This window comes from Paenibacillus puldeungensis (assembly GCF_042678945.1).
Taxonomy (GTDB): domain Bacteria; phylum Bacillota; class Bacilli; order Paenibacillales; family Paenibacillaceae; genus Fontibacillus; species Fontibacillus puldeungensis.
The window spans coordinates 57,672-115,342 of sequence record NZ_JBHTLM010000009.1 but is presented as its reverse complement, the minus strand read 5'-3'; the positions used below and the strand labels follow the sequence as shown (position 1 = coordinate 115,342).

General features: G+C 49.0%; 50 protein-coding genes, 1 pseudogene and 1 riboswitch (2 of these 52 cut by a window edge). Of the genes and pseudogenes, 8 read left to right on the top strand and 43 right to left on the bottom strand.

Annotated elements, in window-relative coordinates:
- From ACFQ3W_RS14035 to ACFQ3W_RS13975, 13 genes are all read right to left on the bottom strand, one after another.
- A protein-coding gene (locus ACFQ3W_RS14035; RefSeq protein ID WP_379319859.1) for an ABC transporter permease crosses the window boundary here: on the bottom strand, positions 1-368 show its 5' portion. Its footprint begins 928 nt before the window's first position; 368 of the gene's 1,296 nt are visible here — the first part of the coding sequence; its start codon is at positions 366-368; its stop codon lies off the left edge, out of view.
- Positions 361-1,266 (bottom strand): ABC transporter ATP-binding protein, encoded by a 906-nt coding sequence (locus ACFQ3W_RS14030; RefSeq protein ID WP_379319858.1) that lies wholly within the window; start codon positions 1,264-1,266, stop codon positions 361-363. Before ACFQ3W_RS14030 ends, ACFQ3W_RS14035 begins: the two co-directional genes overlap by 8 nt.
- Positions 1,267-1,355: 89 nt before the next feature.
- Positions 1,356-2,264 (bottom strand): ATP-binding cassette domain-containing protein, encoded by a 909-nt coding sequence (locus ACFQ3W_RS14025; protein WP_379319857.1) that lies wholly within the window; start codon positions 2,262-2,264, stop codon positions 1,356-1,358.
- Positions 2,264-2,677, bottom strand: coding sequence for a GntR family transcriptional regulator (locus ACFQ3W_RS14020; RefSeq protein ID WP_379319856.1), 414 nt, complete (start codon positions 2,675-2,677; stop codon positions 2,264-2,266). Before ACFQ3W_RS14020 ends, ACFQ3W_RS14025 begins: the two co-directional genes overlap by 1 nt.
- A gap of 48 nt (positions 2,678-2,725) precedes the next feature.
- Positions 2,726-3,445 carry a hypothetical protein gene (locus ACFQ3W_RS14015; protein WP_379319855.1) on the bottom strand — a complete coding sequence of 240 codons (720 nt, stop codon included), beginning with the start codon at positions 3,443-3,445 and terminating at the stop codon, positions 2,726-2,728.
- A gap of 262 nt (positions 3,446-3,707) precedes the next feature.
- Positions 3,708-4,172, bottom strand: a complete 465-nt coding sequence (locus ACFQ3W_RS14010; protein WP_379319854.1) for a DUF420 domain-containing protein — start codon at positions 4,170-4,172, stop codon at positions 3,708-3,710.
- A gap of 389 nt (positions 4,173-4,561) precedes the next feature.
- Complete coding sequence (gene ctaG, locus ACFQ3W_RS14005; protein ID WP_379319853.1) at positions 4,562-5,509, bottom strand: cytochrome c oxidase assembly factor CtaG; 948 nt, start codon at positions 5,507-5,509, stop codon at positions 4,562-4,564.
- 200 nt (positions 5,510-5,709) lie between these two features.
- The gene (locus ACFQ3W_RS14000) at positions 5,710-6,030 is read right to left on the bottom strand and encodes a cytochrome C oxidase subunit IV family protein (RefSeq protein ID WP_379319852.1); all 321 of its coding nucleotides are present in this window, start codon (positions 6,028-6,030) and stop codon (positions 5,710-5,712) included.
- A 3-nt stretch (positions 6,031-6,033) separates the two neighbouring features.
- Positions 6,034-6,663 carry a cytochrome c oxidase subunit 3 gene (locus tag ACFQ3W_RS13995; protein WP_379319851.1) on the bottom strand — a complete coding sequence of 210 codons (630 nt, stop codon included), beginning with the start codon at positions 6,661-6,663 and terminating at the stop codon, positions 6,034-6,036.
- A complete protein-coding gene (ctaD, locus tag ACFQ3W_RS13990; protein ID WP_379319943.1) occupies positions 6,660-8,510 on the bottom strand; it encodes a cytochrome c oxidase subunit I in 1,851 nt (616 codons plus the stop codon). The genes ACFQ3W_RS13995 and ctaD overlap by 4 nt, the downstream gene beginning before the upstream one ends.
- A 99-nt stretch (positions 8,511-8,609) precedes the next feature.
- Positions 8,610-9,668 carry a cytochrome c oxidase subunit II gene (coxB, locus tag ACFQ3W_RS13985; protein ID WP_379319850.1) on the bottom strand — a complete coding sequence of 353 codons (1,059 nt, stop codon included), beginning with the start codon at positions 9,666-9,668 and terminating at the stop codon, positions 8,610-8,612.
- A 364-nt stretch (positions 9,669-10,032) separates the two neighbouring features.
- On the bottom strand, positions 10,033-10,782 hold the full coding sequence (gene map, locus ACFQ3W_RS13980) for a type I methionyl aminopeptidase (RefSeq protein ID WP_379319849.1): 750 nt from the start codon (positions 10,780-10,782) through the stop codon (positions 10,033-10,035).
- 137 nt (positions 10,783-10,919) lie between these two features.
- Positions 10,920-11,108 (bottom strand): hypothetical protein, encoded by a 189-nt coding sequence (locus ACFQ3W_RS13975; RefSeq protein WP_379319848.1) that lies wholly within the window; start codon positions 11,106-11,108, stop codon positions 10,920-10,922.
- A 270-nt stretch (positions 11,109-11,378) separates the two neighbouring features.
- Here ACFQ3W_RS13975 and ACFQ3W_RS13970 point away from each other — a divergent pair, with 270 nt between their 5' ends.
- Positions 11,379-12,545, top strand: a complete 1,167-nt coding sequence (locus tag ACFQ3W_RS13970) for an MGDG synthase family glycosyltransferase (protein ID WP_379319847.1) — start codon at positions 11,379-11,381, stop codon at positions 12,543-12,545.
- A gap of 34 nt (positions 12,546-12,579) precedes the next feature.
- Complete coding sequence (locus ACFQ3W_RS13965) at positions 12,580-12,918, top strand: DUF4870 domain-containing protein (RefSeq protein ID WP_379319846.1); 339 nt, start codon at positions 12,580-12,582, stop codon at positions 12,916-12,918.
- 12 nt (positions 12,919-12,930) lie between these two features.
- On the opposite strand, the gene ACFQ3W_RS13960 is transcribed toward ACFQ3W_RS13965, so the two are convergent.
- The 4 genes from ACFQ3W_RS13960 to ACFQ3W_RS13945 all read right to left on the bottom strand — a co-directional run bounded on the left by ACFQ3W_RS13960 (position 12,931) and on the right by ACFQ3W_RS13945 (position 16,597).
- Positions 12,931-14,316, bottom strand: a complete 1,386-nt coding sequence (locus ACFQ3W_RS13960; RefSeq protein WP_379319845.1) for a nucleobase:cation symporter-2 family protein — start codon at positions 14,314-14,316, stop codon at positions 12,931-12,933.
- A 66-nt stretch (positions 14,317-14,382) separates the two neighbouring features.
- The gene (locus tag ACFQ3W_RS13955; RefSeq protein ID WP_379319844.1) at positions 14,383-14,970 is read right to left on the bottom strand and encodes a xanthine phosphoribosyltransferase; all 588 of its coding nucleotides are present in this window, start codon (positions 14,968-14,970) and stop codon (positions 14,383-14,385) included.
- A 141-nt stretch (positions 14,971-15,111) separates the two neighbouring features.
- Positions 15,112-15,211, bottom strand: a riboswitch (purine riboswitch).
- Positions 15,212-15,266: 55 nt separating this feature from the next.
- The gene (locus ACFQ3W_RS13950) at positions 15,267-15,572 is read right to left on the bottom strand and encodes a hypothetical protein (RefSeq protein WP_379319843.1); all 306 of its coding nucleotides are present in this window, start codon (positions 15,570-15,572) and stop codon (positions 15,267-15,269) included.
- 248 nt (positions 15,573-15,820) lie between these two features.
- Positions 15,821-16,597 carry a zinc ribbon domain-containing protein gene (locus ACFQ3W_RS13945; protein ID WP_379319842.1) on the bottom strand — a complete coding sequence of 259 codons (777 nt, stop codon included), beginning with the start codon at positions 16,595-16,597 and terminating at the stop codon, positions 15,821-15,823.
- Between the two features lie 482 nt (positions 16,598-17,079).
- On the opposite strand from ACFQ3W_RS13945, the gene ACFQ3W_RS13940 reads away from it, so the two are divergent.
- Positions 17,080-17,781, top strand: a complete 702-nt coding sequence (locus ACFQ3W_RS13940; RefSeq protein WP_379319942.1) for a GTP pyrophosphokinase — start codon at positions 17,080-17,082, stop codon at positions 17,779-17,781.
- Positions 17,782-18,475: 694 nt separating this feature from the next.
- Here the strand turns inward: ACFQ3W_RS13940 and ACFQ3W_RS13935 are convergent.
- The 5 genes from ACFQ3W_RS13935 to ACFQ3W_RS13915 all read right to left on the bottom strand — a co-directional run bounded on the left by ACFQ3W_RS13935 (position 18,476) and on the right by ACFQ3W_RS13915 (position 26,268).
- Positions 18,476-19,255 (bottom strand): hypothetical protein, encoded by a 780-nt coding sequence (locus ACFQ3W_RS13935; RefSeq protein WP_379319841.1) that lies wholly within the window; start codon positions 19,253-19,255, stop codon positions 18,476-18,478.
- Positions 19,252-22,395, bottom strand: a complete 3,144-nt coding sequence (locus tag ACFQ3W_RS13930; RefSeq protein WP_379319840.1) for a DEAD/DEAH box helicase — start codon at positions 22,393-22,395, stop codon at positions 19,252-19,254. Before ACFQ3W_RS13930 ends, ACFQ3W_RS13935 begins: the two co-directional genes overlap by 4 nt.
- A 474-nt stretch (positions 22,396-22,869) precedes the next feature.
- On the bottom strand, positions 22,870-23,247 hold the full coding sequence (locus ACFQ3W_RS13925; protein ID WP_379319941.1) for a RidA family protein: 378 nt from the start codon (positions 23,245-23,247) through the stop codon (positions 22,870-22,872).
- A 33-nt stretch (positions 23,248-23,280) separates the two neighbouring features.
- Positions 23,281-24,720, bottom strand: coding sequence for an ATP-binding protein (locus ACFQ3W_RS13920; protein WP_379319839.1), 1,440 nt, complete (start codon positions 24,718-24,720; stop codon positions 23,281-23,283).
- Positions 24,721-24,735: 15 nt separating this feature from the next.
- Complete coding sequence (locus ACFQ3W_RS13915; protein ID WP_379319838.1) at positions 24,736-26,268, bottom strand: HD-GYP domain-containing protein; 1,533 nt, start codon at positions 26,266-26,268, stop codon at positions 24,736-24,738.
- A gap of 571 nt (positions 26,269-26,839) precedes the next feature.
- Between ACFQ3W_RS13915 and ACFQ3W_RS13910 the strand changes: the two genes are divergently transcribed.
- The 4 genes from ACFQ3W_RS13910 (at position 26,840) to ACFQ3W_RS13895 (ending at position 31,278) form a co-directional block, all read left to right on the top strand.
- Positions 26,840-27,736 (top strand): FMN-binding protein, encoded by an 897-nt coding sequence (locus ACFQ3W_RS13910; RefSeq protein WP_379319837.1) that lies wholly within the window; start codon positions 26,840-26,842, stop codon positions 27,734-27,736.
- A gap of 37 nt (positions 27,737-27,773) precedes the next feature.
- Complete coding sequence (locus ACFQ3W_RS13905) at positions 27,774-29,651, top strand: NAD(P)/FAD-dependent oxidoreductase (RefSeq protein ID WP_379319836.1); 1,878 nt, start codon at positions 27,774-27,776, stop codon at positions 29,649-29,651.
- Positions 29,652-29,784: 133 nt separating this feature from the next.
- Positions 29,785-30,237: a hypothetical protein gene (locus ACFQ3W_RS13900; RefSeq protein WP_379319835.1), complete on the top strand. Its 453-nt coding sequence runs from the start codon at positions 29,785-29,787 to the stop codon at positions 30,235-30,237.
- Positions 30,238-30,297: 60 nt separating this feature from the next.
- Positions 30,298-31,278, top strand: a complete 981-nt coding sequence (locus ACFQ3W_RS13895; RefSeq protein ID WP_379319834.1) for a polyprenyl synthetase family protein — start codon at positions 30,298-30,300, stop codon at positions 31,276-31,278.
- A 77-nt stretch (positions 31,279-31,355) separates the two neighbouring features.
- Here the strand turns inward: ACFQ3W_RS13895 and ACFQ3W_RS13890 are convergent, their stop codons facing one another.
- The 9 genes from ACFQ3W_RS13890 to ACFQ3W_RS13850 form a co-directional block, all read right to left on the bottom strand.
- Positions 31,356-32,627: an MDR family MFS transporter gene (locus tag ACFQ3W_RS13890; protein WP_379319833.1), complete on the bottom strand. Its 1,272-nt coding sequence runs from the start codon at positions 32,625-32,627 to the stop codon at positions 31,356-31,358.
- A gap of 562 nt (positions 32,628-33,189) precedes the next feature.
- Complete coding sequence (locus tag ACFQ3W_RS13885) at positions 33,190-34,065, bottom strand: UbiA-like polyprenyltransferase (RefSeq protein ID WP_379319832.1); 876 nt, start codon at positions 34,063-34,065, stop codon at positions 33,190-33,192.
- A 537-nt stretch (positions 34,066-34,602) separates the two neighbouring features.
- Complete coding sequence (locus tag ACFQ3W_RS13880) at positions 34,603-35,883, bottom strand: aspartate aminotransferase family protein (protein WP_379319831.1); 1,281 nt, start codon at positions 35,881-35,883, stop codon at positions 34,603-34,605.
- Between the two features lie 151 nt (positions 35,884-36,034).
- Positions 36,035-38,062 carry a peptidase U32 family protein gene (locus ACFQ3W_RS13875; RefSeq protein ID WP_379319830.1) on the bottom strand — a complete coding sequence of 676 codons (2,028 nt, stop codon included), beginning with the start codon at positions 38,060-38,062 and terminating at the stop codon, positions 36,035-36,037.
- A gap of 76 nt (positions 38,063-38,138) precedes the next feature.
- A complete protein-coding gene (locus ACFQ3W_RS13870) occupies positions 38,139-38,939 on the bottom strand; it encodes an energy-coupling factor transporter transmembrane component T family protein (RefSeq protein WP_379319829.1) in 801 nt (266 codons plus the stop codon).
- A 1-nt stretch (position 38,940) separates the two neighbouring features.
- Positions 38,941-39,825, bottom strand: a complete 885-nt coding sequence (locus ACFQ3W_RS13865; protein WP_379319828.1) for an energy-coupling factor transporter ATPase — start codon at positions 39,823-39,825, stop codon at positions 38,941-38,943.
- Positions 39,801-40,640 carry an ATP-binding cassette domain-containing protein gene (locus ACFQ3W_RS13860; protein WP_379319827.1) on the bottom strand — a complete coding sequence of 280 codons (840 nt, stop codon included), beginning with the start codon at positions 40,638-40,640 and terminating at the stop codon, positions 39,801-39,803. The genes ACFQ3W_RS13865 and ACFQ3W_RS13860 overlap by 25 nt, the downstream gene beginning before the upstream one ends.
- 75 nt (positions 40,641-40,715) lie before the next feature.
- A complete protein-coding gene (locus ACFQ3W_RS13855; RefSeq protein WP_379319826.1) occupies positions 40,716-41,270 on the bottom strand; it encodes a Gx transporter family protein in 555 nt (184 codons plus the stop codon).
- Complete coding sequence (locus tag ACFQ3W_RS13850; protein WP_379319825.1) at positions 41,254-41,649, bottom strand: NusG domain II-containing protein; 396 nt, start codon at positions 41,647-41,649, stop codon at positions 41,254-41,256. The genes ACFQ3W_RS13855 and ACFQ3W_RS13850 overlap by 17 nt, the downstream gene beginning before the upstream one ends.
- A gap of 746 nt (positions 41,650-42,395) precedes the next feature.
- Here ACFQ3W_RS13850 and ACFQ3W_RS13845 point away from each other — a divergent pair.
- Entirely contained in the window at positions 42,396-42,554 is a 159-nt protein-coding gene (locus ACFQ3W_RS13845; RefSeq protein ID WP_379319824.1) for an asparagine synthase, read from the top strand.
- 398 nt (positions 42,555-42,952) lie between these two features.
- Here the strand turns inward: ACFQ3W_RS13845 and ACFQ3W_RS13840 are convergent.
- From ACFQ3W_RS13840 to ACFQ3W_RS13785, 12 genes and pseudogenes are all read right to left on the bottom strand, one after another.
- A pseudogene (locus ACFQ3W_RS13840) lies at positions 42,953-43,039 on the bottom strand (autotransporter-associated beta strand repeat-containing protein); the annotation flags it as partial.
- A gap of 94 nt (positions 43,040-43,133) precedes the next feature.
- Positions 43,134-43,961 (bottom strand): carbohydrate ABC transporter permease, encoded by an 828-nt coding sequence (locus tag ACFQ3W_RS13835; RefSeq protein WP_379319823.1) that lies wholly within the window; start codon positions 43,959-43,961, stop codon positions 43,134-43,136.
- Entirely contained in the window at positions 43,958-44,842 is an 885-nt protein-coding gene (locus tag ACFQ3W_RS13830; protein WP_379319822.1) for a carbohydrate ABC transporter permease, read from the bottom strand. Before ACFQ3W_RS13830 ends, ACFQ3W_RS13835 begins: the two co-directional genes overlap by 4 nt.
- 102 nt (positions 44,843-44,944) lie before the next feature.
- Positions 44,945-46,240 (bottom strand): ABC transporter substrate-binding protein, encoded by a 1,296-nt coding sequence (locus ACFQ3W_RS13825; RefSeq protein ID WP_379319821.1) that lies wholly within the window; start codon positions 46,238-46,240, stop codon positions 44,945-44,947.
- Between the two features lie 80 nt (positions 46,241-46,320).
- The gene (locus tag ACFQ3W_RS13820; protein WP_379319820.1) at positions 46,321-47,400 is read right to left on the bottom strand and encodes a response regulator; all 1,080 of its coding nucleotides are present in this window, start codon (positions 47,398-47,400) and stop codon (positions 46,321-46,323) included.
- 2 nt (positions 47,401-47,402) lie between these two features.
- Positions 47,403-49,178 carry a sensor histidine kinase gene (locus ACFQ3W_RS13815; RefSeq protein WP_379319819.1) on the bottom strand — a complete coding sequence of 592 codons (1,776 nt, stop codon included), beginning with the start codon at positions 49,176-49,178 and terminating at the stop codon, positions 47,403-47,405.
- Positions 49,179-49,265: 87 nt separating this feature from the next.
- The gene (locus ACFQ3W_RS13810) at positions 49,266-51,272 is read right to left on the bottom strand and encodes a beta-galactosidase (protein ID WP_379319818.1); all 2,007 of its coding nucleotides are present in this window, start codon (positions 51,270-51,272) and stop codon (positions 49,266-49,268) included.
- A 206-nt stretch (positions 51,273-51,478) separates the two neighbouring features.
- Complete coding sequence (locus ACFQ3W_RS13805) at positions 51,479-53,752, bottom strand: glycoside hydrolase family 3 C-terminal domain-containing protein (RefSeq protein WP_379319817.1); 2,274 nt, start codon at positions 53,750-53,752, stop codon at positions 51,479-51,481.
- 79 nt (positions 53,753-53,831) lie between these two features.
- Positions 53,832-55,175 carry a glycoside hydrolase family 30 protein gene (locus tag ACFQ3W_RS13800; RefSeq protein ID WP_379319816.1) on the bottom strand — a complete coding sequence of 448 codons (1,344 nt, stop codon included), beginning with the start codon at positions 55,173-55,175 and terminating at the stop codon, positions 53,832-53,834.
- A 58-nt stretch (positions 55,176-55,233) separates the two neighbouring features.
- A complete protein-coding gene (locus ACFQ3W_RS13795) occupies positions 55,234-56,046 on the bottom strand; it encodes a carbohydrate ABC transporter permease (RefSeq protein WP_379319815.1) in 813 nt (270 codons plus the stop codon).
- Between the two features lie 10 nt (positions 56,047-56,056).
- Entirely contained in the window at positions 56,057-56,941 is an 885-nt protein-coding gene (locus ACFQ3W_RS13790; RefSeq protein WP_379319814.1) for a carbohydrate ABC transporter permease, read from the bottom strand.
- A gap of 85 nt (positions 56,942-57,026) precedes the next feature.
- On the bottom strand, positions 57,027-57,671 hold the 3' portion of the coding sequence (locus ACFQ3W_RS13785) for an ABC transporter substrate-binding protein (protein WP_379319813.1). It continues 624 nt past the right edge of the window; the window shows 645 of its 1,269 coding nt (coding positions 625-1,269); its start codon lies off the right edge, out of view; the stop codon is at positions 57,027-57,029.

The following is a 57,671-nucleotide window of genomic DNA, read 5'->3' as shown; positions in this document are numbered from 1 at the left end:
TAAGTAACCGTCGGGAAAGCCTCATCCTTAGAAGAGGCAAATTGCAAATACCCATCGATTTTGCCGGCTTCCAAATCTTTTTTGAACGTTTCTTCGTCCGCTTGCTTATAATCTACCAATGAAAAATTCACGGATTCCTTCTGCTTTTCGGTATAAGCCTTCAAGGATTCAGCGAGCTCAGGTTGGCCTGTGTATACCAAGCCAATTTTAGTAGGAGCGTCATCCCCGCCGGAAAATGCTTTTATGAAATACGGAACATGAAGGCCAATTGTCACAAGCAGAGCCAACACCAACGTCGTTACGATAAATGATTTTGTTCTAACCTTATTTAGAAATGTAAAGCCGATGACCGTCCCCAATTTATTCATTCGACTCACCTACTTCCTTAATGAAGATCTCATTCAAGGTTGGTTCCTTGATTTCAAAATGCTCAACCTCCGTAACCTCCATCGCCTTGCGCAAAATGGTTTGCGCCGCTGCGACATTGGATATCCGGATCGAATATCCTCTCTCCTGACGTTCAACCTTCTTTACGTCTTCGATCTGCTCAAGCCCGGCTACTTCGCTAGCCGTATACAGCAGCACTTCTTCACGTGGATAACGCTTTTTAATCTCCTTGAGGTTGCCCTGCAGTACTGTGTTGGAGCGGTGCAAAATGGTGATATTCCGGCACAGTTCCTCTACATGCTCCATGCGGTGCGTAGAGAACAGGATGCTTGTGCCCTGATCGCGCAGCTCTTTGACTGTCTCTTTCAGGAGCTCGACATTGACCGGATCAAGTCCGCTGAAAGCTTCGTCCATAATGACGATTTTCGGCTTGTGAACGACCGCGGCGATAAAGCCCATTTTTTGCTGGTTCCCTTTGGATAGTTCCTCGATCTTCTTATCGTAGTACTCCGGTACTTCGAAGCGTTCGAGCCAATACTTCAGGCTTTTATCGGCTTCTGAAGCTGACATGCCCCGCAGGCGAGCCAGATAAATAATTTGGTCACTGACTTTGACCTTCGGATACAGCCCTCTTTCCTCCGGCAAATAACCCATCAAATGCTGCAGCTCTTTTCCGTAAGGCTTGCCGTTATACGTAATGCGGCCTCCATCCGGATAGATCAGCCCCAGCACCATGCGCATGGTCGTCGTTTTCCCGGCACCGTTTGCGCCGAGCAGTCCATAAATTTCGCCTTCCTCTACCTGCAGCGAGATTTCGCTGACGGCTGTTTTCTCACCAAATTGCTTCACTACCTTTTCCAAAACCAAAGGATACGCCATACTCCCACTCCTCTTTTTCAAAGTAAAATATATATGTAAAATTGCAGGATACGCTATTGCTAATTAGGACTGCGGCTAGATTTACATTTCTACTGAACGGCAGCAGCCGGACGATGTCCCTCAATCCACAGCTCCATAATTTCTTCAAGCTCCAGACTGCGACTTTTGATAATCTGCAGACCTTGCTCTGCATACAGCTCATCAAGTAGAGAATCTTCTTGTACAACAAGCTTGCTGATGGATGGGCCATCTTCTTGTCGGATCACTTTGCCTGGGAATTTGCTTAAACGAGCAGATTCATCATTTCGCACCCAAATCTCTTTCCAGCTCCCCAGAAGCAAATCTTTTTCCACCATGTCGAGCACTTGCCCCTGATACACAAAAGCGATGTAATCGGCCAGCCGCTTAATCTCTTCCACAATATGCGTAGCTAGTATGATCGTGACCTCCTCTTCCTCCATACAATTCCGGAGCTCATCGATCATATGCTTCCAGGCGAACGGATCAAGTCCCGAAGAAGGCTCATCAAGTAAAAGCAGTTTCGGTTTAGCAGCTAGTGCTGCGGCGATTTCGAACTTTCTCCGCTCCCCCTTGGACATACGGCTTAACCGTTCCCGGCGAGGGACATCAAAGCGAGTCATCAAGCTCTCAAAATATTCCTCATCCCAGGAAGGGTACCAATAGGAACGAAAACGAGCCGCCACCTCTGCCGTCATATAGTTTTCTTCTATTGCTGAGATTTCGGGAACATATCCGATTTTTTGCCGCAGGTCTATAGGAAGCACCCCGGTATGAGCCTCACCATACCAGCGAATCTCCCCTTCATCCGGACAAATCGTCTGGAGAATCATCTGTATCATCGTGCTTTTGCCAGAACCGTTAGGTCCCACAAACGCAACGATATATCCTTTAGGAATCTGGAGATTCAGAGGTCCTATCGTTTTCCTGCGGCCTTTTTTTACCGTACCGATCAATTCTACGACTGTATCCTGACTCATCAATCCGCATCCTCCTTGCTTTGAGGCGGACTGTATTTCCGCTTCAAAATATCCATAAATAGTATCTTCAGCTCCTCATCCTTAAATTGCAGTGATTTTCCTGTCTCTACGGCCGTTTCGAGCGCCCCATTTACTACGGTTCGGCGGTATTCGTCGCGTTCTCTCGTACTGACATTGGCCACAAAAGTTCCCGTCCCTTGTTTGGTTCGCAGCAAACCCTCGTTTTCTAAATCTTGATAAACACGCCGGACGGTGATCACACTGCAATTCAAGCTCCCTGCAAACTCGCGTATCGAAGGCAGCAATGTCCCTTCCTCTATTTGCCCACTCACAATCAGTGATTTCAGCTGCGTTTCAATCTGATGGTATAGCGGTGCTGCACTACTTTCATCGATCTGAATGGGAATCCACACCTTTCCTACTCACCTCCGCTTTCAAGGCCAAACCATAATCCGGTTCGTCTATGCCAAATCTCTCTTCACCAGCTTGCGCTGTGTCAGGTTACAGCACACTATTAACACCAGTATTCCCAGGGCCAACACTCCCCACATCAATGGCGAAAGGAGCGAGTATTGCTTGGACATTTCTATCGAGAACAGCGTTACATTTCCACCAAACCAATCGATGACAAAAGCTAGTAGTCCTACGGCGATCATCGAGACCAAGGTCATCCACAAATAAGCACGGCCTTTCATGAGAAGCTCGAAACAAATATATAGTCCGTTCATCATTAGACCATATCCGGTCCAGGTTAATGCCATAGCGAGAAATTGTCCAAGCCCCAACTCGCTTCTTAAATGCGATGAAATAAGGTAAATCGTCGTATAAAAAAATATTCCGTTGAACAGTAGCGCCGCGATCAGCTGCAAAATTCGGCTTTTCATGATAACTGGCAGCGGAATCGGCAGCGTGCGGTAATACCTTAGCATCTGGGTATATGAGTCTTCTTTAAGGTAGCTGAATGATCGACGCGAGAAAAAGAAGCCAGTCACCGGAATGAGCATCAGCATTAGAAAATCGCTCACCGGACTTATATAAATTTTTGCTTCATCGGATGGCCTGAACATCACACTGATCATCAAACCTGTATAGAGCATAAAGATGACATTCCAGATGAGGTACAACCGATCTCCCCGCAGGTCTTTCTTTAAAATGATCCAAGCACTTTTCCAACTATCCAATGCTCTCAACCTTTCTTATCCCAGGATCACCGCCATAATAAAGCTGGCTTCACTGTGCTTACTGTTTATATCTTTATACACAGTATATACTCTGTAATATTACCCGTCAATCCGTAATTTTCCAAATGGGGGCAAATGTTAGAACGAAGCGCTACAGTGCGGTCTGGAACAAAAAAAGCACGAGCTCGCTCAGGCGTATTGCCTGTCGACTCGCGCTTTTTAGATCAATGCAATATGGGATTAATCAAGCATGGCTCAACGCTTAGGCCCCCAAAATAACTTCCCACACCGGTTTGGTATGTCCGCCGGGGTACATCAAGTAGAGCAAGACATAAACCGCTACCCCTGTAATTGCTGTGCAAAACCAGATAACGGAAGTCGTTCTTCCCCACTTTCGGTGCTTTGCATACTTCTCCTTAAAGCCAAGCACCAGCGTGGTTAAGCCAAATACTGCAGCCACCGTTGCCAGCACAATGTGAAAAATAAGGAAGGTTTGATAATACATCTGCAAATTATCAGGTCCCCCCCATGACGTATTACCGATAAACACCGTCCGGGACACATATATGATAAAGAATAGCAATGCAGCAACAGCGGCCGCAATCATCGTCTTCTTATGCGCATCCCGTTTTCCTTTAATAATGAGTCCCCAGCCGATCGCAACCAAAACCGCACTGATAACGATAAACGATGTACTGATCGTCGGGAACAATGTGTACAAGTCCAATTTTCATCCTCCTAAAAGTTTTATGGGCGTTGCTTCTTGATAAGTCATCGAATAAAACTTGCTTCGTGAGCACCTGCTTTGTTTTGTGGCCGTACCTCTGTCCGCTGACCCTCCACCAAACGGGATAAGGGTAATTTATGGCCCTATTTAGACATTTAAGCCTCTGATCTGAAAAATAAGGGTATTTTGTGTACCTATTTTACTCATCGGGCCTATAAAAACACCATTTGGGAGCTTTATAACCGAATTAAGGCCAAAAAGTTCCCCTATTTAAGCCCAAACTACTAAGATTACTTAAATAAGGCCATTTTTTCCCCCTATTTGTTCAAACCAGGACAAATGGGCGCGATTTGTTCTACATTTCATGCCGCGAAGTACTTGCACATCGGCTACTTTACAGTTTCCCCTGGAGTTAAAGCTACCGTGTCCGAGGGTAGTGTAGCAATCCCATTACGCTCATCCTCAGTATCCTCCCGGTTCTCTTGCTTGTACCACTGGAAAAATACATACGCCAGCATCGAGGCAAAAATCAGCTCTTGTATAAATTTCATCATAATGCCACCGATCTGCTGGTCAACCTTCGGCTCTAAATAGCCAAAAAACTGAGGACCGCCGAATTGGCTAAGCAGCATCGAAGGATCTCCTGATACGCAGTACCCCATGGCTCTCGCCCAAACACCAGGATCGCTATAAGTCGCATAAAGCGGCTCGCTGGCAAAGATAATCAAACCACACGCCGGTGTCAGCAGCACCATGTTAAGAAAAATAAAGCCCATTTTTTTCAATCCCTGGACCCCGGCTTTTTCGGGAAGAGGATTGACCAACGTCCACCACATGAGGATCGATGCGATAAACAGGATGACATAATACAGCCGATGAATGCCAAAGTGCAGCATCACATAATCATGCACCAACGGAATGTGATAGAAGGAAAATAATCCATTAAACAATACGGCGGCCACTACAGGCTTCGCAAAAAACTTCAGCCCTCGCAAAGGGCTCCGACCAAGAGCTTGCACTATAAACCGCCACACCCAGGTTGGAACTCCCAGCATTAGCAGTGGCGGAGCCAAGAGGTAAGAGAACGCCATGCTCACCATGTGAAAGCTGAACATCATATGTCCTAGCAGCTCGATTGGACCGCCTTGAGCCAAATAAAGCAGCAGCATGCCGGTCAGAAACAGTATTTTTCGACTTACGGATACTTTCTCGCCACTAGCCCATTTCTCCCCCAGCGGTCCGATTAAAACGAAATATCCAGCCGAAATCAACAGCATAATAGCTAAAAACACTGGGCTCCAAACATCCTTAAAATTAAAGTATTCTAATCCTAGCAATGCAAAACCTCCCTTCACCGAGGTGATTTTCTGTCCAATTTGTGAACATAGTCCCATATGTGCACAAAAACGGCTACAGCGCCCCAATCAGGACGGTACCGTTTTTGTGTGAAACATTCCATTCATTTCATTATTTCGGTTAATACCTAAAACCCACAAAAGAGGGGGACCCAAAAAAACAAGGCCCACCTCTTACTCCTTTACCACCACATCCAGTATAAAGCCGCAACAATAGCTGTTCCTGCCACGAAAAACCCACCAGCCATAAATACAATCGGGATGAGGTGGCCCTTATCCTTCATATGCATCCAGTAACCTAACTGAACTAAAACCTGCAACACTGCCATCACGAGGAGCAAAATTACAGTAAAGGCGATGTTGACGCCCCCAGCAGCCACCGCCGCAAAAGCGATCAAGGTCAAAGCAATCGAGAAAATAAAAGCAATGATGTGCTTTTGAGGCCCTTCATGCCGATGACGGCGTTTGACCGATTGCACGCCATTCGTCTCCTGGTTCACCATCTCTTATGCTCCCACCTTTCCAAGCAGGTAGACCACCGTAAAAATGAATACCCACACCACGTCAATGAAGTGCCAATAGATGGCTGACACGTAAATCTTCGGGGCAGTTACGAGGGTCAGGCCTTTCTTGAACAATTGTCCGATCAGCAGTGAGATCCAAAGGATTCCGAACAAAACATGTGCCCCGTGAAACCCGACCAGAGTATAAAATGCCGAGCTAAAGGCGCTTGTCGTCATACTGTAATCTTCATGGATCATATATTCGGCAAACTCGTAAATTTCCAATACCAGGAAGCCAAGACCAAGCAGCACGGTTGCACCCAACCAGCCAGCAAGTTTCTTCTTATCGAACCGATGCATCGCTTGGATGGCGAACACACTCGTCAAACTACTGGCAAGCAAAATAAATGTAGCAGCTGCGGTCATCGGCAGATTGAACAACTCACTGCCCGATGGTCCATCGGCGACCTGATGGCGCAGTGTCAAGAAAGTTGCGAACAACGTTCCGAACAATACAGCCTCCCCACCGAGAAAGAGCCAAAAGCCGAGTATCTTATTGCGGCCCTCCAGCGTCGCTTTCTCCGGTTCATGAGGCAGTACCGCCTCCGTATGCGTCGTATGAGGTGTCGTCATGCTTGGGCCCCCTTCCCGTGTTGTTCCTCCGGCTCAATGTGCCAGCCATGATCGTCATACAACGAGCGAATCAGCATAGAGCCGAAGGTAATCGCCAATCCAATCCCTGTCACAATGTAATTGCCGAAGAGGAAATTCAACAGCTCGTTTCCGAAGTCGTCTTTCGTAAACATGAATCCGAGACCGGCAATAAACAATCCAACGGACATCACAAAAGGAAGAATTGTCGCCGACGGCATATGAATCGGACCTACCGGTTCTGCCGGGGTCATTTCCTTGTTGCCGGCCATCTTTTCTTTCCAGAAAGCGTCAATACCGCGTACAAGCGGAGTTTGCTTGAAATTGTATTCCGGCGGTGGAGAAGGTATCGCCCACTCCAGCGTGCGGCCATCCTCCCAAGCATCGCCTGCTGCCGTAGCCGGTTTTCTCGCCGTCAGTGCAATATTCACCAGCAGCACGATGACACCGACGCCCATTAAGAAAGCACCAATCGTACTGATCAGGTTGAGTAAATCGAAGCCTTGGTTTGGCAAATAGGTGAAGATACGACGTTGCATCCCCATCAAACCGAGGAAATGCTGTACAAAGAATGTCATATGGAACCCGATAATGAAGGTCCAGAACTCAATTTTTCCGAGCTTCTCGTCCAGGATGCGGCCAAACATCTTCGGCCACCAGTAGTGCAGGCCTGCAAACAAGCCGAGCACCAAACCACCGACGATAACATAATGGAAGTGAGCAACAACGAAATAAGTATCATGGTATTGATAATCAGCAGGTGCGGATGCCAGCATGACGCCGGTAACCCCGCCCATTACAAAGGTAGGGATAAAACCCGAGGCAAACAAGTTCGCGGTAGTGAAGCGAATTTGTCCTCCCCACATCGTAAACAGCCAGTTAAAGATTTTGATCCCCGTAGGCACGGCGATGAGCATCGTAGCGATCGAAAACAGCGCATTCGCCACCGGCCCCATACCCGTCGTAAACATGTGGTGAGCCCATACCATAAAGCCAAGGAACGCGATAAGAATCGTTGCGAATACCATAGAGCTATATCCAAACAACCGTTTGCGAGAGAAGGTAGAAACAACTTCCGAAATGACGCCGAAAGCCGGCAAAATCAAAATATACACTTCCGGGTGTCCGAATATCCAGAAAATGTGCTGCCAGAGCACTGGATTGCCCCCGTTGCCGACTTCAAAGAAATTTGCTCCTAAAATGCGATCGAATGAGAGCAGTACAAGGCCAACCGTTACGGCCGGAAATGCAAACAAGATCATCGCCGAAGTGACGAATGTCGTCCAGGTAAACATCGGCATCCGCATAAAAGACATTCCCGGTGCACGCATCGTAATGATCGTCGCCAGGAAGTTGATGCCGCCGATTAATGTACCGAGACCGGCAATCTGCAGACCGATCGTATAAAAGTCTACCCCATGTGTTGTACTGAATTGTGTAGTAGAGAGCGGCGTATACGAGGTCCATCCCGCATCCGGAGCTCCGCCCATAATCCAGCTAAGATTCAGCAGCAAACCACCGAACAGAAACGTCCAAAATCCGAGCGCATTCAGGAAAGGAAAGGCCACGTCCCTGGCTCCGATTTGCAGCGGAATTACCGCATTCATAAGTGCGAAAATAACCGGCATAACGCCTAGAAAAATCATCGTCGTTCCGTGCATCGTAATCAATTCATTAAACTGTTGTGCAGTAACAAAGTCATTCATCGGTTTAGCAAGCTGAACTCGTATCAGTAATGCTTCAATACCGCCGATGCCAAAAAACAATCCCCCTGCAATTAAATACAGAATGGCGATCTTCTTGTGGTCCACCGTTGTCAACCAGTCCATCAAACCTTTGTGCCGCTTGACACTGTGAGCATGAGCCAAGGTTTGTACCCCCTTTAGATTTCCCTATCGATAAGGTTCTCCGGTAAGAGAAGCCCAAAATCAATAGGATAATTTACTGTTGGCTAAATAGTCGGCGATCGCTTCAATTTGAGCATCCGACAGACCGAGATCCTTTTTCGGATCAGGCATTTTATTGCCCGGTTTGACAGCCTGCGGATCCGACAGCCACTGTACCAAATTATCTTTTACCGGTTTGCCATCGCTGGGTTTACCAGACGCTTCTGAATTATGTAGTATGCTGGCTACTGTTTCTCTGCTGCCGATTCCGGTCAGGTTCGGTCCAAGCGGCCCGCCTTGGTCGCCGATCGCATGGCAGGACAAACATTGGCTCTTGAACACTTCGGCTACAGCAGGATCCTCGATCGTTTGCACCGGCGCCTTCATTGCTTGGGCCCATTTGTCGAACGACTCCTGGCTAACCGCTTTCACCTTGAACTCCATATAAGCATGGGATGGCCCGCACAATTCTGCACATTTACCGAGGTAAACGCCTTCTTTGGAAGCCTCAAGCCAGGCGTTATTAACTGTTCCGTCCGTATTCGTGTCGGTTTTACCTGCCAGTGAAGGAACCCAGAAGGAGTGCAAAACATCGGCTGTCTTCAATTCAAGGGCAATCTTCTTGCCGGTTGGAATAATCATATCTTGGGCCGTCGTAATCCCATAATCAGGATAGGAAAACTCCCACCAGAATAGATGCGAGGTCACTTTTACCTTCACGGCATTCTTATCGTTCGAGTAATCCTCTGCATAGGCGAACACCTTCTGCACGGTGACGACTGCGAGCACAATGACGAGCAGGAGCGGAATCGCCGTCCAGATAACCTCCAGCTTGAAGTTTCCTTCCACTTGCTTCGGCATCTCGTTTTGCCCCGGTTTGCGGCGAAATTTCACCCAAACGTAGCCTGCGATCCCAAATACAATCAGCATGACGACGACCATGATGCTGATCGATAGCTTAATTAAGCCGAGTTGTCCTTCGGCTACCGGTCCCTGTGGCCTAAGTGCCGATAGGTCCTCGCGACCGCATGCGGACAGCAGGAGCGCCATTCCGGCAAACAAAGGCAGCAGCCGCTTAACAGCCTTCCACGGTTTCATCATTGATCTACCCCACTTCTCCGTTATGTTCCGTTCACGCGCAGGATTTCCAGTTTGCCCATTTAAAAATCTACCTGCCTATCACGGAAAATACAATTTTGTCAATTACAACAATCACCTATTAAATATATGATCGAACCCATCTTTTGTCAATGATTCGCACCTAGTTCACAAATTGTTCAAAAATCCGAAATGCCGCGTGAATAAAGGTTTTGTTAGCGTTTACCCATTTTTCGCACCTACTAATCAGCTCCAAAAAAGAGACCCTTCGGGTCTCTGATCATGTACTAATATTATTCCTTTGAATTTTGACATTTCTTTAAACTTTATGGCATTTAGGCAAAAAAAAGAGAGCTGCGCTCTCTTTTTATTTTGTCAGCACAACCGGACCATCATCCAGAATTGCCAAAGTATGTTCATAATGGGCGCCGAGACTGCCGTCTGCTGAACGGATCGTCCATCCATCATCGCCCCAGTAAACAGCACCGGTTTCTCCGCCCGTAAAGATTGGTTCAATCGTGATGACCATTCCCGACTGAAGCCGTAATCCAGTACGAGGCCGTCCAAAATTCGGCACATCCGGCGGCTCATGCATAGAGCGCCCGATACCGTGACCAATCAGCGGCTTGACTACTCCCACCTTCGCCTCCAGTGCTGTACGCGATACTGCATAACCGATATCTCCCATACGCCCCCCCGGGACCGCTTGGGCAATTCCCGCATACAAAGCCTTTTCTGTAGCGCTGAGGAGCATTTCAGCCTCATCGCTGACCTCTCCAATCCGATAAGACCAACCTGAATCGGCCAGCCAGCCGTTTTTATTAACCACTATATCAATCGTTACGATATCTCCCTGCTCTAGCTTACGGTCTCCCGGAAAGCCGTGGCATACGACGTCGTTTACCGAAGCACAGGTTGCAAACGGAAATCCGCGATACCCCTTCTGCTCCGGAGTGGCTCCTCTACCCGCTAAAAATGACTCTACAAAGCCATCTATTTCCAATGTTGTTATTCCCGGTCCGATCATTTTTGATATTTCGCGATGGCATTCCGCCAGAATGCTTCCGGCTTCCCGGATCCGGGCAATCTCCTCCTTGGTCTTTATGCGTACTTTCACGTCCCGATCTCCTCTCGCTGTTTTTACAAAACGTTGATTTTACGATGATACAATCGTTTTAATATATGATAGAGCAAATGAAAAAAAACGTTCCGCGCGCTCTTTTGCGCCGGAACGATTATACACACTTCGGTGCATTAGGAAACCGATGAATCAAGCTTGCCTAACTCATGCTCAACAAGTGAGGTCAATTCCTCTTCATAGCCGCCCATAATGCGATATTTGCGGACGTATTCTTTAACGAATTTTTTCGGATCTTTCGGTTTGAATATTCGAGTCATTTCCCGTAAACTTTCTTTAACTTCATCATGACCTTTCGTTGCCATAAAATTCCCTCCCAGAACGCTTAAGGTAAATGCTCCGATCTTGAGAATGCCGAAAAGTTGTTAAATTTTCAATCATGAAGTTTGCCACTGGCTGATGTTGGAAAAGACCTCCTATTCTTTTATTGTAGCATATTCAAGTCCATGTTTCAGCTTTCTTCCAACGATACATTTTTTATCCGATTTCCGCTAGTATTATTTATTCGTCTTTGCTTGGTTAAAATATAGGACGAGATAAGTCGGTTATAAAACCACGGATAGGAGAGAATCGTGATGACTTCTAAAACGCCTAAAATTATGATTCTGTATGCCAGTTATGGAGACGGGCATTACCAAGCATCCAAAGCGATTGAAGCTGTATTCCGCAGCAAAGGCGTGTCTGAAGTATTTCTTCTCGATTTAATGGCTGAGGCCCATCCCGTTTTAAACGGGCTCACCAAATTCGTGTATCTGCAAAGCTTCAAGACGCTTCCATCAATTTACGGCTGGGTTTATAACTTCACCAAGGAAATGCAGCCGGAAACGTCACTGCTTGGCGTCATCAATTCCTTTGGTATTAATAAACTGCAGCAATTAATTAATAAAGCGCAGCCGGACCTCATCATTCATACCTTTCCGCAAATCGCCATGCCACGACTTTTCAAGAAAACCGGAAAATCACTGCCGTTTGTCAACGTCGTGACGGATTTCGATCTGCATGGACGCTGGATTCATCCGGATGTAGACCGCTACTATGTCGCCACAGATGATTTGAAGCAGGAGATGATCGATCGAGGCATATCCCATGAACGCATACTAGTCAGCGGCATTCCTCTGAAGCCTGATTTTGTTCCGGAGCGAATTCCGGAGACTGAAGCGCTAGCCCATCTGGACCCGAGCAAGAAAACAATTTTGCTTATGGCTGGAGCTTACGGAGTCATGGGTGGTATCCGTGATATCAGCGAAACGATTTTGGCAAGCGGTCGCTACCAAATTGTCGCGGTTTGCGGAAAAAATGAGGATCTGTACCGGGGACTAAATGAGGCTTTTGGCTCTTCTCCCGACTTCCATCTCTTCAGTTACGTCAACCAAGTTGCGGCATTTATGCGAGCAAGCGATGGTATCATTACCAAGCCAGGTGGAATCACGTTGTCCGAAGCGTTGGCTTGCCGTTTGCCGATATTTTTGTACCGACCGGTTCCCGGGCAAGAGCTGAATAACGCACTTTACCTGAAGAACAAGGGCATTGCACGAATCGCCAATAATCCAAAAAGCCTGGCAGCGCAAATCGATGCTCTCCTCACCAATGAAAGCGACCTATCTGACCTGATTCAAAAAATAGAAAACCTCCGCAAGCCTGAAGCTGCGGAGGTGATCGTCGATGATATTATGACACAATGGTTTGAACCGGCTTCTTCCGAGTTAGTTCTCACCGCCGAAGGCTCGTCATACATTTGGTAGTAAGACAATAGTAAAGAGAAAGAAGGTTATGCCCTTGTCTCCCTTTAAGTCTTCTACTGGCCTGTATGAAAATGTTGCCGGGTTCCTCTGTTATCTGTTTGCTTTCGTCGGCGGAGTCGTATTTCTCGCCGTGGAGCGAAGAAGCCGTTTTGTGTTGTTTCATGCCCTTCAATCGGTCATGCTGTTCGCCGGACTGATGGTTGCTCATGCGCTAGCCGGTTTCCTGCCCATTATCGGCATCGTGGTCAGCCTTCTCTTGACGATACTTGGCCTAACGCTGTGGGTAATACTCATGGCAGCCTCTCTGCAAGGGAAATGGTTTAAGCTCCCCTGGATCGGCGACCTCGCAGAAAAACAGCTGCAACGAATGTAAGGGCGCGAAGCTTTAGGAAATTGCCTTAGCTTTGTTATTTAGCTCCTTGTGATCCACCGAAGCCTTCGAAGTCTGTACGGCCTCCGCTTTACGGCGTCCACCCAATCCATTAAACAGTAAATTCATCGCAATCGCCGTAAAGCTGCCTGCGACGATGCCATTGTCGACCAGTATGCGCAGCGCGGCCGGCAGATGGTCAAAGATTTGCGGCGTAACGGTAACGCCGAGCCCCATCCCAACAGAGCAGGCAATGATCAACAAATTCTCATGCCGGTTCAAATCTACTTGATCGCCCAGCATCCGTATACCGGAGGACAGCACGAGACCGAACAGCGCAATCATTGCGCCGCCAAGCACGGAGGTAGGGACAAGCTGCGTCAGTGCGGCGATTTTTGGCACAAAGCCGATCAAGATCAAGAAACCGCCCGCTACGACGATCACATCACGAGTTTTAACCCGGCTCATTTGGACGAGCCCTACATTTTGTGAATAGGTCGTATATGGGAACGAGTTAAAAATGCCCCCAAGCATAATGGCCAGCCCCTCGGCCCGATACCCGCGCGTTAGATCCTTCGACGTGATTTCCTTATCAACGATTCGTCCAAGCGCCATAAACACGCCAGTGGACTCGGCGACACTTACAATCGCGACTAGAATCATCGTTATTATTGCGGAAGCATGAAACGTTGGCTTTCCAAAATAAAACGGCTGTACGGCATGAAACCAGCTTGCTTCCTTCAGGGGGGTAAAATCCACCTGCCCGGCCAAGGCGGCTACCAGCGTACCGGCAATCAACCCAAGCAGCACCGAGATGGACTGAAGGAATCCTTTAGCAAAACGGTTCATGAGAATAACAAACAGCAGCACGCCAAAGCCTAGCGCGAGATTAAGCGGGCTTCCGAAGTCCGGATTCGTTCCCGGGTTGCCTCCCCCGAGATCGGAGATCGCAACCGGAATGAGCGTCACGCCGATAATCGTCACAACCGAACCTGTTACGACCGGCGGAAAGAAAGCGATCAGCTTACCGAACAACCCCGCGAACAGGAAGACGAACAGCCCGGATGCGATAATCGCTCCGTAAATAGCTGGCGCTCCCATTCCGTCCTCCAGACCGATAGCAATCATCGGGGAAACGGCCTGAAACGCACAGCCAAGCATGACCGGAAGCCCGATGCCGAACCAGCGATTCCCCCACACCTGAAGCAGCGTTGCAACGCCGCAGGCAAGCAGATCAATCGCGATCAGATAAGTCAGTTGCTCATGCGAAAACTTGAGAGCTCCGCCAACGATCAGCGGCACGATTACCGCACCGGCGTACATCGCAAGCACATGCTGTATCCCGAGCGACATCGTCTTCAGCGGGTGCCTGTTTTTTTGAAAAATACGTTCTCTTTCCATGTGAATAGGTTCCTCCCTAAATGATGAATGATGAATAATGAATAAAGCGACTAATGATTCATTCCGCTACTCGTTCGTTTGGTCATCCACAAAAGTGACTGTACCGTTCTCCAAAGCGGCGATTCGAACTAAAGAATCCACCCGGTACCCTGCTTCCTTCAAGCGCCGTGCGCCCGGCTGAAATGACTTTTCAATGACGATACCAATCCCGGCCACCTTGGCGCCCACCTGCTCCACGATCCGGGCCAGTCCAAACGCTGCCTCTCCGTTGGCCAGGAAATCGTCCACGATGAGTACACGGTCATTTTCATCCAAGAATTTTTTGGATACCGTGATTTCGTTCGTTTCCTGCTTGGTGAAGGAGTAGACCTTTTCCACGAGAATATTTTCCTTTAAAGTTAACGATTTATTTTTACGGGCAAAAATCATCGGAACGCCGAGCTCCAGGGCCGTCATAATCGCCGGGGCGATGCCTGAAGATTCGATAGTAAGCACCTTGGTGATCTGTTCCCCCTCAAAATGACGTGCAAACTCTTTTCCGACTTCCTTCATCAACACCGGATCCATCTGATGATTCAGAAAGGAATCCACCTTCAATACCTGGTTACCCAGCACGATTCCTTCGGACATAACCTTGTCCTTAAGCAACTTCACTACAGTTCCCCCTTAAACTATACATCTCGTAAATGCGCAAAAAAGCCCATTTCCCCTTAAACGGAAAATGGACTATGGCAGAAAGAAACACCCTATATTTTCAGCCCTGCTTAGATAAGCTTTAGGCCGCCAGAGGCTGGACAGAAATAGTGCTCCTCCCGTAGTCCGATCATTCCGGTGATCAGGTAGAGACATGCAGGCCGATTCCTGCACATATACGAGAAAATCAATGAATTATACTTTCACACAATGTTAGAAGTATAACGCAAACTGTCCGGGAAAATAAAGAGGTAATTTTAGAGGGGCCGGGATGATCGTGGAATCAGGTTGGTCAGAAGAGACTTTAAATCGCCGTCTTCCTTATAGCTCTTCTCTCCGGTATCCAATCTACGTACGCGAACCCGGTCGTAATCCGCCCCTGCTTCTACCGGCTTAAATACCAAATTTTCACGATCCTCCAGGCGAAGCTTGTACCCCATTTCTTCAAACATCTGCAAAAAATCACTTTCGGTCGGAATATTTCCTTCCTTCGGATAGATCAGTCCTCTTAATTCCTTCACCCCATCGTGATGCATAACCTCAAAGTGAACGATGCACTCCATACTTATCTTCCTCCTGCTACTAAAATTCATTGGACAATACTATATCTTCTCCCCCATCTCATGGGAGCATCCGCAGCATAGCTTGCTCCAATCAGCCACGATAAAAAATTAAAGCCGGGCCGACGCAAAGGGACGTTTACACGAGCTCCTTTACCACCGTACCGGCGGAAAACGCATCTAATTCATACTACGGACATCTCGCCTAACCTTACGGAGCTATTTATTACAACCTGGTGAACATTTCACGATTAGATTTGCTCAGATCCGCAGTTCGGACACCATTTCGTGCCCTTCACTAGCGTAGCTGAACAGATTTGGCACTTCGCCGTTGCTACCTTGATCTCTTCCGGAGCTGAGGCGTCGGAATTCGGCACTGCTATATTATCAGCACCCTGCGTCCAGGTGCGGATGCGGCGATCCAGTTCCTCTTGACGCTTACGCTCCCGTTCCAAATCGCGAAGAAGGCGGGCTTCCTCCTCAGGATCGACCGTCTCCCGGGCATCGGCAATTTGTTCCTCCTTCATTTCCGCTATCACCCCGTTAAACAACAGGTCAAGCTCGCTCTCTTTGCTTTGTGATTTTGCTGGAATTTCCAAACCGGCTGCTGCAGCCCATTCGCTGGAGGGCTCCGCCTTCGCTTCATTCGCATCAGCCTTAGCGGCAGGTTTATTTCTGGTCAGCTTATGCCCACAATATTGGCAGTACACCGCATCCTCCGTCACTGCCTTACCGCACGCACCGCACAATTTCTCATTTTTGAGCTCGGCGATTTTGACCCGGATCTCATCTCGCTCCTCCACGAGCAAATCACAGGTTTTGGCAAGCTCCAGCATTTCCTTTTCGGCCTGGGACATGTCTTTTGAACGGTAGCCGTCAAAAAAAACTTCACCCATTCTTTGAAAATACAGTCCGAGTTCACGTTCAATATTTGAAATTTGCGTGTTCAGTCTCCCGATTTCCACGGCATTTTGCGCGCGATCGGTCACCTTGCCCGCACCATCTTTTATCCGCTGTAAAATATTCATGACACGATTCCTCCCCGTGAAATATTCATTATCATACCAGATTTTACGTGCCGGTGGAAACCGCCCTTAGTCGGGTGTCGCTTCACACCTTACTTTTTATCGGGTCTTTTCATACCTATTTTTAACCCTTGGAAAGCGTTCCGCTTCCACTATTAATTTTGATTTTACCGGGCTGTTCAAGGTACAATAATATAGGAAGTCATTTTATTATTTTGCGCGTTCAAAAGGTCAAAGTTATCGCACCCGGTTTTCGTCTCCATCCCGCGCTTATCAATAAGACTTTAAGAAAGCGGTTAGCAGCAAATATATTGTTTGCAGCCCCCTTTCGAAGTGGGGACCTGCTTTTTGCATTTGTGCTGAAAGCGATTTCTTTGCCTTCAGCTGATTCCACTTAAAGCAGGTTATATGAGTCCTTCGGGAATCTCTATTTGCGACTTTTTGAATGCCCGATTAGGAGAAGATTATTGTTGAGTATAACGGACATGAATCCCAATGACAGTCTTTTGAAGCAGTTGGATTTGCGACAACTCTATCAATGGGAAATCGGCGAGGATGAGCTGCGTAAATTAGAGGAGTGGAAGAAGCTCCCCTTCTTGTACCAGCTAGCTCTGGACGAATTGAAGAATAAAATCAAGCTGATCCAAACGGAGTGGAAAATCCACAACGGATACAGCCCGATCGAGCACATCAAGACTCGGATCAAGGAACCGAAGAGTATTTTAGATAAGCTGGAACGCAAGGGCCTCGACATGACGGTCGACAACATGGTCAATCAAATTCATGATATTGCCGGAATGCGGATCGTGTTTTCCTTTGTCCGCGATATCTACAGCTTGCTGGACCATTTGCAGCAGCGGGAAGACATTAAGATTTTGGAGATCAAGGATTACATCGCCAAGCCCAAGCCCAACGGCTATCAAAGCCTGCACGTCATCGTCGCGGTGCCGCTCACTTTGTTTGAAGGACAGCGCTGGATGAAGGTCGAAATCCAAATGCGCACGCTCGCCATGGATTTCTGGGCCAGCATGGAGCATATTTTGTTCTACAAATACGACAAGCAGGTTCCTCCTCACGTCGTGCAGGAGCTATCCGAAGCCGCCAAGGCCGCCGATGCCCTCGATAAAAAAATGCACGGACTCCGCAAGGAAATCATGGACGTCTCGGAGGCAGCGCTGCCGGAGTAAGGGCAGCGCTGTTAGACTGTTCTGGCACCAGTTGCACAAGGCCCGTGCGAAGACAGAAGGTGTGAGCCACCGCAGATTGCGTATAGCGTGTAAGCATGTATGCGGGGCGAATCGCCGAATGAGGCGCGTGCTAAGGCGGACAGATAGCTGATCGGCGGAGATTGAGCGAGTGAAATTGGGAGCAATTATGGGCGGTGCGTGGTGAGCTGCTGGGTGCGTGTAGGCGGGAAGCCAGGTTGTGAACATAACTCGTTGGGTGTGACTGATGAGTAAGTGGCCCAGTAGTGGAATGTTTGCGCCGATTGAGCGAGGTGTTCGAACAAGTTGATAGGGCTAAGGGGATCAGTGTTTATAGGGTCCCGCTATGAACTTTGAGACTATCTGGCTGGTTTAAATGTAAAAACTGCAGTTAATTTGAGGCATCGCCGAGTATTCAACACTTTAGCTGCATAACCTACATTTAATTTGAGCGATTTTTACGATTTTCGCGTATCTGCTCAATTTTAAATGTACTTTTTGCAGCTATTCGCTTGAATTTGCCGATGTCGATCAAATTAGATGTAGAAAATACAATTAGTTGGCTTAGTTGGCTTATATTCCTATAGGTCCAACTTCTAAGGCAAACGGGGCGTCCCCAAGTCAGGTATTCCACCATGACTTGGGGACGCCCCGTTTGCCGTAGCCGCGCCAGAACCTACGGTCGGCGCGGCTTTCTCGGCAGCGCGGCGGCGAGCGCCTCCGCCCGCTGCATCACCTGAGCGGCGACGAGGGCCAGGCCCTTCGCCGCCCCCGGCACGCCGGGCAGCAGCGCAGCCCAAGGCCCAGGGTCTGGGCCTTGCGGGGCCGGCCCGCTGCCCGCGGCCGCGCTGCGGAGTTCCACGCGTACGTCGTGGAACTCCGGCCCTGGCTGGTGGAGCCGCCCCTGCTCGGCGGCCTCCGCCAGCCATTCGGCCATGACGGCTCCCGCCGGAGCCGCCGGCCTCTTTTCCGCCTCCGGCGGCCCCGCCGTATGGCGGAGGGCCGCTTCGGGATCGGGCAGCGGGGCTTCTGCTGCCCAGGCGCCCCACACGGCGCTAAGCAGCGCCTCGCGCGTCCAGCCGAGCGCCCGCAGGCGCAGCTCGGCATCGGCCGCCCATGCGGCAGCGCCGTATGCAATCGCCCGCGCCGGCTCCGCGCATGCGGGCTCGCCGCAGGAGCAGCGCGCCCTGCCGCGGGCGCCTTCAATCCCGTGCGCCGGCCACGGCGGGCTTGCCGGCAGCAGCATCGAAATGCCCTCAGCGCCCTTCTCCAGCAAGGCCACGAGCTTGTCCGGCTGCTCCCGCAGCTGCTGCAGCAGCGCATTTGGGGACTCGCCCCAATCCGAAGCAAGAGGAACTGATACCGTATGTCCCTCTATCCATTCAATTAATGCCTCATTCTCGTTAAACTGAATCGAAATGCCTTCAGGCGGCATAGGCGTATCGTTTTGGCTCATCGCGCATCCTCCTCACTGAAGCTGTCCAGTTGAAGCGCAATCAGACTGCGCAGCTCATCATCGGACATTTCTGTCAGCCACTGCTCACCGGAGCCAACGACCTGCTCCGACAGCGACTTTTTCCGCTCGATCAATTCGTCGATACGTTCCTCCAGTGTTCCTTGACAAATCAGCTTATGCACCTCGACGTTTTTTTGCTGCCCGATGCGAAACACCCGGTCGGTCGCCTGATTCTCGACAGCCGGATTCCACCACCGGTCATAGTGAATAACATGATTGGCGCGCGTCAGGTTTAAACCTACCCCGCCCGCTTTTAGCGACAGTACGAAGATCGGCGATCCCCCGCCTTCTTGAAACGCGCGGACCATTTCATCCCGCTCCGGTTTAGATACCCCTCCGTGCAAAAAGAATGGAGCAATCCCGTAACGCGCAGCCAGCCGCTCCTGCAAAAGCTCACCCATCCGCACGTATTGCGTAAAGATAAGGGCTGCTTCACCGTTATCCATAATAAGGTCGAGAAGCTCGCTGAGCCGCTCCAGCTTGCCAGACCGTACAGCCGAGTCTGCGATGCGGCTTCGTCCAGTTGCAAGCTCCGGGTGATTGCATATCTGCTTAAGCCGGGTCAGGGAGGACAACACGAGCCCTTTACGGGCGATCCCCGCATGGTCGCCGATATTCGCCATCAACTCATCGGTTACCGACCGATAAAGCCGTGCCTGCTCCGCAGTAAGTGCACAGTAAGACTTAATTTCGATTTTCTCGGGAAGATCCTTGCGGATATCCGGATCGCTCTTAAGTCGCCGGAGAAGAAACGGCGCGACAAGGTGACGAAGCTTCCGAAGCTCTTGGTTTTGACTTTCTCCGCTCGTGCTTGTAAACCGCGCTCGGAAGGAGGCATGTGTTCCAAGATAACCAGGATTCAAAAACTGAAAAATCGACCATAGCTCACTGAGCCGGTTCTCGACCGGCGTCCCTGTCATCGCGATCCGATGCGGCGCAATCAGCTTCATAACGCTTTGTGCTTGTTTGGTTCCGAAATTTTTAATATACTGCGCTTCGTCCAGTACGATCGTGTTCCATTCGACCGACCGCAAATCCATCGTATCCCTACCTGCCAGCTGGTACGTTGTAAGAACGATATCGGCATCTTGATATTCCTGCTGAAAGCGATCAGCACGAGCACGGTCGCTGCCGTGATGAACATACAATCGCAGCTTCGGGGCGAACCGGTTAAACTCACGCTGCCAATTTCCGAGCAAGGAAGTCGGGCAAATGATCAGACTTTTCCCAAGCCCCTTCGCCAAGTTGTCGAGCAGCACCGTGATAACCTGAATGGTCTTTCCTAAGCCCATGTCGTCGGCAAGCAAAGCGCCAAAGCCAAGCTCACCCATCGTTGCGAGCCACTGATATCCTCGCTCCTGATAAGGCCGCAGCGTCCCGTGTAGAGCGGGAGGAACAGGTCTGAGAAGCGGGCTGCGGATGAGCTCGCCCTGCATGAGCATAGACAGCATACCGGCTGTTTGAAGCTCTTTGACGTCCACTCCGTCCAATTGTCCTTCCTCATCCCCGGAGGACAAAAGCATCAGATCGCGGAAGGACAGCGTTCCGGCCTCATGACGCTTCATAAATTTAAGGACCTGACGGATTTCCTTTACATCAATTTCGATCCATTCGCCGTGAAAAAAAACAAGTGAATGCTTCGAGCCAGCCAGCTCCGATAGCTCTTCCAGCGAAATCTTTAGGTCTCCCAGAACCGCCTCCGCCTCAAAGGCTACGAGTTGATCTACTCCAAGGCTTGGCGTATTCGCTGACCCGCTTTCCAATTGCGGACCTGACCACCCTTGTGCTTTAATCCGAACTCCCGCAGGGCGTCTTCCTTCCTTCGTCCAGCGGGAAGGCATTTGTACAGTAACCCCGTGTTTACGGAGCTTCGCTACCGATTTGCTGAGAAAAGAATATACCGCTTCATGGGTAAGAAGCAGGCCCTCCGGACGAGCGCTGTGCATCGCATTAGTCAACTCACGGGATAACTCAGCAGCCTTACCAAGCCGAATCAGCAAGTTTTCCTGCACATTCCGGTAAAGTCGTCCCCGAATCTCCATATCCCGTCCAGGGTAACTCCAAATCAGTCCTGCCGGAAGCAGCACACCCGCATCTTCGACCCCTTCCCCCCAAAACGTCAACCGCCAAGCAAGAAGCCCGGTGTTTCCCCGTTCTATGTATTCCGGGTTCTCCTCCCCCGTCGGTTCAATTCGCAAGCATAGACGCAAGCTCCCTGATTTAGCCCCGTCCAGTTCCTCTTCATCCTGCGGACGGCCCCCGCTGGCACCTTCAATTTCGGCAGTCAGCTGCTCCAATTCGGCTGCGCTACCTTGAATATCCAGAGGCGGCCCACCGGTTAATAGCCCGTTCCACCACAATTCCGAAAGCGGGGAATACCCCCGGTGATAGTCCGCCCGGCAGGGGTTTAGCTTACGGCCTAGGTCCTTTACTGCCGCTCGCGTCTCATGATCGATCATCGCCGTCAAAAAGGAATAGAGCACCGCCATTTGCCGATTTTTTAGTGTCCCGGTCTCCTCCCCTCCGGATTGAACCGCCGCCAGACAAATAGGGGGCATAGATCCAGCAAGCTGGCGAAACCGCTCCTCGTCCCCCTTCTCCGTAAGAAGAGGTCCCCATGAAGCCCGCAGCTGCGCTTGCGCACCCCGGCGCCGTCCACCGCTAGCTACCTGCTGAACGCCAGGCGCAATACGTCCGCGCAAAAGCAAATCCAGGGCAAACTGAGCGGCTTTGCTCCAGAAGTTCATTTCCGGCCCGGGCTTGATACCGAGCTCCTCCCACCGCATCTCATTCCAGTGAAGCAGCAGCATCCACGCCTCCGGCACCGGCAGAGCCAGCCCCTCAATGGTTCTCCCGATCAGGCCTTTACGTTCCCCGGAACCTATCGATCTGCGTGCGGAGGAGACCGGAAACCTTACCTCCGCCAACCGCAACGCAGCATGACTAAATGGACGGCTTCCTGGCTGAGGTTCGATCCGTCTCAACACAGCCGTCCAAGCGTCCACTTTAGATTCAGATATTTCACCGGAGAAGCAAAACAGCACGTCTCCCAACCATATTCCATAAAGGCGTTGATTCATGATGATCTCCCGTCGTATCCTGATTCCTTCCAATCCTCTAATATCATCTTATACGAAAACGTCCCCTTATAAAACCGATAAAGCTCTATAGTACATTCGCGTTCCCTCCTTTTTACGCTTGCAAAAGCCCATTCCGCAGGCTATAGAGGGAAAGTCTAAATGTAAAAAGTGCAGCTATTTCCAGGCAAATTGTATATCTTTCGATTTTAATTGTAAAACATACATCTAATGTAGGGTGATTTGGCTTGGCAGGGTCGGTATGCTCCATTTAAATGTACTTTTTGCATTTAGATGCTCTGAGTTCCGAATAAGGCGGTTTTTAACTGTACAAAGTGCATTTAAACCAGTCCTACGAGTCCTACGGCACTACTTAACCGGCCTAAGCAGAATTAAAAAGAGCCACCAGAAGAAAATCTCCGGACGGCCCTCTCAAATGAACATTATTCCCTTATTGTTATGGATTTACCCACACCCTTATTTTACGGCGATAACCTCGATCTCCACCAAGCCATCCTTAGGCAGGCGTGCGACCTCTACGGCACTGCGGGCAGGGTAAGGCTCGGTAAAAAACGATCCATACACTTCATTCACTTTGGCAAAATCCTGCATATCTTTTAGGAATACTGTCGTTTTGATCACTTTATCAAGCCCGCTTCCGGCCGCCTCCAGTACAGCCTTGACATTTCGTAGCGACTGAGCGGCTTGAGCCTCCACTCCCTCGGCAAGCTGTCCAGTTTCGGGAACAAGGCCAAGCTGTCCGGACGTAAAAATCAGATCCCCCAGCTGAATGCCTTGCGAATATGGACCGATTGCCCCCGGAGCAGAAGTCGTGGAAATCACCTGTTTGTTCATTGCCATCACCCATCCTTTTTTCATATATTGTATCTATAATCGGCTGTCTACCGCAACCTTGACCTCTTCTCCCGCTTTTCCCGGCTTCAGGGGCAGGTAAAAGGAGAATACACTCCCCCGTCCAACCTCACTATCCATGCGGATAAATCCGCCGAGCAACCGGGCCAAATTGCTGCTGATCGGTAACCCGAGCCCCGTTCCCCCGTATTTGCGGCTGATCGACCCATCCGCCTGCTGAAACACTTCAAATACGGCCGATTGCTTTTCATTTGGAACGCCAATCCCCGTGTCGGTGACGCTGAATACAAGCCAGTCTCCCTGAACCCCCTCTTCCGGCAACGCTCTTCGTACAGCTAACTGTACACACCCCTCATGCGTAAATTTGAACGCGTTAGATAGTAGGTTGCGCAATATTTGTGCGATACGCTGGGGGTCCGAGATGATGGTATCCGGCAATCCCTCTTCCCGGCTAATTTCAAAACGTATATTTTTCTGCAAGGCGATATGCTCAAAATGAACCTGCATCCAATTGGCCACTTCGGCAAGCACAACCTCCTCGTTCGTTATTTCCAGTCTACCCGCCTCCACCTTGGACAAATCAAGAATATCGTTAATGAGCTGCAGCAAATCGTGACCAGATTTATAAATAATGCGCCCATACTCCGAAAGGTCGTCCTCGGTATCGTCGCTTTCCGCAATGATTTGGGCCAGATTGATGATGCTGTTCAGCGGCGTCCGCAGTTCGTGGGACATATTCGCCAGGAACTCCGATTTATATCTGGAAGCAATAGAGAGCTGCTTGGCCCGTTCCTCCAGCACAATCTTCGCTTTATGTAGTTCATCGGTCTGCCTCATCAGCAGCTCGTTGGCATGCATCAACTCCAAATACTGCCGATGCTCCAGCTGAAAATCACGGAGAATAAAGGCGAATACCATACTAAGCAAGACGCTTAAAGGAAAAACAATCGGCATGATCTCAAGCATATATTTATTGAAGGAATATACCCCAAACAAAGCGCTGTTCAGTGAGAAAACAACATTAACTACTAGGATCGTAACGAATCCCTTTACCGCAAAACGACTCTGGCTCCTCCTCATCCATACATTTAAGCAGGCGCATACCAGTCCAAGAATTGATAGATTTATAAAACCTGCAATAGCTGCATCGGTAATTCCGAACGTTAAGCGAGCGAGCCCGATACCTGTGCCGATCACAATAATTGTTATTGGGTTGGAATAGGTGACTGACGCGATAATGAGCGGTACAAAACGCAGGTCAAAAATGACATCGTCATTTACCTGAAATCCAAATTTCATACAAATCCAGCCTGACAAAATCATGATTACAATGGATAATAAATAGTTTGTCCGCCGAGATAGTCTTTTAAAGCCATATTTATAGAAGACATTTACGAGATAAGCCACCGTCACCAACATTGCAAGATTTAACAAGAACATATTTCCGAAACCCATCTGCTCACTCCTACTCTATTTAATAGAGTCGCTGTCTGCTGTCTTTAGCAGCTTTGCCTCCTTCATTTCATGACGGTATGCCTCGATAAAGAGTTCTGTATAGTAGGGGTCCCATTGAGTCCCTCGGCCGTTCTCCAAAATAGCAATAGCCTGGCTGGTATTGAGCCCTTTCCGGTATGGGCGGTCTGACGTCATAGCATCAAAAGCGTCCGCTACAGCAATTATTCTTCCAAACAGCGGTATTTGCTCGCCTTTAAGTGCATCCGGGTAACCTCCCCCGTCATAACGCTCATGATGAGAACGGACCCCCGGTAAAAATGGAGCCATGGCGTCTTTTGGTTCAATCTGCTTCAAAATGGCCTCGCCGAGAGCGGGGTGCTCCTTGATGAGTTCCCACTCCTCCTTCGTTAACTGCCCTTCTTTCAATAAAACTGCATCCGGGATGCCGATTTTGCCGATATCGTGCAGTAGTGCCGATTTTCTGAGTTCGTCGATCGTTTCTTCTGGCAGGTTAGCCATCTGCCCGATTTTGACGGCATAATTCGCCACCCGTAGGGAGTGACCAGCCGTATAAGGATCCCGCGCATCCATCGCTGCCGCTAGTGTAGCGAAATAGCTGTCGATCAGTTGATTGTTCCGGGCCGCCTGCAGTTGGATTCCCCGAAGCATGTGGTTGAAGCCGGAGACAAGTCTGGAGAACTCATCGGAATACAAATCGGTGGCGAAAACCCGGAAATGTCCGCTTTTCACCAAAGCCATGCGCTGATATAAATGCTGAATCGGCTGCATGATCTCACGGGCCAGCAGCCGTGACCCGATAAATGCAAAGCCGAGACCAACTGCAAGAATGAGGCCGGCCCACTGCCAATATGTATACGCGCTCTCCCCCCATAATCCAAGCCGAAATTGGACGGAAAGTCCTAACAGAAGGAGCGGCGAAACGCCGATGATAAAAAAGCTCCATCTTAATTTTTTTGAAATAGGGACGATAACCCGTCCTCCTAGTGAAAGCTCTCTCCCAAACAGCTTGTAGCTCCACGAATTGAGTTCTTCCAGTACCGGTCGAATGCAGTTGGAGGTTAAATAAAACTCAACTAAAGCATGCATGCTGGAAACGACAAGTCCGCCTAAGGAAGCGAGCAATACATAATAGGAAGGGATTGATAGATGATCTGTGTCAATTAGATAGAGGGATAGCCCAGCTCCGGGGATCATGCTGCCTAACATGTGCGGGCCAAGAATGCGTTTGACGGATAAGCTAGGAAGTCGGTGTATCCGTTCATAGACGCGATGCAGCTCCTGAAAGCTGGTTAGATCCTTATGGAAGGCAAGGCGGATCGGTTTAATCTGCAGGTAAAAGACGATCCCTTCTACAATGAGCATTACGCAAAGAGAAAGGCACAATACGCTCAACAGCAATATGTATTCCTTTTCGGTTATTTTTAAGGGTACAGCAGCGACCAAACTGCCAATGGCTACGAACGCCAACATTAGACCGATTGCATAATTAAGCATAAGACGCGAAATAAAGGTCCTATATACCGTCAAGGTGCTCTCATCCTTCCGTGACGTTTTTCTCGTAAGTCTACTACTTTAATTATCGGCATTAACACCACAAATTTTCATAAAATTGCTAATACAGATTGTTTGCAAGTTCATACAGTTTGTATAACAAACCAAATTATTACATATTAATTTATCTTTTACCATAATAAGCGTTCGCAGGAAACCGACTTCAAAAAGATGCCACTACGTGGTAACATATTACGGGTGACCAAAGGGGACTAATCTGTTATCCTATATTGGTGACTTAATTTTGCTTCTTCGTTCTCATTCTAAAAAAATAAATATTTTAAATATTAAGTAATCGTTTACATCCGGCGCTTCCCTTATGGGGAGCTTGATCCGGCGTTTTGAGGGGTTGCCTTATGTCACACTATTAGTGATGTATTTCACATTAACGCATATTTTTATATGCTAAAATTCCATCGAACAAAGGTTTTCCGACTCCTTATACCCCTTATAAATCGGCTATTTTACGGGGTTTTTGTCTCCCTTATGTTATTAAAATGTCTTCACATTTTAATATATATATTTCATATTAACTGGAGGTCTTCTTATGAAAAAAGCTTCAATTATTCTTAGCAGTGCACTCCTGCTAGGCTTGTTGGCAGGCTGCGGATCGAACAATGACGCTAACAAAGCCGAGCCAGCAAATAGCGCACCGGCAGCTACGGAGAACAGTTCTAGCACGAACACTTCTGCCGCACAAGGTCAACTCAAAGATGGCGTTTACTACGCTCAAGGCGATGTTGATGCGAAAACCGGTTGGCAAGATTATGTGACAGTGACGGTTTCCGGAGGCAAAATCACGGGAGCTATATGGAACGGACTTAGCGAAAAAGCCCCTGTTGATAAAGTGACCTACTCCAAAGAGGGCAAATACGGTATGAAAGCCGGCGGCGCTTCTTCCGAATGGCACGAACAAGCTGAGAAAGTTGAGCAAGCTCTGATTGACAAACAAGATCCAAAAGCAATCACGACTGATAAAGAAGGCAAAACGGATGCCGTTTCCGGCGTATCCATTCATGTGGGCGAATTCCTTCAACTTGTTGAAAAGGCTCTTGCTGCAGCTCCGGTAGAGGTTGGTCCTTACAAAGACGGAACTTACCATGCTGAAGGCGACCAATTTGACGCTAAGTCGGGTTGGAAAGATTCCGTTGACGTTGTTATCGTAGCCGGCAAAATCGCAAAGGTTAACTTCAGCGGCGTGAATGCCAAAGGCGAAGACAAGAAGCAATATTCCATCGACGGCAAATACGGCATGAAAGCCGGCGGCGCACAAGCCGAATGGCATGAAGAAGTTGCTAAGGCTGAAGCTTACCTCGTCGAAAAACAAGATCCTGCTTCCGTAACCTTCAACGCAGAAGGAAAAACCGATGCAATCTCCGGAGCAACGATCAGCTTGAAAGAATACTTTGATCTAGTTACCAAGGCGCTTGATCAAGCGAAATAATCCATAATACCCACCCTAATATGAGAAGGTGAACGTTTTGAAAAGAATAGTAGTATTGGGCGGCGGTTATGGTGGTGTCGTCACTTCCAAGCATCTGGCCAAACTGTTCAAAAAAGAAAACGATGTAGAAATTAAATTGATTGACCGAAACCCGTACCACACTCTGCTGACTGAATTGCATGAAGTCGCAGCTAACCGGGCTCCGGAAGATTCGATCAAAATCGAATTGAAAAAGATTTTTGCAGGCTTGAAAGTCGACGTTGTGCTCGACTCTATCGACAACATAGACTTTGCAGCCAAGCAACTTCGTTCCGAGAACAATACTTACAACTATGATTACCTCGTTATCGGCTCGGGCAGCAAACCAACGTTCTTCGGTATTCCTGGAGCGGAAGAACATTCTCTGACCCTGTGGTCCTATGAGGATGCCGTTCGCTTGAAAGAACAAATTCGCGGTAAATTCAGCGAAGCTGCTAAAATCTCGAATCCTGCTAAACGCAAAAAAATGCTCTCCTTCGTCGTCGTTGGTGCTGGCTTCACCGGTGTTGAATTGGTTGGTGAGCTTGCTGAATTCCGTGACGAGCTGTGCAAAGAGTTCTTTATCGACCGTAGTGAGGTTCGTCTGGTCGTAGCGGATATGGCTCCGAAAATTTTGCCGATCCTGCCTGACAAGCTCATTCAAAAGGCTGTTAAACGTCTGGAAAAATTGAACGTTGAAATCGTAACGAGTGCAAAAATCACCGGTGTTACTCCTTCGAGTGTATTGCTTGGTGACAATAAGCAGCTTGAAGCTGAAACGATTGTATGGACAGCTGGTGTTGAAGGTTCCGACCTGGTTGGCAAGCTCGACTTGAAACAGGAGGGCCGCAAGCGGATCGTGACAAACGATAAGCTGCAAAGCCTTGATCACGAAAATGTATACATCGTCGGCGACAACATCTTTTACATTGCGGAAGGCGAGTCCCGTCCGGTTCCGCAGATGGTAGAAAATGCCGAGCAAGCCGGCCCGCTTATTGCTCACAATATTCATGCGGACGTTCACGGCAAACCTAAGAAATCCTACAAACCTGGATTCCATGGTGCGATGGTATGTATCGGCAGCCGTTACGGTGTAGCTAACGTTGGTTTACCGAATAAACTGTTTATGCTGAGCGGCTTCATGGCCATGTTCAGTAAACACTTGATCAATATGTATTACCTGTTCACTGTGGCTGGTTTTGCGAGAGTATGGACTTATATGATGCATGAATTTTTCCACGTGAACAATCGTAGAAGCTTTGTCGGAGGGCATTTTGCCAAACGTTCGCCAAACTTCTGGCTCTTCCCGCTTCGCATCTTTGTCGGTTACAAATGGCTGGAAGAAGGTCTTGATAAGCTTCCGAAAATATTCAAAGATCCTAATAATATCTTCTTGATTCCTGCCGCTCCGAAAGCTGATGCTGTTTCGGCTGCCAGTGAAGCAGCAGGTGCAGTTACGCAAACCGTTGACACCCAAGCTGCGGCTTCGGCGGTAGAAAGTGCTTCGACGGCGGTTACCGCACTTCCGGTACCGGGTTTCATCAAGAGTATTGTTGGTTGGTTCATGGATGTATTCTTCTACACTTCCGATGGTGGTTATACCGCACTCGCAACCGTGTTCCAATTCTTCATGGTTTTCGCAGAGCTTGCGATCGGCGTTTGCTTGATTCTCGGTCTCTTCACAGCGATTTCTTCCGCAGCGACTGTAGCACTGGGTGTCATGATCTGGTCGTCCAGCATGGCCTCCACGGAAATGCTCTGGTACATGGCGGCTGGCGTAGCTCTGATCGGCGGATCGGGCAGCATGTTTGGTCTTGACTACTACGTTCTTCCTTGGCTCAAAAAACAATGGAAGAAGATCCCGTTCGTCCGTAGATGGTATCTATACACGGAATAGTTTAATTACATGAATTAAGCCTTGATACAGAGTAATGTGCGCCTGGCGCACATTACTCTAATTTTTCTACTACCTGCCGAAATCGGTGTCAGGGTCCCTGCAAGCCACCTGCTTTTAAGGAGTGTGTATCCTTATGAAACTTAAGCTCTTCCAAGACGCTTGTCACTTATTGCAGGGCGAATTATCGCCCGAGGCCGGCATACATCTGGATTTGAGTCAGGAAGAGGTTGCACCACTGGTAAACCTTCTGGAACAATACGATATGCCTACAGTACGGCAATGCCGTCTACTTTCCATTTACATCGCAATCAAGCTTGCCCTGCAGCGTCACATCGGTTGTGACAATACCGAAAGTGGTGAGTTTCTCACCCGTAAGGTGCTGGATGGCGACTATCTATACAGTTTTTATGTTCAGATATGCTTAAAGTGGGAAGAATATGATCTCCTATCTTATATGGCTCCTGTCATTAAGCAAATACAAATCAAACGAGTAGAAGGCCGTCCCGAGGATGATCGTCTTCTCAAAGGATGGGAGTTGTTTTTGCAGCTGGAGAACAATCGCAGACCGACGAGCAAAGCGATTTGAGCAGATTAGTTTTTGGCTAAAAGTTATCGCATGAGCGGCGCATAGGAGGGGGATTGTTCCATGAGACTCGAGGATACATTGAATATCTCATTGAAAAAGGTTGACCAAGAAATCGAAAATATGGTCAAATACGACCGGGATGTCCCTCGCTCCTCGGCGCTGGCCAAAAGTATTATTGAACTGATTCGCTCCGGCGGCAAGCGCATTCGCCCGATGATGGTCATCGTGGGGAGCCGCTTCGGCCCTAGTCCGGATATGCAAAAAATATGGAGACTCGCAGCGGCAGCGGAGTTCATCCATGCAGCTTCCCTGATCCATGACGATATAATCGATGATTCCCCTATGAGACGTGGGCAGAAGGCTATGCATGTTAAGCTGGGCATCACGGGTGCACTGCACGTAGGAAACTATATGTCCGCTCGCGTTATTGAGCTGATCTCTGGTTATTCTGCCGAACGGGAAAACTTCGTATACAGCCTGTCTTCGCTTGCGACAACTCAGCTCTGTATGGGTGAATACGAGCAGCTAGCCCATCTCTTTGACTATGATGTAACGGTTGGGGAATACCTGGAGAAGTCGAAAAACAAAACCGCCCAGCTAATGGCGACCTGTCTGGAGGTTGGTGCAAAAGCAGCGGGCGCTGATGATGAGATTGCCGATCTGCTTTATTCTTTTGGTGAGAAGCTCGGGATGTCATTTCAGATTCGTGATGACCTTCTCGACTTTACGCAGTCAGCGGAGAAGCTCGGCAAACCGGCCGGTAGCGACTTACGGAGCGGCCAGGTTACGCTCCCCGTCCTGTACGCGCTCCACGATGAAGCGCTCGCTCCTTCGATCCGGGCAATATCGCCTGACACACCGGCCGCGGAAGTCGATGAAGTTATCGCTTTAATCCAGACAAGTGGTGCCCTTGAGCAGACCGAACGGCTGAGCCGCCAATATCTTGATGAAGCCCAAAGCATCATTGATTCGCTTCGCCAGTACCCTGCTCATCAGGATCTGCAAGCCCTGCTGGATTATTTTAGCGGCAGAGATAAGTAGCTCGGAACATATCATTCTTCAATTACGTGCAATAGCGCGAAAGCCAGGGCAACGTCTCAGGCTCTCGCGCTTTTTCGTTACTGTATTGATTGCCAACCGGGAACATCGACACGGTTAGGCTCCGTATAAATACGAAACAGCCAAATATATAGTAGGGAGCTGATAAATGCAAACACCAGGATGATCGAAAATATCCCCATAGGTGCTAACCAGCCAGATAGGAACACTGTCGCCGGAGCAACCATTTTTCCGATCGTGTACTGAAGGTTGTCAGCCCCCATATACTGCCCTCTGGCGTGCTCCGGGGCATACCGACTAATGAAGCTCTGCGTCACCGGAGTTCGTACCATTTCTCCAAAGGTGAAAAATATCGTCATGATGAACAAGAACCATATATTCGTGCTAAAACCCAATGCAAATGTCCCGAAGCCCGACAACAATGAGGATAGTATGAAAACATTTCGTTCCTTCCAGCGACCGAACCATTTTGTCACCGGAAGAATGAATACGACGAACAAGAATCCGTTAAAGCCCAGCAATGCGCCGAAAATCTCTGTGCTTGTGAGGGTAAATGATTCACCTTTCCATGACCATATCGACTGGGCAGGGACATACTGGGTCACATAAACAGGCAGATATAAATCCAACTGCATAATGGGAACCATAGCGAAAATTCCGGCAAAAATATAAACGAGGAACACCTTGTCGCGGAGAATGATTCCATAGCTCTTCCACTGCTCCTTGAATACATGCATTTTTGTAGCGGAAGGCCCTTTGCTTCTAGTCGAATTCGGCAGCGTCTCATGAACCATGATGAAAATGGCGATAAAATACAGCAGCATCACCAGCGCACAGGTCCACAGCAGCTCTTGCTGATACTTAAAAAAGAAAACAGCTCCAAGGGCCGGTCCAAGCACCGCACCAACGTTGTTGGCTGTCATATATGTGGCGAATACCTGACGCCGGTGTTCCACGGGTACAAGGTCTGCGACCATGGCGGAGCTTGCCGGCCTGTACATGGCCCCTCCAAATCCGACACCAACGTAAGCAAAGTAGTCGAGCAAGTGGGAAGGCGACACCGCGAACATGGCAAACATCAGTGCCTGCAGCATCGTCCCCAGCAACATCACAGGGCGCCTACCGAATCGGTCAGCCAGAGCCCCTCCTAGCAAATTACCAATCATGCTGAACAGTGGCAGAACCGCCATCATGATCCCAGCTATACGGCTCCCTAACGCTACTGCAAAGTAGACAGTGATAAACGGAAAGTACATCCAAAACAACATGTTGTACATAGCTTCGCCGGCTAACCTGACTTTTAAGTTGTTATCCCAAACACGTATTTGCACTTGAGTCCTCCACCTTATGAGTTTCCCGGCCGGGTAACCAAACTATAAGGTATTTTTTAGGTAAAATATAGACTTTTTGGGTGGGAAAATTTATACTATTAATATGAAAGCCGAATACAGTCGCGTTTAGTTTGATTGTAATATGAACCGAACATTTGTTCTTGATATTGTGTTAGGACGCTTCCTCCAGAAGCGTCCTTTTGAATATTTATAAGTCTCTAATGGTTACAGACCCCACGGGCATGGATGGATTTCGTAAAGATACGTTCAAACTAAATGCATTTTGTACACTTAAATCCCGGCTTATTGCAGACCTCTAGCATTTAGATGCAAAAAGTGCATTTAAAAAAAGCGAAATAACCCCACGAAGTCAAATCGCCCCCTTTTAGATGTATAAAATGCAATTAATTTCCAAACATCTGCAATTCGCCCGAAATTAGCTGCACTTTATGCAATTAGGAGCGGAGACTAACATCCGCTTTCCATAAAAAAAGCCTGCCCAGGCGATAATCTTCACCCAGACAGACCCATTCCAACTTCAAAACTCGTCTATAGAAAATAACTACTTCAGTATAAAATAATCGCACAGCGTACAGAACAGAATAATCATGCTTATTACCTGATTCAAATTGTACGAAGCCACGTTCATCCGTTTGCGATTGGCCGGTTTAATGATTTTGTGCTCCGTCATCAGCAGGAGAATCGCCAGGATGATGCCTATAATATAAATCCAGCCGAGATGGCGGATCGGAATGAGCGCGATCAGCAGCAGCACCATGATGAAATGAAGACCTGCAGCAATTCTGAGGCCGTTCTTCAAGCCAAATGCACTTGGAATCGACCAGAGCCTGTGACTCCGATCAAAGTCGATATCCTGCGAGCCGTAAATGATATCAAAGCCGGCGATCCAGAGCATAACGATGGTGCCAAGGATAAACGGTGTAAAGGCAAACTGTCCGGTTACGGCGAACCATGCCCCGATCGGTGCTGAAGCAATCGTGAAGCCGAGATACAGGTGGCATACGTAAGTGAATCGCTTGGTGTAGGAATAAGATGAGATCAGGAATATCGCCACCGGTGACAAAATAAAGCAAAGCGAGTTCAGCATGGCCGCAGCGAAAATAAAAATCGCATAGTTGATCACGACGAACAGCAGCACCTCCTTCGCATCCAGCAAGCGCTGTGGTAGATGGCGGTGCGCAGTACGCGGGTTTTCCGCGTCAAAGACGCGGTCGACAACGCGGTTGAAGGCGTTAGCCCCATTGCGGGCTCCTACCAGCGCAACCAGCGCCCAGAGCATCACCCGCAAGGATGGTAAGCCCTCCGCGGCCCAAACCATCGAGATGACCGCAAACGGCAAAGAAAACAACGTATGCGAGAACATGACCAGCTCGCTGTACAGCTTGATTTTAGTCCCGATCTTTCTGACATATTCCATGGATGATTCACTCCTTATTCCTTCGGGACGGGCTCGGCCTTCTCGTCCGAGCTCATCCATCAGGGAAATCCGATCTAGCGTGGCTCGACTTTTGGGGTCCAGCCTCATTTAAAGCTTCTTGTATGAAGCGGTATAAGAATAGGGGTAAATATTGGACCTATTTCCCGGATTTACATGGCTTTGAGGGAAATAGGAGAATTTTATGGACCTATTGCTAAAAAGTCAAAGTGCAATCAGCGCTTTTTCGCCATAATGGCCGAAATAAGGGAATTATTTACCCCTATTTCTCTTAGAGCAAGCCGAAACGATAAAATAGGTCCATTGATTACCCTTATTTTTGGGGACAACCTGCCAAGGTCAACCGGCGACAGCCTAGATGACCGCTCGCCCGCTTGTTTACTCCTGATTTGGCTATCCTATCCTCTAGCCTTTGGCGCTGATCCAACAGCCGTATGGCCCCTGGCGTCACCGTGTCAGGCGTTGGACGAACAGCCAGCCGGGGCCATCATGGCATCATATCATGGATGGCGATTCGACTCAAAGTCCGGCCAGCGTTTCCTCCAGCGCGGCTAGTAAGCCAGCGATGTTCTCCTCCGTGATGACGAGCGGCGGCTGGAAGGCCAGCACATTGCGGTTCACGCCGTTCTTGCCGATGATGTAGCCGCGGTCCTTGACCGCCTCCAGCACCTCATCGGCCAGCTCGGCCCCCCGCTGCGGGTCGTCCGCGCACAACTCAGCGCCGAGCATTAGCCCGGCTCCGCGCACGTCGGAGACGAGCTGCGGGAAGCGCTGCGCGAGCCGCTCCAGGCCGCCGCGCAGCAGCGCCCCAAGCCGCACCGCACGCTCAGGCAGGCGGTGCGCCTCAATGTAGTCCAAGACCGCCAGCGCGGTCACGGACGAAACCGGGTTGCCGCCGAACGTCGAGGCCGATGGCCGCGTGAAGCTGGCAGCAATCTTATCGGTGGTGGCGAAGCCCGCCACCGGAATACCGCTGCCCAGCGCTTTGGCCATCGAGATGATGTCCGGCGTCACGCCCCAAAGATCCATGGCGAACATCCGTCCCGTTCGCCCGAACCCGGTCTGAATTTCATCGGCGATGAGCAGTACGCCGTACTGCTCAAGCAGCCGCTTCACTTCAGGGAAATACCAGTCCGGCGGCGTAATCATACCGCCGTTCCCCTGGATCGGCTCGGCGATCATCGCGGCGATCTCGCCGCCTTTTTCCGCGAGCACCGCCTTGAGCGCCTCGATCGAGCGGCGCCCCGCCTCGTCAGCGCTCACGCCGCGCTCGTGCGGACGCGGGATGAACGTCACGTCCGTATCGTGCGCTAGCTCCGGATCGGTGCGCCACATGCTGAGACCCGTGACGCTCATCGTTAGATACGTCCGTCCATGCAGGCCTTGCTCCAGCGCGATAAAACCTCTCCGTCCCGTGTAGAGGCGTGCGAGCAGCAATGCCCCCTCGTTCGCTTCCGAGCCGCTGTTGACAAAGAACGTCCGGCGCAGCTCTCCAGGCAGCACGCCCGCAAGCCGCTCGGCGAGGTCGACGTTAGGCTGGGTCAGATAAATCGTACACGTATGCTGCAGCGTGCGCAGCTGCTCCGCCGTCCGCTCAGCGATTTCCGGATTGCAGTGGCCGCTTGCCACAACCGATACACCCGCAAAGAAATCCGTATACTTCGTTCCGTCATGACCGTATAAATACTGCATTTCACCTTTGACGATTTGCGGCGGATTCCGATAGAAATGGCTCGTACATGGGTAAAAATACTGCTGCCGTTTCTGCAGCACCAGCTCCGGTCCAATATAATTTTGCATCTGTTCCGCTTCCTTTCCTTGTCACTTCATGACCTGATGGACTCTAAGGCTTGATCAACGGTTTGAAAAAAGCATAGAGGGCGCCCAGACAAGCATTTCATGCCGCCAAGCACCCTAACTACTACCTACCTCATTACATGCGTCTTACCACTTACTGCGGACTACCCACCGTATCCGCCTTTGCACCGGAAGATTCCCCGGCGCCGGCTTCAGGCGCGGAACCGGCTGCCCCGCTGGCTCTCCCGCCGTCAAACTGCAGGGCGCCAAGCGTATATCCCGCGTACACCGGAGCGAGATGTTCAAACTGCTCCACCGCGGTTTGCGGGTTCGTCAGAGCGGCCTTGTAAGCCCGAACGATAGCCGCGAGCTGTTCCGGACTATAGGTTAAGCCTTCGATCCGAAATACGGACAGCCCCGCCTCAGCCAACTCCTTCACTGCAGGCAGCAGGCACAGCTCCTTGGAAAGTGTCAAGTGACAACGTCCGTGAACATCACGATACACAGGGTTTTCGCCTTTGTCCGTCTTTAACACAAGAATGCTGTTATCGACGTAGTGGTTGTCTTCCTCGGCAATCGCCTGGTACGTTTCCGCATTTTCGTAGAGATCATGCTCCATGTACATAATGGCCGGCGAGCCGTGAACAATCGCCTCAAGAGGCCCCGAGTCATTCGCCAGCAGTGCCGCTAAGTCATTCAACGGCAGCTCCATAGACGCCGTGAGCCGTCCAACGCCGAGCTTGCGATACATGTCGGCAGAAAGCCGGTTGTAAACGTTCAAGTTAAAGTCCCCGATCATCGGGTAGCCCTTGGAGGCAAATTTACGGATCGCGCCCAAATTCGTCACCATGATTCCGTCAATCGGCAGGCGCTCCCCGGACAGCAGACCGTCATAAATCTCAAAATGCAGCTCCGTCATCATCCGTGGCAGGCACAGGTACAGCTTAGCTGCCCCTTTAATCGCAGCAAGCTCCTTAATCTCCGCCTTCGTAAAGGGACGGTCCGGCTCAAACACGTCGCCGCTCAAGTAGATATGGTCAGCCCCCGCATCGAGTGCAGCCTTGGCTTGAGCTACATTATTTACATGAACCGAAAGCTCGCCATGTGCAAGACCTGGCTGCTGTGGCCGACCGACTACGGCCAATTTCTCGCGGATCGCGTCCATGCGGCCAGCGCTAAGTTCTCTTTCCTCCGTCGGCGTACTAAACACTTTGCCGGTGCTGTAGAATTTACCCGTCCCTTCATAGCGGCGGTTGATATTGGACAGCCCTGGCCGGCCAAAGGCGTAACCGGTCGAGAAGTCTCGCTTCCGGTTGTCATACAGCAGCTTCGTATCCAGGTTTCGCTTGAAACCAACTGGATCATCAATATATCGATCGATTGCATCGCCGTAGGCCTTAACGAGCATGAGCACGAAATCGGCGTCGCGCATGCGGCCTTCAATTTTGAAGGAGGTGATTCCGCTGTGGATCAGCTCCGGGATATGCTCATACATGAACATGTCTTTCACGGCCAGCGGATATTCTGCAGGGTAGACGTTGCCGTCTTTTTTCACCCGATAATCCCAGCGACACGGCTTGAGGCATTTCCCCCGGTTGCTGCTCATTCCAAACACCAGCGAGCTATAATAGCAGTTGGCTCCATGCACCGAGCACATATCCCCGTGCACAAAGTATTCCAGTTCCATCCCGGTAGTTTCATGAAGCAGCTGGGCTGTATCCAGATCCATTTCCCGCGATGTGACGACCCGGGTAACCCCCATCTCTTGCAGCGCGCGTACCATCTCGATGTTATGCACGTTCATCATTACCGAGGAATGCACGGAAAGCTTAAGCCCCATCTCTTTAATCAGTGTAAGTACTGCATAGTCCTGAACGATAAGCGCATCCACGCCGGTTCCATCCAAAAACCGCAGGTATTCCTTAGCTTCGTCCAGCTCATCCTCGTTCAGCAGATTGTTTACAGTTACGTATACTTTTTTGCCCAGTTCGTGGGCAATGCGAGCCGCTTCGGTAATTTCTTCCAGACTAAAATTGTAGCCTTTGCGCATCAATCGCATGTTCAGGCTCGGGCCCCCGAAGTAAACCGCATCGCAATTCGCCACAATCACCTTTTTAAAAATCTCAAACGTTCCCGCCGGCGCTAGCAATTCGACTTCTTTCCCATTAAAGTAGCGTGCCACAGCGTTTCCCCTCCTCATCGAAAAATAGTTTTCGAACTATCCAATTGACTAATTTCTCTATCATTTATCTGAAAGATTACATGAATCTGTAGATAACAACGGCAGATGCCAGAATAACATATGATAATATGAACCACGTGTCCCTGCTCTTCCAGGTGAGCAAATGGTATTCCGAGCGCGGCGCACCGATCGTATAACCTCTGGATTCCATAGATAAGACGAGCTCCTCCGCACGGCGAAATGCGCTAACCGTAACCGGCACGAGCAGGGAAACGAGCATACGTCCCTTCTCCTTCCACGGCAGTTCCTTCAAGTCCGCCCCTCTGGCCGCCTGCGCCTTGACAATTTTTTGCGTCTCGTCAAGAATCGTCGGGATAAACCGCAGGGCAATGCTCATCATCAGCGTAAGTCGCTCAGATGATATTCCGATGCGCTTGAACGGCTTAAGCACGCCGCTCATACCCTGGTTAAGCAGCCCCGGCGTTGTAGTAAACGTCAAGATGGCCGTAAAAGAAACGAGCAAGGCCATCCGAGCTGCCGAAATGAAGCCGGTGCTGAGGCCTCCGGAATATAGCTTCCACGAGCCAAGGTGCCATAGCACCGTCCCCTCGTTTATCGTGAGACTTTGAACGACAAAGATGAACACCATCAGCACCCAAAGCGGTTTTGCGGCCTTCACGTAATACTTGATCGGAATCTTGGTCGCCCGCATATAGATCAGGGAGAACGCGGCTGCTACTCCTAAGGCGGCCCATGAACCTACCGCCACAATGGCAACAAGATAGAGCACCATGCCGGTAATTTTCGCTCGCGGATCAACGCCGTGGACCCATGAGCCGGTGTCGATGCTTCGTCCAAACAGCAGCTTATTCCGCATGCTAGCCCTCCCCCTCTCTAGGCCCTGCTGTGGCGGGCGTTAGCATAACAATCCGCTCAGCAAGCTTCTCAGGCGTTAGGCATGGCTCCTCGGCTTCCAGCCCAAAGCGGTCGGACAACGCCCTCCAGTATCGGATAGAGGCCGGCAGGGCCAGCCCTTCCTCCTCAAGCCGCTTCGAGTCCTGAATCAGCTCCTGTACGGTTCCTTCAAACGAAACCTCGCCATCCTTCATCACAATCCATTGATCTACATAGGAAAGCATTTCTTCCATGCGATGTGTAACGACGACGACCGTTTTCCCCTGTTCCCGGTGAAGTCTCGACAACATTTCCGCCAACTCGGCCCGGCTCTGCGGGTCCAGTGTTGCCGTCGGTTCATCTAGCGCAATAACGTCAGGTTCCATGGCCAGCACCGAAGCGATCGCTACCTTGCGCATTTGTCCACCGCTTAGATGAAACGGATTCCGGGATAGAAACGTATCATCCAATCCGACAAGCGAAAGTGCCCGGCTAGCCCGGACTTTAGACTCCTCTAAAGAGCATCCGAAATTGAGCGGACCAAAGCATAAGTCCTTCTCCACGGTCTCTTCAAACAGCTGCTGCTCCGGAAATTGAAAAACAAGTCCAACCCGGCGGCGAAGCTCCCGCATCACAGGCATTTTCTCTCCCGCCTGCATCGTCACGTCAAGCACCTGCACCTTGCCGCGAGAAGGCTTCAATATGCCGTTAAAATGCTGCATTAATGTTGATTTCCCAGATCCGGTAGCTCCCGCAATTGCGGCAAATGTCCCACTCTTTATCCTTAAATCAATTCCTTCCAAGGCACTTTGGCGCCAAAGGCTGTTATCGTCATAGGCATAGCTTACATGCTCAAAATGAATGGCCATAATTCGTCCTTCACCTCCCCGCTTCCCTGAGGCGAAGAAGCACGAATGCCCCGCTTCTCAAGCTCCAGCTGCAGCCGAATTCGGTATGGAGCAATAAGACGGCAGGAACCCAGCAGCCCCTCATCCCGGAACAGTTCCTCAGGCGTCAGATCAGCGGCTACGGTTCCGTCCAGCAGGACGATCGCTCGGTCTGAGGCCATGATCTCCTCGGCATCATGAGTAATCGATACCAAGGTATATTGGCCGCTTTCCCGCATGCCCTGCAGGATGCCGAGCAGCTCGCCACGGGCTTTCTCATCCAGCATCGACGAGGCCTCATCAAAGATGACAATGCCCGGCTCCATCGCCAGAATCGAAGCGACGGCCACCCGCTGTTTTTGCCCCCCCGATAGCTCCGAAGGGTGCTTAGACAGCAGATGGCCGATTTGAAGCTTGTCGGCATATGTTCGGACCCGGTTCACCATCTCTTCCCGGGGGATACAGCGTCCCTCGAGTCCAAAGGCGATGTCCTCTTCTACAGTCGCACCGATAAACTGGTTATCCGGGTTTTGGAATACCATGCCGATCCGCGGTCTAATGTACGAAGCGGTCTCCCGGGCCAGTTCAGTTCCTTCTATAAATATGGCCCCATCGTTTGCGGCTAGAAGTCCGCCGAGCAGCTTGGCGAGCGTCGATTTTCCGCACCCGTTAGGACCTACCAACGAAACCCAGCTTCCCGAAGGGATACATAGCGATACATCTTTAAGCACCGGATGAGTATGCTCATATGCGAAAGAAACATGCTTTACTTCATAAGCGAGTCCGGTATCTCCCATTTTCCTCTACCCCTTTCAGGCGACTTCCGATAACTTTATCGATCGGAGGCTTTCCCGCCGGAATGGATGCCTCCCTTATGCGGTTTCCGATAGAAACCCGTCAAACAGCGACAGCTTTGATAACGACGGGATCAGATATCTTACTGCGATCCCAACGGCAATGCCGGTTAGCACGCCCATTATGAGCAGCATCGGCAAATAGTAAAATATTTTCGATGTATTGAAATATAAGGCTGCCGCGGTAAGTTGGCCGATATTGTGGGCAATTCCCCCAATGATGCTTATGCCGATCATGCTAAGCCGTTTTCGACCAATAAGCAGTAAAAACCACATAGCTACAAAGCTAAAGAGTGCTCCCATGAAGCTGAACAGAAAGCTGGAGAACGTTCCGAAAATAAACGCGGTCAGCAGCGTCTTCAGCACCACCATCATAAACGCATCTCTAGCCCGCAGGAAATACAAACAGGTCAGTACCATAATGTTGGCGAGGCCAAGTTTGGCCCCCGGTACGCTCATATTGATCGGTATTATAGATTCGATGAGGCTCAAAACAACGGCTACCGCTGCAAAAATCGCTATGATTACTGTTCTTTTTAAAGCTAAGCTGGCGTGCTCATTGAACGCTGGCATCTACGTCAGCCCCTTCCCCTGATCCTCCTACAACTTCAACCATCAGTTTATGGGGTAAACAAACGATCGTTCCACCATTTCGGTCTACAAATCCAAAAGTCAGACATATTTTATCAGGACAGTCGGCGTCAGTCATTTCAATACCGTTGTCATGAACCTTCAAAATGTTCTCACCATACTTCGTTTTAATGTCAATGGTCTGCTCTTTACCGGTTAGTTTCACCGTTTTGAACAGTTTCCCGTCAACCGTAATTCTCGCCACTTTTCCATTGTCGTTGTGATTCTTTTCACTTGAATTTTCGTCCAGCCATCTTGGCACCAAAAATGCCAGTGCAATGACGACAATAATTCCGATTAACAGGATATCTCCGCGTTTCATGGCAAACTCCCTTATTTTTTGATTATGTAAATCTTAGATGAACTTATTATACATGCTGCTTTCTACACTAAAGTGTGACAAATGTCTCACTGTAGTGTGCCTTCATTTTTTTTCACAAAATCATCACTTTGGAAGGTATATTATGGAAGAGAGAATACTTTGTGAAAATGAGTACTAAATAGCAACATAGTTCATCTTTCTATCATAACCGAATTGGTCCAATTTTGCAGGGACATATTTTCCTTCCTGCACATGTTTTTTTACTAATGGATTCTTGATGGCTTGATTAATCGGCACGACTTCCTAACATATTGTTGCATTTTCAGAAAATTACAAGTATAATAAATAATTAGATTGTTTAATCCTCTACAACAGTTCCTCAAAAGATTATAACTCTCCTAAATACCGAATCGGTATGAAATTCCTATTTGAATGACCCAATAAGAGTAAGAATTTTACGTTTTTCTGATTCACACTGGCGCGGTCATCGGAGCCGCAAGGACAAATGAGAGGTAGGGCTTTTGTTGTTTTAGAAACAGTTTGCAGTTTTAGTCTAAGCAGGAACTTCATTTATCTTCACGTGTACATGAAGACCTGAGGGTAACAATGACCTTAACGGGCGTCACGCACATGAATCGCTGCCGCTCGTTTTGCTATGCCTATTAACGCTTTCCATGCATAAATCCCAGCTTAGGAAACCAGAATAACGTTTGTCTTTCCAAACAAAGCCAAAGGGGTGTTTTAAAATGCGTGAAGGTTTGATTCCTACTGTTCTTGGAGCTGTAGTGTCCGCTTCGGCCGTATCGATGCTTGGGGGTAAGTATAAGCTTGCAGCCACAGGCGCTCTTGGTTTTGGTTTAGCACATATTGTGCTCGGGGCAATCGACCTGATCGAGCACCGCTAATATGCGTTTGGAAGACACCCGGGGGCTTAGGGCTTCCGGGTTTTTACTTACATATCATATCTACTTAAGACGAGCACCACCAGCCTGGGATGCTGAACGCAAAACCGGCGAAAAGAAATAAGGGTAGTTTATGGCCCTATTTCAGCGATTTAGCCTTCTTCACACAAAATAGGGGTAAAAAATGGCCCTATTCACCCGGCATAAGCAAGAAAACCGGCTTTGGGGCACCTCTAACAGATTATAGGACCATTTTATTCCCCTATTTGAGTGATCCGTTGACCTGGCAGAGTTTCCTAGACGGTGGTTCTATCGTTCAAATAAAAAAGACAACTGCCGGTATGCAACCTGCAAAGTACCGGAGTTGTCTAATGGACTAACGTTCGATGTTTATTTTGTCTTCAACTGCAGTTGTACGCTTTTGTCGCTATACCGCCCGAGTAGGTGTTGCCCCCCTCTAATGCCAGAGTTCCCGTTCCCTTCTTCGTAAACTACCGGAAATAGCGGCCGCGGAAGACAGTCAATCGGTTGTCCCATTCCATTGAAGATCTCTTTTTCCTCTGATTTGCCCGAACCGTTAAATTAGCCTTTCACGGCACCTTCCGCAATACCTTCCATAATGAATCTTTGGAAAAATGCATAAATAATAATTACCGGTATCGCCGTAAGCACTAGCGAAGCCAGGATCAAGGACCACTCCTTGTTGTACTCCCCGAACAGCATATTGGTGGACAATATCAACGTATAGTTATCTACGTCGGTAAGCATCATCAAAGGAAGCAGGAAGTCATTCCAAATCCACAAAAAGTCGAGTATAGCGATCGTTACTGTGATGGGAAGAAGCAGCGGCAAAATAATTCGAAAGAACGTTTGAAACTCGTTGCACCCGTCGATTTGCCCAGACTCCTCAAGCTCCCGCGGAATCGATTTGACGAAGCCGTGATACAAAAAGATTGCCATATTGACGCCAAGTCCAATGTAGATCAGCGCCAATCCATACGTACTGCCTTGCACGTGCATCGTTTTGGCCATCCGGGTGAGCGGAATCATGATCGAATGGAACGGAACGAGCATCGAGGCGACGAACAGCAGGAAGATAAAATTGCTTAATTTCCCCCGGGTACGTGATAACTTATAACCAGCCAGGGCGGAGCAGAATACGATCCCCCCGATCCCGAGGATGGAAACTGTCACCGAATTCAGGGAGCTGTGCAAAAGGTTTATTTTATCAAAGGCCTGGGAGTAGTTTTCAAAATGCAGCTTTGTTGGAAGCGATACAAACGAAGCAAACATCTCCCCTTGCGTCTTAAACGAGTTGACCACTGCCATATAAATAGGGAAACATGTAATGACAGCTCCAATGGACAAGATAAGCCCGATCAGCAGCGAATTGATTCTTTTCATTCTCATGCTTCCACCTCTTTTTTCTTCATGACATTCATCTGAATTAAGGTGAAGACAAGTACTACGGCAAATAGAATCAGCGATTTTGCGCTGGCATATCCATAACGGAAGTTATTCGAAAATGCTTCTTCGTAAATGTTCATGGTAATAACCTGTGTGCTTCGTCCCGGGCCACCACCAGTAAGTCCGTAAACGACATCAAATACTTTGAATGCGCCATTTAGTGTAAGGAAGAAACAAATGGTCACTGCATGTGTAATCATCGGCAACGTGACTTTGCGTAGCGTTTGGAAAGAATTCGCACCATCGATAATGGCGGCTTCTTTCAAGCTTTGAGGTACGCCCTGCAGAGCGGCCAGATAGATGATCATCATATATCCGACGCCGTTCCAGAGTGAAACGATCAGAATGGAGTAAAAAGAATACTTAGGATCTCCGAGCCAGGCATGATCCAAGAAAGTTATAGCCGCTTTTTGGGCTAGTTGCGGAATCACCTGTGAGAACACAAAGGTCCACATAAAGGAGCTGATAATAAGACTGATCATGTTCGGCATAAAAAATATCGTTCGGAAAAAGCCTTTGCTCTTAAGCCGTGTTTCAATGAGCACAGCAAGCAGTAAAGCGATTACATTTTGCAGTATGACCATGAATACAACGTACTTTAGCGTAAACATCAAGGAATTGATAAAGTCAGGGTCCTCCGTAAGCGCCTCAACAATATTACCTATTCCGATGAAGCTGTAATCTGGATTTAAACCGTTCCAGTCCGTAAACGTGTAATACATTCCACCAAAAGTCGGTATGAGCAAAAAAATCATATATATAATGAGTGCCGGAGCTGTAAAAGCCAATAAGGATAAATATTTTTTGTAAACCTTGGACGGCATGTTCTCTCTCCCCCTCCAGTATTTATTGAACTAATAATTGTACAATAGTTCAATTAATATAGCAGGAAGGAACGATGCGTTCCTTCCTGACCGGCCCATCGATTACTTATTGACTTTGTTATAAGATTTCCAAGCTTTGTCCAAAGCCGAGAATACATCTTCTTTCGAGATTTGTCCGGCAATGTAGGATTGCAGCGCTTTACCGGATTCATCCTTAACGGCTTGCGGAATCCGCGGATCCTGATAGGACTTTCCTGCTTTTACATAAACCATAGCGTCGTCTACCCAAGGATAGCTCTTGTAAGTGTGCACGGTAGCAAGAGGGTTGAATTTCAATGCCTGGAAGAAGGCGCTGGAATCCTTGTCATCCAGGACATAATTGATGAAGTCAAGCGCAACTTCTTTGTTTTTGCTGGTCTTGGACACCGCCAAGGAAGTGGACGTACTCAGGTTGATCATCGTTGCATCCGGATTATCATTGACAGGCAGCGCCGCTACGCCGAAGTCAAGATTAGGGTTGGATTTCAAAATGGTTTCAGCATACCAAGGACCTTGAATCCACATTGCCCCTTTTCCTGTCGCGAACATAGCTGCTCCGTCGTCGCCCCCTACTTCAAGACTGTTTTTAGTCCCGTTCGCATATACCAAATCGATGATATTGAACATATCCTTCATTTCGGAGAAGGAAGCTTCGTCCTTATTCATCCGATCAATAAAATCCTTTTTCTCCGTATTTCCAATCTGTCCTACCGTAAGCGGCAGGAATAACTGCGGGATCCAGGATTCTTTGTCGGAAAGAACAAACGGAGTAATGTTTTTCTGCTTCAGCTTTTCAACAACCGCCTTCATTTCCGTAAGCGTGGTTGGAGGAGTCAGTCCTTGCTCTTTGAAAATCGTCTTGTTGTACAAATAACCCCAGGACAGTGTTTCCAGCGGTACCGCTACAACCTTGCCGTCCTCTGTCGTTACCGAAGGCTTCACACTTTCCAGCAGCTTGCCTACAAACGGCTGATTGGACAAATCTTCTAAATAACCGGCTTTATAGAAAGGAGGAATTTCATTAACGGCATGAATGGCAAACACATCAGGAGCATCGTTGGAAGCCAATCTTGTTTTCAAAATCTGTGGGGCGGTATCTGCAGGCGGCATCTCCAATTGCACCGTAACATCGATGTTTTTCTCCGCCTTTTCCTTGGCCTTAAAGGATTCGATATATTTGTCATAGTGTTCCTTTAAGCGAGGCTGAGCGATAAACATTTTCAGGTTGACGCTTTTTCCGCTAGCGTTTCCACCGGTCGATGCTTCATTCTTCGCTTCACCACTTCCGTCGCCCGATCCGCAGCCGGCCAGTAAAGAAGCGATTAACGTTACGCCTACTATGCCCTTCCAAATCTTCATAATTTTTGACCTCCTAGATGATATTGTTTTGTCTACGAGTTCATTTTAAACAAAAAATGAAAGCGCTTCATTGGACGGAATTAGACTTTTTCATTGGACATTTTTAAACCTTGTGAAGCTTTTCGCGCATCTCCCGGAGAAACACCAAAGTGCTTTTTAAAAACCCTGTGAAAATAGGATACGTCCTCATAACCCGCCATTTCAGCAATGCGCTTAATAGAAATCTCCTCATCCAAAGTCAGCCATTCCATCGATTTCTCCATCCTTAATTGCAGCAAGTAATCCGTTACCGTGCAGTCGTATTCCTGTTTAAAAGATTTACTCAAGTACTCTTTGCTGACGAAAAACAGCTTGGCTAATTGCTCCAGGCTAACCGGTTCCGCATAATGACGCTCCAAATATAATTTGACCTCGGCCAAATTCAACTTGTTTTTAAATTTCCGTTGTTTAATCAATTCCTCCATAGCGGCCAGGTAGCAGCCGGACATAAAGTCTACCGCTTGATGAAAGGAATTCGGCACCTCCGCATGGTCAACTAGATGGTCTAATGGGACGGACAGCACATTCGCCACGCAAAGCTCATTCAAGAACAGCAGAAGTTCTTGCACATAGTAGCGTATAAACTCCGGCTTCAATGAAGCTTCAAGCAGATCATCGGCATGCAGTTCAAGGAATACCTTCCTGATCCCTTCCATATTCATCTCATGAAAATAAGAGCCCAATCGCTTTTTGTAGGCAGCCAGCTTCGCGGATAGCTCCAAGTCAATTTCCTGACGTTCAATACGCTGCTGCAAAGCCTCTTTGCATTTTTGTAAAACCGTATTCAATTCTTGCGGGTCAATCGGCTTTAATAAATAATCGACCGCTTTATACCTAATCGCTTGCTTCGCATAATTGAAATCGTCATAACCGCTCACCACGATGATTTTCTTATCGGGGTAACGCTCATGGATGCTTCGCATCAATTGTTCGCCGCCAGCCCCTGGCATCCGCATATCCGTAATGATCAGGTCGGGATTCAAATGCTCAATAAGCTTAATTGCCTCCAAACCATCCTCCGCTTCCCCCACAATCTCCATTTCTAATTCTCCCCACCGGCCAAGACTTTTGATAATATCCCGGTTCCACTGCTCATCGTCTACTACTAATACTTTGAACATGCTTATCCCTCTTTCTGATCAGGAATGTGTAGCACCACACAAGTGCCTTTGCCCGGTTCGCTATCGATGTCCATCTTATAATCCGTCCCGAAATACATCTGAATTCGGGATGCCACATTGATCAGGCCGATGCTCGTCCCTTGAGTCCAGACATGTCCAAGCTCCCTATGCAGCTTAAGCCGCAGTCGCCTAAGCTGTGTTTGCTGCATGCCCGCTCCGTTATCCCTGATCATAATGAGGACCCCTTCAGGTTCCTGCTTGACGATCACCGCGAGGTACCAATCGCCTGTCTTATAATCCAAACCATGAATAAAGGCATTTTCAACAATCGGCTGCAGCGTTAGCTTAGGAATTGGGCAATCCAGCACATCTTCAGAAACCTCCAGCTCATAGTGGAGTCGTTTCCCGAAACGCTGCTGCTGAATTTTCATATAATGCTGAAGGTGCTCAAGCTCCGATTTTATGGTGGCAAGCGTATTCGGATCCCGTACAATATAACGAAACATTTCGCTCAGGGAACGGATAATCTCGTAGCTCTGCTCCGGTTTTTGCGAGAAAATCATCCCGCCGATCAATTGAAGTGTATTCTGCAAAAAATGCGGATTAATTTGCGATTGCAGCGCCTTAAGCTCGGCCGTCTTTTTCTCCAGGTTGATTCTATATTCCGTATTAATGTGCTCTCGGATTCGCTGGGCCATCATATCAAAATTGGCCTCCAGGAGCCCGATTTCATCCTTTCGCTGGCTTCGAGGTACAGCATTTTCTTTAGTGAGGTCTATCTTTCGCATGGCTTTGGCCAGGCCGATAATCGGCTTAGTCGTTTTCAAGGCAAAATAAAATGCGAGTAAAGCGGAGAAGACGGCGGAAGTTATGCCCACAATCAAACCATAGTTCATCGTCGCTCTGGCACTTTGATTAATGCTGCTAAGCGGTATAATTTTCACCAGTCTTAAGCCGACTGGATCGATCGTATTGTAAAAGACAAACTCTCGCTCCGTTCTCAAATATCCCGGTCCGGTACCGTTGGCTTGTTTCAGCGCCACAGCAGCTTCTGGAGGGAATAGTTGATTTCCACCTCCACCGTATAGAACAGCGCCGTTTAAATCCGTAACAAATACGGACTGTTCATCGCCTCCGCCGAGCAAATTTATGGTCTGATCAAAATAGGACCACAGCACCTCAAGGCTGATAAATCCTAGCTTTTCCTGGTTTTCAAAGCGGTTAATGCTGCGAATCAGTTGGAATTTGCTCGGATCCGATTTATTCGTCTCGACCATAAAGTCGATATTCTTGCGAAGAATGTCCTGATAAACCCGGGGCGTTCCGGAAACGGCCTCGACCTCGGTCTGCATCGCATTGATTGTGAAAAGCGTCTGGGAATTATGCAGGTACAGCATGACCCCTACAAGATGATTTCCCCCGGTATAGTAGACACTGTTCAGCGAGTTATACACTTTTTGTTGAGCCGAAAATTGACTGCCGGGTGTTTCTCCCTCAGGGCGATTTAAATAATCGGACAACCCTGGACTGATCTGTATGGAATAGATCAGATTGTTCAGTCTGGCAAATTGATCACCCAGATAAATTCCCGTCCATTTCATATTGGACAGATTCGTGCCGATCACTTGATTCTCCATCGAATGACTGGAATTTTCCGCGGCCAGCGCTGTAACAAGCACGACGGGCATAACCGCAATTATCAGCATAGTCAGTATCAATTTATTTCGGATACTGGTTTTAAACGGGTCGATCACCCGCTGCCGCAGCCTGTTAAACATGCAATCCCCCCTGATGCGAAAAAATAGTAGAAAACGCCTCGCGAATGCGGGAGGCGTCTTCCATAATAGCTGAGCAAAAATGTCTCTTTATTGTTCTTCGATGATTTTGAACCCCCATGGCTCAAGTTGGATCGTCTCACCATGGTTTACTGCTTCACCCGAGAGAAGCTCTAATCCACCTCGGTAACTATAAACGAACGAGCCTGGGAAATCGGAATAGTTAAAGTAGTAACGGACAGTTTTTCCCTGCTCATTAACCCCGTTTTTCGTGATTAACGGGAAACGTATCTCTTGGTCAATTCCCCATAATCCAGCCTGCTCCACAGCATGCTCCAATATTTTGCCTATAACGGCTTCGCTGGTCATACAACCAACATAAACGGCTTTCCCCTTACCGTAGTCGTTTTGCGTGACTGCCGCATATTTTCCCCAATGCGGATGGTCATAGTACGCGAGCACATCTGCGGTCGTCGGCGTGAGCAGTTCCATCCACGTATGCACCTGATTTTGCTCTGCTCCAACCTGGAATGGATCGCCCTTCAAAGACACCCGCTTAGGCTCCACGAACATACTGTAAGAGATGCCGCAAGCCTTTCCGATAATACCCGGCTGACGTTCGGTTCGCACCTTCACATTCTCATCGGTAAAGCCGCTCTTAAAAGTATAAACAACATGTCCGCCGTCATGCACAAACCGGTTCAAGCGCTCCAAAAGTTCATCCGATGCCGTATACAAGGCGGGCACCAGCAACAAATCATACTGGTCAAAGCTTGGAGTGGTTGGACACACGAAATCACAGCCAATATTCATTCTGTAAAGCTCATCATACATCATCCGAACCACATCATTGTATTTTTTCGTACTGGTAAAATTAAACTTAAACCACTCCATCGCGGTTAACGACTCGTTGCTGACTAAAACAGCGACTTTGTTTACTTTTTTCAAATTCACTAAATGGGAGGACAGGCGGGCAAAATCTTTGCCGATCGTTTTGGCCTCTTCATATACCGGGTTAGGTTCAAAGTCATGGCTGAGCAGACCTTTCCAGTATGTTTCAATGGAATTGTGGATCGAATGCCAATGCCAATATGCGACCATATTCGCTCCCGAGGCCAGATGGCTGAACGCCTGCAACCGCAGCTGACCGGGGTATGGTGTCCATTGGGTAAATGCCTGCGCTTCCGTTTCGATGACCAAATAGTTGGTTCCTTTCGTAGAACGGGCTACATCGCCGCCAAACGAAATCTCGATGCCCGTAAGATCATCTTGGGATGGATGATAAATATCGACCCCGGTGATATCAAATGGACGGGAAGCTTCAAAATGATCCACATCCGGCTGTATGCCGTAAGAATGACCTCTCCACTCAAAATCGAAATTTTGCGTCACGAACTGGTCGGGCCGTTTGTACTCATTAACAATAGATACCTGCCAACTTAGAAAATCAGTGACAAGCTTACGTTGGAATTTGGCAAACTCCGCGCCCAAGCTGCCGTTAATTGTCCCAACAACTGACGGAAAATCCTCCCAGCTATTGATCCGGTTGCTCCAATAGTCCAGTCCGAATCTCTTATTCACTTGATCCAGCGTTTGAAATTTATCCCTGATGTATTTAACAAATAGCAGTTGGACGTTAGGGCCTGCGGTGTTGTAGTGCTTCGTTTCGTTATCGGTCTGATAACCGATGACCGCCGGGTGCCCGCTAACCCGGGAAATCAGTTTACGAATGATCCGTTCTGCGTAGAACAAATAAGTCGGGTGGGTGATGTCCATAATTTGCCTTGCTCCGTATTTGCCGGGCCCATTTGCCGTTGTCGCCAGCACATCGGGGTGCTCCTTAACCATCCAGGTCGGTACGGCATACGTAGGCGTTCCGACGATGACGTGAATCCCGGCCTCATGCATCGCGTCAAGCACCCGATCCACCGAGGTGAAATCGAACACTCCGTTCTGGGGCTCATGCGTACTCCAGGTCGACTCGGCAATCCTTACGACGTTAATCCCCGCCTCCTTCATCATCCGAATATCCCGGTCCAAACGTTCATAAGGCATATATTCATCATAATAAGCAACGCCATATAGTAGCTTGTTCATAGTGACCTCCTAAAAGTAGATAGTATTATCGATAAATGAAAGTATTACACAAGATGTTTGCGCTTTCATTGTATAAAAAATAAACTATTGTCTTCATTGGACGAAATTAAACTGTTGGGATGGACTATTTTAAACCTAGTCAAGACACATAAAAAGACGCGGTTCTCTACACCGAGAGACCGCGTCTGCTTTAGATATGACTGCAACTATTGTAACGTGGAGAATATCTCGTTCAGCTTCTGAATATCCTTGTCCAGTATTTCCTCCGTATATTTCCCTTGGCCAAAGGCAACCAGTCCACGCAGCGGCAAATATTTGATCATGGCGAGAGCCATCTCGATATTATCTCCCATCATGGATTCGAATCCGCTTATCGCTGCCATTTCCTTGGCGATCGCCTCCGCCTGCGGGATTTGCAACAAATCACCAATCAGTGTGTTTCTGGTAATCGGTACCGGGTACACTGTGACCGAAGACTTCACGTAAACGTTTTGAGTCAGTGCAATTTGGCGGGAAGAGGTGCCTACACGGATTTCAAACTCTCCCGATTCCACATGCCAATCCGCCAAATCCACATTGTAATAAGCAAAGGCACGCTTATCCAGAACGAACTCCACGGTTCCTGCTTCTCCAGGCTGGAGCTCGATCTTCTCGAACCCTTTCAACTCCTGAAGTGGCCGCACTACGCTGCTTTCCAGGTCGCGAACATACAGTTGGACCACTTCTTTCCCGGCGCGGTCTCCGACGTTTTTCAAGGTAACGCGCACCTTTAATGGGTCTTGGTCCGTCATCGATGTCCGGTCCAATTCCATATTCAAGTACTCAAATTGGGTATAGCTAAGCCCATGTCCAAAAGGGAACAGCGGCTCAATTCCTTTCGTGTCATAATAACGATAGCCTACAAACACCCCTTCCCGATATTCGGCACGGTCCCCTTCTCCCGGGAAGAACAGGAACGATGGATTATCGGACAACTTGGCCGGGAACGTCTCCGCAAGCTTCCCGCTTGGGTTTGCGGCACCGAACAGCAGATCCGCGACCGCTCCGCCGAACGCTTGACCGCCAAGGTAACCTTCCAGCACTGCCTTGACCTTGCCGATCCACGGCATCACGACCGGAGAGCCGTTGCTTAATACGACAACGACATTGGGCTGTTTAGCTGCCACGGCCTCGATGAGAGCCAGATGGTTCGCTGGCAGAGAAAGATGCGTCCGATCATATCCTTCAGATTCGTAACGGTCCGGCAAACCTGCAAAGATAACGGCCACCTCTGCTTCCGCAGCGATTTGGACCGCCTCTTCGATCATGGCACCATCGATTTCGTCCGACTCAATCCGGCAGCCTTGGGCATACTTAACCGTTCCATCCGGAGCAAGCTGATACTCTATCTCTTTAAGAGCATCATCCAGTTTCGTTGGATTAACATGGGAGCTGCCTCCGCCTTGATACCTTGGATTTGTAGCAAACTCCCCAATAATGGCAATCGATGCGCTAGGACGCAGCGGTAGGACTCCGTCATTTTTGAGCAGTACCATGCTCTCGCTGGCCATCTGTCTTGCGAGGGCGTGGTGTGCCGCGATATCCGAGGCAACTGCCTCCTTCTTACTCTCTACCGCCTTGAACACAAATCGCAATAATCGCTCCACCGCACGGTCAAGCGTTTCCTCCGGCAAGGTGCCGTTCTTCACCGCTTCAACGATCTTGCGGTCACCAATCCCGGCGCTGGACGGCATTTCCAGCTCCAATCCCGCTTGAAGCGCCTTAGCTCGCTCGTTCACCGCCCCCCAGTCGGACACGACAAAGCCCTCAAAGCCCCACTCATCCCGCAAAATACGGGTTAGCAGCGTCTCATTTTCTGATGCGTATTCACCGTTTACCTTGTTATAAGCGCACATGACGCTCCAAGGCTGGGACTGCTTCACCGCCCCCTCAAAGCTCGCCAAGTATATTTCACGCAGCGTGCGTTCATCAATGACGGAGTCCACCGACATTCTCCGATGCTCCTGATTGTTCGCCGCAAAATGCTTGAGCGAAGTGCCGACGCCTTGACTTTGCACTCCTTGAATATGATGAGCAGCCATTTCCGAGGAAAGATACGGATCTTCTGAGAAGTATTCAAAGTTTCTGCCGCAAAGAGGGGAACGTTTGATGTTTGCCCCGGGACCCAGCAGCACGGCTACATTTTCCGCCTGACATTCTTCTCCGAGCGCCTCACCGACTTTACGGATTAGATCGCGGTTCCATGAGGCTCCCATCCCTGCCGCTGTAGGAAAACATGTTGCAGGCACGCTTGAGTTAAGCCCCAAATGGTCCGCTTCTTCCCCCTGTTTACGTAGGCCGTGTGGACCGTCCGATACCATCACTGCCGGAATATCTAAACGTTCTATGCTTTTGGTGCGCCAGAAATCGGCCCCCGAACATAGCCCCGCCTTTTCCTCCAGCGTCAGCTGCTTAATTAACTGCTTAATATCTCGATTCATCGCTAAGCCTCCCGCTGTCAGAAAACCCTGAATCGCGTGTGCTGCGATCAGGGCTTTCTAAATACTTTATTTTGTATGGTTACTTGTCGAACACAATCGTATTAAAAGACTCCGCTTCCAGTTCAAACTCGTATACGGCTGTTCCATCTGAGATTCGTACCATCCTTGCTTCCTTAAACGGATTCGCGATCACGACAACACGTTCGCCGTTTGGCGTTTCGTAGCTCACTGCATTTCCAAACCAGTGCCCTTGCTGCCCGATCCGATGCGATCCCGGCGTAACGAAATGGGAAAAATGCTTCATCACATAGTACTCGGGATTGTTTTCTACCGTTGGATGAGCCGAATCGACCGTAATCATCGAGTTCTGCTCCCAGCCCCAAGTGCTGCGTCCCTTCGGCTCCAACACCATGTTCCAATAGATATACGCATTGACCTGGTTTGTAAAGTAATGCTGATACAGATTGAAAACATACTTGGCGTACTCCCACGTGTTCGTACCATCGCCGCATTCGTTCTCCGTCTGCATGTAGCGAAGCTCCGGATAACTTATCGTAGTGCGCTGAATCGCCCATTTGCCGGCCCACTGATAACCTACACCCTTCACGTATTTATACGCCTCGGGGTCGCTTAATACTGTATGGGCGTAAGCGTCGTGGTCGGCGGCTTTCTTCTTGAGCCACTCGTCCCAAGGTTCAGGCGCGTTGATCGTCCCCAGCCAAATTTCCGTATCCAGCCCGTGCTTCTCGAACGCCGGTCCCAGATAATCGCGAATGAATTCGCGAAGCTGCTCGCCCGTCCATACGCAGGACGGAAACTTCTGGTCGGCCACAACTTCGTTCTGAACATGTATTTGGTGGATCGTGATGCCTTCCTCTTTGTACGCTTGCACAAACTTCACGAAATATAGAGCGTAAGCTTCAAGGTTTTCTTTTTCCCAAATCAGCGTTCCATAATTGTAGGCCTTCGGGAACTTCATCCATGTCGGCGGGCTCCACGGCGAAGCGAACAGCTTCAAATCCGGATTCAGCGCTAAGGCATCCTTAATGTAGGGAATTAAATACTTCCGGTCCCGGTCGATCGAGAAATGCTCCATCGTATAGTCCCCGTCGGTCTCGTTATGACTGTACCACTCCAGCGCGTAATCGCTCGCCCCGATCGGCAATCGGCAGATGCTGAATTTTTGCTCGCCGTCCGGATGGAAGAGGTTGAACAGCACCTGCTTCCGGTCCTCCTCCGAAAGATGATTTAACGCCACATATCCCAGTTCGTTAAAGCATCCCCCAAACCCTTCTACAGTTTGATAAACGTCACTTGTCAGCGTAAGGTCGGCCGCTCCGCCCACGTCCGTTCCGGAGGGTACCGCCTTCTCTACCCACTGCTCCTCCCTTACGCTCGAAATCCATCGTTTCGGTTGTCCCATTGGAAACCTCCTCTGACTCTTAATAATTCATTTATGCAATGGCATCAGCATACCACTCTTATCCTTTCACCGCGCCTGCCGTCAATCCCTTCGTCACGTTCTCCTGGAAGAGAACGTAGAGCAAAATAACCGGAAGTGCAGAAATGACGAGCGCCGCTGACAAGCCAGCGTAGTCGGTTGTAAATGCGCCTTGGAACGACATCAGGCCGATCGGCAGCGTTTGAATTGCGTTATCCGATAGAAATACGAGAGCCAGCATAAACTCGTTCCATGCATTGATAGCAGCCAATATAGCCACCGTTGCAAGAATAGCCCGGCTTAATGGCAGAAAGACTTGAAAGAAGATTCGATAAATGCCCGCTCCGTCGATAAGAGCGGCTTCCTCCAGTTCCTTCGGCAGCTGCTTAAAGAAGCCATACAGCAGAAACACAGCCACCGGTAAACTGAACGCAATATACGGCAGGTACAGCGAGAACCGTGTGTTTAACAGGTGCATCTTCTGCATGATCAAGAAAAGCGGAATTAACGTACTGTGAAAAGGAATTATAATACCTGTTACAAATAACGATAGTAAGAGACCTGAACCCTTAAACGGACGCCGTGCCAGGATGAAGGAGATCATCGCCGCCGTCAGGAGCGTCCCGACCACGGTTACGAACGTCACAATCACACTGTTCAGCAAGTAATTTTGGATCCCGTTTTCCCAAGCGTTAGTGTAGTTCTCGAAAACCCAATTCTTCGGGAGCCCCCAAGGATTGTCGAAAAACTCTATATTCGTTTTAAAAGATGAAATGAGCATCCATAAGAATGGAAATCCAGTCAACAACAGCATTATTAGTAGAAATACATAAGTTGGAATTTTTTTCACCATGGCTGCCTCCTTAATATTGAACCGGCTCGCTCTTGAATAGCTTCGATAAGACGAAGGCAAACAAGAGGCCCATCACGAACAACAGCATGGAGATTGAGCTTGCATACCCGAAATCGGAGAAGCGGAACGCTTGTTTAAACATCACCGACGCAATAACTTCGGTCGAGTTGTTCGGGCCGCCGCTCGTCATAATATAAATCAGGTCGAAATATTTCAGCGAGCCGACAACGCAGTTGATAATCGCAAAGGAAATGACGTGTCTGATCAGCGGAATCCGGATATTCCAGAGAACACGGAACTTGGAGGCGCCATCGAGATCGGCAGCTTCAATAATTTCATCCGGTACTCCCTGCAGTCCGGCCAAGAATAAAATCATATAAAATCCGATATACTGCCATCCGACCACAGCGGCGATCGCACCGAGTGCCGTAGTCTGATCTCCTAACCATACATGCTGCAAACTTCCAAGTCCCAGAGTACCGAGCAGGTTGTTGAGCAGCCCGATATTCGGCTCATAAATCAATCCCCAGAGCACACCGAGTACCGAGGTTGACAAAATCACGGGCATAAAATATACCGTCTTAAACAGCCGCCGTCCGAACAGCTTCTCCGAGGAGAGCAATACGGCCAGGATAAGCCCAATCGGAAGCTGTATAATGAGCGCCCAGAACGTTAAAATGAACGAATGCTTAACGGATTCCATCAGCAGATTGTCCTGGAACATCGCTACAAAGTTGTGAATTCCGTTGAACTTCATCGGGTTTAAGCCGTCCCACGAGAAGAAGCTGTAGTACAAGCTTAGTAGGATTGGAATTAACAAAAATATACTGAATATGGCCAGCGCCGGAGTAATGAAAATGATACGGCTGATTAACCGTTGCTTGCGGTTCTCCATCCTGATCTCCCCTCTATTTTTAAAAGAAGCGGTATTGTCCTTGAGCTTGGGTAGACCCGCGGACAATACCTCCCCTTTAAACGAATTACTTAATTTTAGCCAGCTCTGCCTTGATATCCGGAGCCCCGGCGACAATCGATACAACTGTATTCAGGATTTGTTCCGAGCGTTTTGCATCAATCGCTTGGTCAAAGTACGGGAAGTAACCCGAAGCTACGCTTCCGATGTTGGACAAGTAATCCGCTACAATCGGATTGATATCTGTACCTTCCAGATTTACTTTGATCGAAGAAGGAGCGCCCACAGCAACTACATAATTTTTGCGCTGTTCCGGCGTCAAAATGAATTTCAGGAACTTCGTCGCAGCGTCTTTATCCGCAGAAGCCGATACCGTATAAATACCTCCGTATCCGCCATGCATCAGCGCTGCATCACCTTTCCCGTTTTCGACCGCAGGGAATGGGAAGTAACCCAGATCAATTCCCGAATCCGCATACGTACCAAGGGACCAGTCGCCCATCAGAATCATCGCTGCTTTCCCGCTTTGGAAGGCTGCATCCGATTGGGCCGATGCCATCCCGAGGAAGCCGTCACCGAAGGCGCCCGCTTTTGCCAGGTCTTGCAGCTTTTGTCCAGCCTCAACGAAAGTCGGTTCCGTGAAATCGCCCTTATTGGCAGCCGCGTTCATGAATGGTTCTGTACCGCCAATTCGATTGGAAAGATAAGCAAA

Excerpts from the sequence above, each read along its gene's own strand:
- ACFQ3W_RS14030 (WP_379319858.1), bottom strand. The coding sequence starts at position 1,266 with ATGGCGTATCCTTTGGTTTTGGAAAAGGTAGTGAAGCAATTTGGTGAG.
- ACFQ3W_RS14025 (WP_379319857.1), bottom strand. The coding sequence starts at position 2,264 with ATGAGTCAGGATACAGTCGTAGAATTGATCGGTACGGTAAAAAAAGGC.
- ACFQ3W_RS14000 (WP_379319852.1), bottom strand. The coding sequence starts at position 6,030 with ATGGTGAACCAGGAGACGAATGGCGTGCAATCGGTCAAACGCCGTCAT.
- ACFQ3W_RS13995 (WP_379319851.1), bottom strand. The coding sequence starts at position 6,663 with ATGACGACACCTCATACGACGCATACGGAGGCGGTACTGCCTCATGAA.
- ctaD (WP_379319943.1), bottom strand. The coding sequence starts at position 8,510 with ATGGACTGGTTGACAACGGTGGACCACAAGAAGATCGCCATTCTGTAT.
- coxB (WP_379319850.1), bottom strand. The coding sequence starts at position 9,668 with ATGATGAAACCGTGGAAGGCTGTTAAGCGGCTGCTGCCTTTGTTTGCC.
- ACFQ3W_RS13975 (WP_379319848.1), bottom strand. The coding sequence starts at position 11,108 with ATGGCAACGAAAGGTCATGATGAAGTTAAAGAAAGTTTACGGGAAATG.
- ACFQ3W_RS13970 (WP_379319847.1), top strand. The coding sequence starts at position 11,379 with ATGACTTCTAAAACGCCTAAAATTATGATTCTGTATGCCAGTTATGGA.
- ACFQ3W_RS13960 (WP_379319845.1), bottom strand. The coding sequence starts at position 14,316 with ATGGAAAGAGAACGTATTTTTCAAAAAAACAGGCACCCGCTGAAGACG.
- ACFQ3W_RS13950 (WP_379319843.1), bottom strand. The coding sequence starts at position 15,572 with ATGGAGTGCATCGTTCACTTTGAGGTTATGCATCACGATGGGGTGAAG.
- ACFQ3W_RS13945 (WP_379319842.1), bottom strand. The coding sequence starts at position 16,597 with ATGAATATTTTACAGCGGATAAAAGATGGTGCGGGCAAGGTGACCGAT.
- ACFQ3W_RS13940 (WP_379319942.1), top strand. The coding sequence starts at position 17,080 with ATGAATCCCAATGACAGTCTTTTGAAGCAGTTGGATTTGCGACAACTC.
- ACFQ3W_RS13935 (WP_379319841.1), bottom strand. The coding sequence starts at position 19,255 with ATGAGCCAAAACGATACGCCTATGCCGCCTGAAGGCATTTCGATTCAG.
- ACFQ3W_RS13930 (WP_379319840.1), bottom strand. The coding sequence starts at position 22,395 with ATGAATCAACGCCTTTATGGAATATGGTTGGGAGACGTGCTGTTTTGC.
- ACFQ3W_RS13925 (WP_379319941.1), bottom strand. The coding sequence starts at position 23,247 with ATGAACAAACAGGTGATTTCCACGACTTCTGCTCCGGGGGCAATCGGT.
- ACFQ3W_RS13920 (WP_379319839.1), bottom strand. The coding sequence starts at position 24,720 with ATGGGTTTCGGAAATATGTTCTTGTTAAATCTTGCAATGTTGGTGACG.
- ACFQ3W_RS13910 (WP_379319837.1), top strand. The coding sequence starts at position 26,840 with ATGAAAAAAGCTTCAATTATTCTTAGCAGTGCACTCCTGCTAGGCTTG.
- ACFQ3W_RS13900 (WP_379319835.1), top strand. The coding sequence starts at position 29,785 with ATGAAACTTAAGCTCTTCCAAGACGCTTGTCACTTATTGCAGGGCGAA.
- ACFQ3W_RS13895 (WP_379319834.1), top strand. The coding sequence starts at position 30,298 with ATGAGACTCGAGGATACATTGAATATCTCATTGAAAAAGGTTGACCAA.
- ACFQ3W_RS13885 (WP_379319832.1), bottom strand. The coding sequence starts at position 34,065 with ATGGAATATGTCAGAAAGATCGGGACTAAAATCAAGCTGTACAGCGAG.
- ACFQ3W_RS13880 (WP_379319831.1), bottom strand. The coding sequence starts at position 35,883 with ATGCAAAATTATATTGGACCGGAGCTGGTGCTGCAGAAACGGCAGCAG.
- ACFQ3W_RS13870 (WP_379319829.1), bottom strand. The coding sequence starts at position 38,939 with ATGCGGAATAAGCTGCTGTTTGGACGAAGCATCGACACCGGCTCATGG.
- ACFQ3W_RS13865 (WP_379319828.1), bottom strand. The coding sequence starts at position 39,825 with ATGGCCATTCATTTTGAGCATGTAAGCTATGCCTATGACGATAACAGC.
- ACFQ3W_RS13860 (WP_379319827.1), bottom strand. The coding sequence starts at position 40,640 with ATGGGAGATACCGGACTCGCTTATGAAGTAAAGCATGTTTCTTTCGCA.
- ACFQ3W_RS13855 (WP_379319826.1), bottom strand. The coding sequence starts at position 41,270 with ATGCCAGCGTTCAATGAGCACGCCAGCTTAGCTTTAAAAAGAACAGTA.
- ACFQ3W_RS13850 (WP_379319825.1), bottom strand. The coding sequence starts at position 41,649 with ATGAAACGCGGAGATATCCTGTTAATCGGAATTATTGTCGTCATTGCA.
- ACFQ3W_RS13845 (WP_379319824.1), top strand. The coding sequence starts at position 42,396 with ATGCGTGAAGGTTTGATTCCTACTGTTCTTGGAGCTGTAGTGTCCGCT.
- ACFQ3W_RS13835 (WP_379319823.1), bottom strand. The coding sequence starts at position 43,961 with ATGAGAATGAAAAGAATCAATTCGCTGCTGATCGGGCTTATCTTGTCC.
- ACFQ3W_RS13830 (WP_379319822.1), bottom strand. The coding sequence starts at position 44,842 with ATGCCGTCCAAGGTTTACAAAAAATATTTATCCTTATTGGCTTTTACA.
- ACFQ3W_RS13825 (WP_379319821.1), bottom strand. The coding sequence starts at position 46,240 with ATGAAGATTTGGAAGGGCATAGTAGGCGTAACGTTAATCGCTTCTTTA.
- ACFQ3W_RS13820 (WP_379319820.1), bottom strand. The coding sequence starts at position 47,400 with ATGTTCAAAGTATTAGTAGTAGACGATGAGCAGTGGAACCGGGATATT.
- ACFQ3W_RS13815 (WP_379319819.1), bottom strand. The coding sequence starts at position 49,178 with ATGTTTAACAGGCTGCGGCAGCGGGTGATCGACCCGTTTAAAACCAGT.
- ACFQ3W_RS13810 (WP_379319818.1), bottom strand. The coding sequence starts at position 51,272 with ATGAACAAGCTACTATATGGCGTTGCTTATTATGATGAATATATGCCT.
- ACFQ3W_RS13805 (WP_379319817.1), bottom strand. The coding sequence starts at position 53,752 with ATGAATCGAGATATTAAGCAGTTAATTAAGCAGCTGACGCTGGAGGAA.
- ACFQ3W_RS13800 (WP_379319816.1), bottom strand. The coding sequence starts at position 55,175 with ATGGGACAACCGAAACGATGGATTTCGAGCGTAAGGGAGGAGCAGTGG.
- ACFQ3W_RS13795 (WP_379319815.1), bottom strand. The coding sequence starts at position 56,046 with ATGGTGAAAAAAATTCCAACTTATGTATTTCTACTAATAATGCTGTTG.
- ACFQ3W_RS13790 (WP_379319814.1), bottom strand. The coding sequence starts at position 56,941 with ATGGAGAACCGCAAGCAACGGTTAATCAGCCGTATCATTTTCATTACT.